Here is a 56,981-nt window from a genome sequence, read left to right as displayed (position 1 = left end):
GTGTCGTCGCCGGGCCAGTAGGTGTCGTGCAGCCCGAGGGGCTTGATGATGCGGCGGGTGATCTCCGCCTCGGGGGTACGGCCGGTGACCTCGCGGACGATCATGCCGAGGACGAGGTAATTGGTGGTGGCGTAGTGCCAGGTGCCCTGCGGGCGCGGCAGTTCGAGAGCACGCGTGACGAGGTCGCGCGGCTCGAAGTGGCGGTACCGCAGCCGCTCGGGATGCTCCCATTCGGGGGCGTCGAGATAGTCGGGCAGTCCGCTGGTGTGCTGCAGGAGCCGTCGTACGGTGATCAGGCCCCCGTCGTGGCCGGGTCCGTGAATCAGGCCGGGCAGATAGCGGTCGACGGGGGCTTCCAGCGAGAGGCGGTGCTCGGCTACGAGTCGGAGGACGAGCGCCGCGGTGAACGTCTTGGTCACGCTGCCGACGCGCAACCGGTCGAGGGTGTTCATCGGGCGTCCGGTACGCAGATCCGCCGTCCCGGCGGTCTCGGCCCAACGCCCGCAGGACTCGTCCGCGGTGGGGTCGCTCACCAGGACCGCGGCACCGGTGATGCCGTCGCGCTCGGTGAGGATGCGCAGCGCCTGGCGGGTCTGGTCGTGCGTGCCGCAGTCGCCGCCGGAGCGTGAGCCCGGCGCCTGCGCGGTCGCCGCCGGGCCGGTGGCCAGCACGGTGGCCGCCACCAGGGCCGCGAGGCCGGCGCGCCTGCCGGTCCCAGAAGTCGGTGAGAAGGTTGGCATGCCACATCACGGTAGGCACGGGCGGTCCCGTGATCACTCCGGCAGGCATGTGCTTCGGAGCTGAAGCCAGCCCAAGCAGAGAGCCGGGAGCCGTCCCCCTGGACGGTCGGGGCCTTCTGCTGGTACCGGACGCGAGGTCGCGGCCGGCTTTGACGACTTGGTGCACACCGAGCATGGGAAGCGCCGCAGGGACGACCCCGCCAACGAGGAGGCCGGAGAGGGCCATTGGTGCGGTTGTGGAGCGGGTGACGCACCACAGGTACGGTCGACTCCCCGATGCAGCGGGTGAGGCTGGACACCGCGTACGGGCACATCCTCAGCAGCCAACCGGGATGGTGGTGTGGACCGTGCGCCCGCCCGCCCGCGCTGAGCCGAGCGCCGGGCGTGCGGTCTGCCGGTGCGAAACCGGCGCGGCAGTGAACGACGTCCACCGTGCCGCAGCAGACCGGTGTCGCATCGCCGCGGTGTCCCGCAGCAAGCTTCTCGCCTCGGTTCAGTCGGCCGTGGCCGGGCCGAACCAGGCGGTGAGGGCGGTCCGGAGGGCGGCGGGGTCGGGGGTGGTGCCGGCGCGTGCGGTCCAGGCGACGTGGCCGTCGGGGCGGATCAGGAGCGCGGCGGGGGCGGGGGCCTCGCCGGCCGGCCAGACGGGCCAGTGGTCGGCCGTGGACCGGGCTTCGACGAGGTCGACGCGATCGGCCCAGCTCTCGGCCGTGGCGGCCAGTGCGGTGTCACCGCGCAGGTCGAGCAGCACGGGGCGCGCGGTACGCAGCAGTTCGAAGACGCGACGCCGGCCGTCACCGGTCTTCAGATCGACGTCGGGGACCCGGCGGCCGGTCAGCGGGTGGTCGTCGCTCATGGGGTAGCGGAGGTCCAGGGCGGTGATCATGCCACCCAGGTGCTTCCCGCCTTCCTCCGCCGCGAGCACCGTTGGCACCTGGAGTCGTACGCCGAGCCGGGCCCCGATGGGCTGCTCTCCCTCGGCGAGCAAGGTGCTCCCTTCCGCCGCAGCACCTTCGGCCGGAAGGTGCGGGAGATCGTCGGCATGCCCGAGGGCTTCCGGTTCCACGGCCTCCGTCACACCGGTCAAACGCTGTCCACCCGCTCCGGTGCCACCTTCACGCGACGGTCCGTGCCGGGCGGTCCTCCGAGTAGGTCGCGCCGATGTGTCAGCGCCCCGATGACGAGCGCCGGCAGGAAGTTGCCGCCGTGCCAGAAGAGCCAGCCGCCGACCCCGGCGATCAGTGTTCTGGCACGGATCCGGCACCGCCGACCGATCACAGCGGACAGCAAAACGGCCCAGGTCTCTGACCTGGGCCTTCGTCATGGAGCGGGTGACGAGAATCGAACTCGCGCTCTCAGCTTGGGAAGCTGATGTTCTACCATTAAACTACACCCGCGTAAGACGCCGACCGGGGTCGGTGTCGAATGCTCGCTCACTCTACCTCATGTCAGGCCTCCGGCGTTTGAGCCGCGGGGCCTGAGGACGTTTCAGGGATGGGATGCGGCTGCGGGGGAACGGAGTTGGGGCGTACGGTGGGGGTGCGAAAGAGGGCCCGGGCGGGACCGGAGTGCCGCCTGGAGGGCCGTCCCTTTGATCCCGTACTGTGGCTTTTGTCGTCAGGCAAGCAGCAGCCAGACGCGGCTCTTGGGGAAGGGACTCTTGGACTTGATGGAGCGCACCGTCGTCCGTTGTGCCGATGGGCACGTGTTCAGTACCGCTTCGTTCCCGATGCAGCAGGCCGAGCGGCTCGGCCCCGGGCGGCTGCTTCGGTGCCCGCGATGTGCGCGGCTCCGGAGCGTGGTGCCCGTCAGCTATCAGAAGCGGTAGCGGCAGCCGCAGTGGCCGCGGTTGCAGTGGCGGCGTGGCCGACGCGGTAACGGACAAGCAGTAGGCAACAGGAACAAGGCGCGCGGAGACGTCCGGTTGTGGTCGCTCCGCGCGCCTTGCGTATCCTCGGGGCGTGCTTCTCTCAGACAAAGACATCCGGGCCGAGATCGATGCAGGGCGGGTGCGGATCGACCCGTACGACGAATCGATGGTGCAGCCGTCGAGCGTCGATGTACGCCTCGACCGCTACTTCCGGGTGTTCGAGAATCACCGGTACCCCCACATCGACCCCGCCATCGAACAGGCCGACCTGACCCGGCTCGTGGAGCCGGAAGGCGATGAGCCGTTCATCCTGCATCCCGGGGAGTTCGTCCTCGCCAGCACGTACGAGGTCATCACCCTGCCCGACGATCTCGCCTCCCGGCTGGAGGGCAAGAGCTCGCTGGGGCGCCTGGGGCTGGTGACGCACTCCACCGCCGGGTTCATCGACCCCGGCTTCAGCGGCCACGTGACCCTGGAGCTGTCCAACCTCGCCACTCTGCCCATCAAGCTCTGGCCGGGCATGAAGATCGGGCAGCTGTGCATGTTCAAGCTCAGCTCGCCCGCCGACTTCCCCTACGGCAGCGAGCGGTACGGGTCCCGGTACCAGGGCCAGCGCGGGCCGACCGCCTCCCGGTCCTTCCTCAACTTCCATCGGACCCAGGTGTGAGCGACATCGGCATGAGCGCAGTGCGGGAGAACCTGACCTACGAGAAGTTCGGCGTCGCCGTGCGCGAGCTCGCGCAGAGCATCGCCGACGACGGCTACGAGCCCGACATAGTCCTCAGCATCGCCCGCGGCGGCGTCTTCGTGGCCGGCGGGCTCGCCTACGCCCTCGACTGCAAGAACATCCACCTGGTGAACGTGGAGTTCTACACCGGTGTGGGGACGACCCTCGAGATGCCCGTCATGCTCGCGCCCGTCCCCAACGTGATCGACTTCTCGCAGAAGAAGGTGCTGATCACCGACGACGTCGCCGACACCGGCAAGACGCTCAAGCTGGTGCGTGACTTCTGCCTCGACACCGTCGCCGAGGTGCGCAGCGCCGTCGTCTACGAGAAGTCCCAGTCGCTCGTGAAGTGCGAGTACGTGTGGAAGCGCACCGACGACTGGATCAACTTCCCGTGGAGTGTCGAACCGCCCGTGGTGCGGCGGGCCGGCCAGGTGCTCGACGCCTGACCAGCGGGAGAAGACAGAAAGAGGGGCTCCCCCCCCGGGGGGGGAGCCCCTCTCTCGTACCCGCAGGAGATCAGACCGTGCCGAGCTTCACGATCGACAGCAGCGCGATCAGCTGGATCGCCGACGCGCCCAGCGCCTTCGGCCAGGGCAGGTCGTGGGAGCGGCCGACCATGAGGGTCAGCAGGGCGCCGCCCGCGATCCAGGTGGCCCAGCCCAGGAGCTGGACGAACGTCGCATCGCCGCCCGCGAACATCGCGAAGACCAGGCGGGGCGCGTCCGTGAGGGACATGATCAGCATGGACAGGCCGACCGTGGGCTGCCAGGCGCCGTCGCCACCGAGCTGGCGGGCCAGCGTGTGGGTGACCACGCCCAGGACGAACGCGCTCAGCACCATCGCGACGGCCGTCGTCAGGACGATCGGCACCGCGTTCGACAGTGTGGCGTTTATCGCATCCTTGCGGGCCCCGTCGAAGCCGAAGACGGCGAGCAGGCCGTAGAGGAACGTGACGACGAGGGCCGGGCCCCACATCGAGTAGTCCCGCATCTGGAGGAAGGTCTGGTTGGGGGCGAGGACGATCCCCCGCAGCAGCTGCTTCCAGTGCAGGCGCGGGCCGACCGGGCCGGACGGCGGGGCCGCGGCGCCGGCGCGGTAGGTGTCGCCCTGTGTGTAGGGGTCCTCGCCGACCGAGAAGGCCTGGGTGTGGCCCGGGTTGTTCGCCGCGTACGGATCGTGCGGGCCCTGCGGGCCGGGCGGGTACGCGCCGTCGCCGAAGTACTCCGGCTCGCCCTGGCCGCCGCCGTGCCCGGCGTTCGGCTGCGGCCACGAGGGGCCGCCGCCGTTGCCGTACGGCTGCTGCTGCGGGTACGGCTGCGGCGCCGGCGGGGAGCCGTACGGCGGCCCCTGCGGCGTCTGCTGCCCGTACGGAGGGTTGTGCGGTCGCGTCTGAGGAGCGCCGTTGTTCCGGCCGCGTCCGATCCTGAATCCAGCCACGTCTTCGAACGTACCTGGTCCCCGGCGGTGGCGTGCCGGGCCGGGGCTTTCGGGCCCGGCTTTGCGGCCGAGCTGTGACATCCCTTAAGGGGCAGGGACGTTGGGTGTCCGTGGGGTGTCAGGGTTCGGCCGTACGGGTCATGCCCCGGCCCATGCCCCGGTCCGGTCCGGTCCGGGCGGGGCGGGGCGGTTGCCCCGCGCCCGTCCGGTCAGGCCCGGTCAGTCGGCGAAGGAGCCGCCCAGCTCCGGAAGGCTGATCGCGCCGGTCTTCGTCGGGACCGTGCTCGTGCCGCGCATGAGCAGCGCACCGTTCGCCGCGCCCACCGCCAGGTCGGCCTTGCCGTCGGCGGTCAGGTCGCGCAGGCGGACGGTGTAGCCGAAGGCGGCGCCGGAGTCGGCCGGGCCGAGCACCGTCTGGGCGATCCACGAGGAACGCGCGCCGCTGAGGCCGCCGGAGCCGCCGCGGAAGACGTGGACGCCGCCCTGGTCCTGCTTGCCGTCGACGTCCTCGTGCGGGACGCCCACCGCGAGGTCCGCGTAGCCGTCGCCATTGGTGTCGGCGGCCGAGATCGCGTAGCCGAAGTTGTCGTCGGCCTCGGGGCTGCCGGAGACGCCGGAGGTGGCCTGGGTGAGGGTGACCGACGTGCCCGGGCCCGACGACGTGCCGCGCCAGATCGTGACGGCGCCCTTGCCGTTGTCCTTGTCGGGCACGCCGAGGGCGATGTCGCCGTAGCCGTTCTTGTCGAAGTCGCCGATCACGGGGCTCGGGTAGAGGCCCTCCTGCCGGTCGCTGAGGGTCTTGGAGGCGCCCGAGGAGAGACCGGAGGAGGTGCCCTTCAGGTACCAGGCGCGCTCGCGGATGTCGCTGCCGTTGATCTCCGTGCCGATCACCACCAGGTCCGTCCTGCCGTCCCCGTCGACCTTCCCGGCGGCCAGGGCGGTGGAGTACCAGCCTCCGGACCCCTTGTCGATCTTGCTGACCTTGCCGGTGGTGCCCGACTTGGTGAAGGGGCCGCGGTACAGCCACGCCTCCTCGCCGCCGATCACGGCCAGGTCGGGGGAGCCGTCGCCGGTGAAGTCGCCGGTCGCCAGGTCGCGGCCGAAGTGGCCGACCGCGCCGCCGACGGGGGCGATGTTGGTGCCGCCGGACAGGCCGGACTTCGAGCCCCACAGGACGGTGACCGTGCCGCGGTAGTCGTCGCCGCCCACGTGCTCGGTGGGGTTGCCGACGACGAGGTCCGCGTAGCCGTCCTTGTCGAGGTCGGCGCTCGCCAGGGACGCGCCGAACTGGTCGTCCTCCTCACCGGAGCCGGGCACGCCCGCGCTGTCCTGGTGGAGGTACTTCGGGTGGGCGGTGTCGAGGCCGGTGGCGGTGCCGTACACGACGGTGATCGTGCCGCCCTCGCGGTCGACGTCGTTGTAGCCGCCGTAGGCGAGGTCGCGGCGGCCGTCGCCGTTGAAGTCGTCGTAGTGCTTGGCCACCGCCGCGGCGGCGGGGCCGGTGAGGAGCACGGGGGTGACGCCGGTCGCCAGCAGGGCGGCGACCAGGGCGGCCGAGGTGGATCTGCGCATGGTGTCTCCTTGGTCGGTCAGCCGATGAGGTTGGCGCCGAACGCGCCGTACGAGCGGGTCTGGCCGAGGCTGCCCGGGCCGAAGGTGCGGGCGCCGTCGGTGACGGGGCCGGTGGCGGAGCCGCGCAGGGCCGTGACGGCGCCGATGCCCTCGTCCTCGAAACCCGCGGTGATCGTGAACTCGGCGTGGCCGTCCCGGGTGACGTCGGCCAGCAGGGTCTCGGAACCGAAGTAGTCCGTGGCCTCGGCGGTGCCGGGGACGCCGGCGGTGTTCTGGGTGACGGTGCGGGCGCCGGTGCGCGAGACACCCGAGGCGGAGCCGTTCATGAGGATCGCGGCGCCGGCGTCCTCGGTGGTGCCGATGTCCTCGAAGCCGACGCCGATGGCGAGGTCGCCGTAGCCGTCGCCGTTGGTGTCCCCGATGGAGACGGAGCCACCGAAGTTGTCGCGCTCCTCGTCGGCACCGGGGACGCCGGGGGAGTCCTGGGTGAGCTCGGCCATGGGCGCGTCGCCGTTGACCGGGCCGCCCTCCGAGCCGCGGACGACGACGACCCGGCCGCCGAGGCTGCCGGTGTGGTCGCTGCCCTTGCTGAAGACGTTGCCGAGGGCGATCTCGTCATGGCCGTCGCCGTCGATGTCGCCGAGGGCCAGGGAGGTGCCGCCGTTCAGAGCCCGGGGGGCCGTGGTGTCCGGGCCGGTGGGGGAGCCGAGGTAGGCGACGCCCTTGGACCAGCTGCCCGTCTCGTCGTCGGTGAAGACCCGGTAGGTGAGGACCAGGTCCGACCTGCCGTCGGCATTGGTGTCGCCCGCCTTCATGGCGTCGACGATCCACGCCGGCTCGGGGGTGGAGATCTTCTGCGTGCCGCCCGTGGTGCCGGTGGTGGTGAACGGGCCGCGGACGATGTGGACGTCGTCGGTGTCGGTGGCCACGGCCAGATCCTGTGCGCCGTCACCGTCGAAGTCGCCCGCGGTCAGCTGGTTGCCCCAGTTGCTGTGGGCGGAGACCGCCGGGTCCTTGACCGTGGTGCCGTTCTGCAGGCCGTTCGCCGAGCCCCACAGGACGGTGACGGAGCCGCCGTCGCCGTCGGTGCCGTCGCGGTCGCCGGGAGCGCCGACCGCGAGGTCGGTGTAGCCGTCGCCGTTGAGGTCGGCCCGGGCGAGCGCACGGCCGAAGGTGTCCTCGGTGCCGGCGTCACCGGGCACACCGGCGGTGTTCTGGCTGATCACGGTGTTCCTGGCCGGGTCGAGGCCGGTGGCGCCGCCGTGGACCACGGCGACGTAACCGGCCATGCCCTGGCCGTCGACCTTGGCGTAGGGGGCGGCGAAGGCCACGTCGCCGTAGCCGTCGCCGTTGAAGTCGGCCGTGGGGCCGGCGGCGGGTGCGGCGGTGGCCGTCGCCGCGGGCAGGGCCGCCGTGAGCAGGCCGGTGGTGAGGGCCGTGGCCAGGAGGATGGTGCGCTTGCGCATCAAGGTCCCCGTCGGGTCGTCGAGTGGGAGGCGGTGGTCAGGAGCCGGCGCTGGTCAGGAGTTGAGCGCGGTGCCGTAGCCCGGGGTGCCGGCCGTCGAGATGCCCGTCGTGCCCGGGCCGAAGCTCGTCGAGCCGGAGGTGGTGGGGCCGGTCGCCGTGGCGCGCAGGGACCAGACGGCGCCGTCGCCGGCGTTCTCTCCCGGCGCGGAGACGGACAGGTCGGCGCGGTGGTCGCCGGTGTGGTCGGTGAGCGTGACGCGCTCGCCGAACCGGTCGCCCGTCTCGGAGGCACCCGGCACACCGGCGGTGTTCTGGGTGTACGACGTGGCGCCCTTGGTGGTCAGTCCGGACGCCGAGCCGTACAGCACGGTGACGGCACCGGCGGAGTTGTTCTCGCCCGCGGTGCCGACGGCCAGGTCGACGTACGAGTCGCCGTTGATGTCGCCGAGCGACACGCCGCTGCCGAACCGGTCGCCCTTCTCGGCGGCGCCGGGCACACCGGCGGTGTCCTGGGTGAGGACGAGCGGGGCGCGACCGCTGTCAGGGCCGTCGGGTCCGCCGTAGACGACGGTGACCTTGCCGCCGAGGGCGCCCCCGGGGTCGGCGGACGCCTCCCGGTCGTTCCCCACGGCGATGTCGGCGTGGCCGTCGCCGTCGATGTCGCCGACGGCGGAGACGAACCCGGCGGGCAGCTTCTGCAGCCAGTCGACGTAGTTGCCGATCTTCATGTCGGCGAGGGAGGTGGCGGCGGCGCCGTCGTGCGCGGTGCGGCCGTGCAGGACCACACGGGGGCGGCCGTCGCCGGTGATGTCGCCGGAGGAGAGGTGGGTGACGCCGTTCGAGGACGACCACCAGTCGTTGCGCGAGCCCGAGCCGCCGTTGGACCCGCCGGTCTTGGTGAGCGGGCCGTCCACCAGGGAGAGGGTGATCGGGCCGGTGGAACCGACCGCGACGTCGGTGTCCCCGTCGCCGTCGAAGTCGCCGGCGGTCAGCGTCCGGCCGTAGCGGTCGTAGTCGGTGCTGAAGAAGCTGAACAGCGAACGGGCCCCGGACAGGCCGGAGGCACCGCCCCAGACGATGGTGACCGTGCCGTCGTTGCTGTCGCTGCCGTCCTCGCCGGGCGTGCCGACCAGCAGGTCGGCGTAGCCGTCGGTGTTCAGGTCGGCGGAGGCGAGCGCGGAGCCGAAGGCGTCGTCGGCCTCGGCGGCACCGGGCATGCCGGCGGTGTTCTGCGTCAGCAGGGTGTGCGTGGAGCTCTTCGGCCCGCTGCTGCTGCCGTAGACCACCGACACGGCGCCCGCCCGCGCCTGCCCGGCGACCGTGGCGCCCGGCGCGCCGATCGCGAGGTCGGTGCGGCCGTCGCCGTTGAAGTCGTAGGGGACGGCGGCCGGCACGGCGTGCGCGGCCGGGGCGGACAGGGTGAGGGCCAGCGGGGTCAGGGCCGCGGCGAGGACGGCGGTGGTGATGCGGGAGCGCATGGGTGTACGTGCCTCACAGGAGAGTCGGCGGGGCGTCACTGGGCCACGGTCGAGCCGCGTCACTGGGCCACGGTCGAGCCGAGGTCGACGCTGCCCTTGAGGGAGACGGCGGCGGCCGTGATGCCCTGCGCGCCGCTCGTGGTCAGACCGGAGGCGGAACCGCGCAGGGTCCACAGGCCGCCGGTGGAGTTCTCGCCGTGGACGCCGATGACCAGGTCGGCCTTGCCGTCCTTGGTGACGTCGGTCAGGCCGACCGCGGAACCGAAGCGGTCCGAGGACTCGGCGGTGCCGGGCACCCCGGCGGTGTCCTGGGTGTACGACTTCACGCCGCTGCCGGTCTTCAGGCCGGAGGCGGAGCCGAACAGCACGGTCACCGAGCCCGCGTCCCGCGCCGAGCCGATGTCCTCGCCGGGGGCGGAGACCACGACATCGGCGTAGCCGTCGCCGTTGATGTCGCCGGTGCTCACCGCGCCGCCGAAGCCGTCCTCGGCCTCGGCGGCGCCGGGCACGCCCGCGGTGTCCTGGTGGACGACGGTCGGCTGCTGCGCCGGGTCGGGGCCGTTCGGGCCGCCGTACCAGACGGTGATCTGGCCGCCCTTGTGGCCGCCGGGCTTGAGGTCGTACGGGTCCGCGTAGTCGCCGAGGACGAGGTCGCCGTAGCCGTCGCGGTTGATGTCGCCGATGGAACCGGGGTAGCCGTCGGCGTTCGGCAGCTCGGCCATCTTGTGCGTCATGCCGGTCCAGCGGAAGTAGTTGATCTCGCCGCCGGTGTCGCCGTCCACGTTGAAGGGGTAGACGCGCTCGGCCGCGCCGTCGCCGCTGAGGTCGCCCGCGATCACCTCGAACGTGGTGCCGACCTCACCGACGCGGAGGTTGTTCAGCGGGCCGGCGGTGCGGGTGAAGGGGCCGTTGTAGATGCGGGTGTGGCTCTGGCCGGTGAGCGTGACGTCGGTGTCGCCGTCGCCGTCGAAGTCGCCGGTGGCGATGCCCCGGGAGAAGTTGCCGTACTCGGAGAGCGTCGACGGCTGCGGCAGGCCCTTGCCGCTGGTCAGGCCGGACTTGCCGCCCCACAGGATGGTGCCGGAGCCGACGCCGTCCCGGTCGCCGATGCTCTCGTTGCTCGCGCCGACGACGAGGTCGGAGTAGCCGTCCCGGTCCAGGTCGCCGGCGGCCAGGGCGGAGCCGAACAGGTCGCCGGCCTCGGCGGTGCCGGGCACGCCCGCGGAGTTCTGGGTGATGACGGCCCTGCGGGCGGCCGAGACCCCGGACGCCGAGCCGTACAGCACGACGACGGCACCGGCGCACGAGGCCGAGCCGACGTCGGCGCACGCGGCGCCTGCCGCGACGTCCCGGTATCCGTCGCCGTTGAAGTCCCCGGCGAGACCGGAGGGGGCGGCGGTGGCGGGGGCGGCGAGGGCGGAGGTGAGCAGGCCGGTGGTGAGCGTGGCGGCCAGCAGGAGGGTGCGCTTGCGCAAGGTGGGACTCCGGGTGGGAAGGGGCCGGGCCGGACTTGGGGGCCGGCCCCGAGGGTGCGGGGTGCGGGGGTGGCTCGGGTGGTGCGGGGTGGTGCTGTGTGGGTGGTGCCGGGTGATGCGGGTGCTGCGCCCGGCGGGTGGCTGGGTGGTGCGAGGTGCTCCGCCCGGCGGGGTGGCCGGTCGGGGCCGGGTGGCTCCGCCCCGGGGTGTTCCGCCGGCGTGAGGTGGTTCGGTCGGCGGGTGTTCCGCCGGGCGCCCCGGGGCGGGGGGCGCCGGTGTGAGGTAACCCAGCAGGCGTGGGACGGCCCAGCCGACGTGGGACGGCCCAGCCGACGTGGGATGGTTCCGCCGGTGCGGGACGGCCCGCCGGTGCGGAACGGGCCCGCTGGTGCAGGACCCGCTCCGTCGACGTGGGTCGCCCCAATCGCCCCGGTCGTTCCGGATGGCTCAGTCGTTCCGGACGGCTCAGTCGGCGAAGTTCGCGCCGAAGTTCGGGTAGCCCGTCGTCGAGACGCCCGAGTCGCTGGGGGAGACGGTGCGCGATCCCGTGGCGGTGATCTTCGTGCCGTTGGACGGCAGGTAGAGGACCGCGCCGTTGCCGTCGTTCTCGTACGAGCCGGCCAGTACGTCGGCGCGGCCGTCGCCGGTGACGTCCTCGAGCTTCACGTCGGCGCCGAGGAAGTCGCCCTTCTCGTCCGAGCCGGGGACGCCCGCGGTGCTCTGCGCGAACGACTGGGTGCCGGAGGAGGTGTTGATGCCGGAGGCCGAGCCGTACAGCACGACGAGCTGGCCGGCGTCGGTGACGGAGCCGATGTCCTCGCCCGCGACCCCGACGACGAGGTCCTGGAAGCTGTCGCCGTTGACGTCGCCGAGGTCCAGCTCGTAGCCGAAGTAGTCGTTCTTCTCCGAACTTCCCGGAACATTACCGGTGTTCTGGGTGATGCCGGTGGTGGAACCGGCGCCGTCCGGCGTGCCGTACGTGATCCACACCTTGCCGCCGTCGGAGGCCCCGGGGAAGGTCACGCCGTCGTCGGTCTTGTTCCAGTGCATGCCGGTGACGATGTCGCCGAAGCCGTCGCCGTTGACGTCTCCGATGCCGGTGATGACACCGGACTTCAGCGGCTGGGCGCCGGCTGCGGACAGACCGGTACTGGTGCCCGGCAGCAGGTAGTTGGTGTTCCAGTACTGGCCGGTGGCGGTTTCGAAGCCGTCGACGACCAGGTCCGTGCGGTGGTCGCCGTTGACGTCGCCCGCGGTGATGTTGAGCGGGCCCGAGCCGTCGCCCGACGCCTGGACGGGAGCCTTGACGCCGTACCGGCCCTCGACCGCCGTGCCGGAGGCGCTGATGCCGCCCTTCAGCACGTAGATGGTGTTGGAGGTGTTGCCGACGGCCAGGTCCGCCTTGCCGTCGCCGTCGAAGTCGCCGGCGGCGAGGTTCCGGCCCCAGCGGTCGTGCTTGGTGGGGGCCGCGTCGGCGATCGAGACGCCCTTGCCGGTGATGCCCTGGGCCGAGCCCCACAGGACCGCGACGGCGCCGCCGTCCTTGTCGCTGCCGACGTCCTCCATCGGCGAGGAGACGGCGAGGTCGTCGTAGCCGTCGCCGTTGAAGTCGGCGTAGGCGCTGTCGGCCCCGAACACGTCGCCGGTTTCGGCCGTGCCCGGGTTGCCGGTGGTGTTCTGGCTGATCGCGGACCGCTTCGCGGAGGACACTCCGGTTTTCGTGCCGTACAGCACGACGAGCTGACCGGCGTCCTTCTTGCCGCTGACGTACGCGCCGGAGGCGGAGAACGCCACGTCGCCGATGTGGTCGCCGTTGAAGTCGGCCCGCGCGGCGTACGTGCCGTCCGCGGCGGCCGCCGTGCCGGCCGTGGCCGAGAGCAGCGTGCCGGTCAGCGCGGCCGCGGCGGCGGTCGCCAGGGCGAGCCGCACGCGGGGGCGCCGGGACGGGCGTACGGATACGGACCGGCGCCCCGAGGGGCGCTCGTGCTGCTGCATGCGGGGTCTCCTGCTGCATGCGGGGGATGCCTGGCGGACATCCACAATCGATGGAGGGCCAAACTGTCCGTGTTCGCCGGGAGTTGTCCGGGCGTTCACGGGCGTTCGGCGATCAAGAGACCTGCGGCGGGACGTAAGGGTTGTACGTGAGTTCGGTTAATTTCCGGGGCCCATCGGATCGGGCGGTGTGGACGCCGACCAGCGGCGCGAGATCAACGACGGGCTCCAGGTCGTGGAGAACGAGAAGAAGCGTGCCAGGTGCGAAGGCCCGGCAGCCGGCACCGGACCGTACGCCCCGATCAGCATCATCAGGGCGGGGCGGTCCGGCGGAGGTGCTCGCTGAGGGGAGAAGAGCTATTCGTTGTGCAACACCTTGGCGATGGTGAGCCGCGCTGCCGACCTCGCCGGGATCAGCGCACCGAGGACGGCGATCGTCACGCCCGCCAGAACGAGGGCGGCCAGCTGTGGCATGTGCCAGACCTGCTTCATGGATTCCGGGAACGAGACCACCCCGACGTGGTCCACCACCAGCCGGTGCGCGACGATCCCCAGGGGGATGCCCAGCAGCCCGCCGGTCGCTCCCAGAGCCGCGACGGATGACACGGTCATCACCATGACTTGGCGCGGCGTCATTCCGATCGACTTGAGCATGCCCAGGTCGCGGCGCCGCTCCCGGATGTTGAGCAGGACGGTGTTGAAGACGCCGAGTGCTGCGACGACGGTCAGCAGCACGGTGAACACCGACGCGAAGCCGACAACGGTCGTGGTGGCGGTGTCGTGCGACTGCCGCAGTGCGGGACGGAGGGCCGGATCGGCTGCTGTGACCGCTGTGATGTAGCGCTGTGCGTCGGCGCCGCGCGCGAGCCGGACGGTGTACTCGGCCGCCTGCGTCGTCGGGTGGAGTTGCGTCAGCGTCTGCCAGTTGGAGTCCAGTGCCTGGGCGTTGCCTTCCATGAGCTCACCCACGATGGTGACGGGCGCCTGCTTGCCGTTCAGCTGGATGGTGACCCGGTCGCCTACCGACAACCCGTGCTGATGGAGGAACGCCGGACCGGCTGCGGCCTCCCCGGCGCGGTTCGGCCAGTGTCCCTTGACGATTTCGGAGGCGAGGTCCTGGGTGTCCCCGCGGTAGAAGTTCGCGAACGCGGTCTGTGTGTACCCGGCCAGTCTCACCTTGGTGAGCGCGCGAGCAGTCACCTGATCCGCGCCGGGCAGAGAGCGCAGTCGTTGTTCGGTCTGCCGGTCACTCAGCTTCGGAGCGTTCTGGCCGCGCGCAGGCGCGTCTGCCTGTACATCGATCCGGGCGGAACCATTGCCCTTGCCGGCATTTCCGTAGGCGACCATGGTGCTGGTCAGACCGGTCGTCAGGGTCACGGTGGTGACTCCGAGGACGATGGCCGCCATGGTCAGCAGGGAGCGGCCCGGCCGGGCGAACGGCTGGCCCAGCCCCAGGCTCACGGCACGCGGCAGCCGGGTTCCGCTGAGTCGGCGCTGGATGCGCAGTCCGCGTCCGGTCCGCGGTGCGCTCCCCGCTGTGATCGCCTGGGCCGCGGACAGCCGGTGCGCGCGTACGGCGGGGATCAGGGCGGCCATGACGACGAGGGCGGGCATGCCCACCAGGCAGACGACGGACGGCCACCAGCTGATACCGATGGAGGCGCTGCCCGTTTCGATGCCGGAGAAGGCCACTTTCAGGATGGGGCCGGCCACCGCGTTGCCGATCAGGGTGCCGACGGCGCAGCCGATGATCGCGGGGATGGAGACCATCGTCAGGTAGACCGCCACCACCTGGTTCGGGGTGAAGCCCAGTGACTTGAGCACGCCGATGTGCCGGTGCCCGGAGACGACTGCCCCGCTGACGACATTCCCGACGATCAGTACGGAGACAAGAAGGCCGAGGCCGCCGAAGAGCGTCATGAACGGCAGATATGCATCGGCCTGTGCGGAGAAGGCCCGCTTGAGGGTGAGGTAGGACTGCTCGGTGGTCAGCGAACCGGCGGGCAACTCGGCGGTGGCTGTGGTGAGGCCGGTACGCAGTTCCTGGTCGGTCGCGGCGTTCGTGAAGCGGTACAGCATCTGGGCGGTGGTCGGGTTCAGTCGATCCATCTGCTCGGGTGAGACCCAGGCCCCGACGGACTTGCTCATGCTGGTGGCGAAGCCGACGACGGTGAGGGGCGGGGCTCCGCGGGGCTTGAGCTCGGTGCCGAGCCGGCCGGGGCCGGGCGTGCCCTCGACGGGCCAGTTGACGACGATCTCACCGGGAGCGGTGGCCCAGCGGCCCTCCAGGAGGCGGATGCGGTCCACCGGGCCGTCCGGATCAGCCCGGCCCACGACGGCGAGAGAACCGGCCGACATCCACAGCCAGTCAGTGGGCATCTCCAGGACGGCTTGCCCGAAGGGCCCGGCGGCGGCCTCGACGCCAGGGCGGTGGGCCGTCTGCGCCAGCTGCGCACGCGACGCCTTCTCCAGGTCGAACGCCGCCACGGCGTGGGCGCCGCGCTGCTGGTCGAAGGCCTTGTCGAAGGGGGCTGAGGCCGCAGTGAGCAGCCCCAGCCCGAGCAGGATGGTCGTGGTGGAGCACAGGACCACGAGCCCGATGACGAGCGTCTGGAGCCTGCGGCGTTTCACGGCCGCACGCGAGGCCCTCCACACGGCGCTCATGCGGTGGGCTCCAGCGTGCTCTCGCGGGCCACTCGGCCGTCGGCGACCTCGATGAGGCGGCTGGCGCAGCGGGTGGCCAGGTGCGGGTCGTGCGTGACGATGAGCAGGGTCTGCCCGATCTGGTTGAGGTCGATCAGCAGGTCCATGACCTGCTCGCCCGAGCGGCTGTCCAGCGCGCCCGTCGGCTCGTCGGCCAGGAGCAGGGCCGGGCGGTTCATCAGCGCCCGAGCCACGGCAACTCGTTGACGCTCGCCTCCGCTCAATGCGGCCGGGTACGTGTCCTTGCGGTCGGCGATGCCCAGTTCATCGAGGAGTTCCAGCGCGCGGCGGCGAGCCTGCCGGGCGGACGTGCCGGTCAGCTGTGCGGCCAGCGCGACATTGTCCAGGGCAGGCAGGTCGTCGATCAGGTTGAAGAACTGGAAGATCATGCCGATGTGTCGCCGCCGGAACAGGGCCAGCCCCGTCTCGTTCAACTTCTCCAGGTCCTGGCCATGGACCCGCACCGTTCCCGTCGTCGGGCGGTCCAGGCCGGCAACCATGTTGAGCAGCGTGGACTTGCCGCACCCGGAGGGCCCCATCACCGCGACTGCTTCCCCGGCACGGATATCCAGGTCGACACCGTCCAGGGCCTTCGCGTCGCCGTACTCCTTGTGGACGTCGTCCAGCCGAACGACGACCTGCTGGGAGCTGTCCAGATCAGTTGTCATGGCATGAACCTAGAAGCGGCACGACCGGTACGACGTCCCCCGCCGGATGTAACCGGCCCCGCAGGTCATCCTGGGGATGTAGGGAACTGGACCCGGAGCATGACGCGGGTGGGCATGCCGAGCTGCGAGGCTTGTGCGGGTGGGGAGTTCAGAATTGATCTGGCTGGTTGCGGCCTTGGCGGCGGCGTGCGCCGCGGTCGTCGTCCTGAGTGCGGCGCTCATCCGGGCGCGGCGGCGCCACCGAGCAGCCATCGAAGAGCGCGGCTGGCTGCTTGAGCGGGAGCGCGAGAGCGCGGCCCGGACCGCGGTTGAAGCCGAGCAGGCCAGGATCGCGGCCGAACTCCACGACATCGTCAGCCACAACGTGAGCCTCATGGTGGTCCAGGCCGGGGCCGCCCGCGAGGTGCTGGCCACCATGCCCGACGAGGCAGAGGCCGCACTGAGCGCCGTGGAGAGCGCCGGGCGGACCGCCATGACCGAGCTACGGCACCTGCTCGGCCTGCTCGCCCCCGCACAAAGCGGCGACGACGAACCCTATGACCAGGACCTGGCACCCCAGCCGAGCCTGAGCCGGCTCAGCCCGCTGATCGACCGGATCGCCTTCGCCGGCCTGCCCGTGGAGGTGCGCATCTCCGGGGAGCCCCGCCCGCTGCCGACCGGGATCGATGTCACCGCCTACCGGATCATCCAGGAGGCGCTGACCAACGCCCTCAAACACGGCGACGGAGCGAAAGCCGAAGTGACAGTGCGCTACGCGGAGCACTCCCTGCGCGTCGAAGTCCTGAACAGCGGACCAAGCGTCCTGACCGGCGACGCTGTCGGGCCTCGCAACCATCCAGCCGCAGGCCAGGCCCACGGAGCGGGACGGGGACTGCTCGGCCTGCGAGAGCGAGTCGCCGTCTACGGCGGCGACCTGGACGCCCGGCGTCGCCTGGGCGGCGGCTATCGCGTCCGCGCCCGAATCCCGCTGGACCGGCCATGACCACACCCACCGGCCATGCCCCCCGCGTCGTGATCGCCGACGACCAGGAGCTTGTCCGCACCGGCTTCCGCCTGATCCTGACCGCACGCGACATCAAGGTGGTCGGCGAAGCCGCGGACGGAGCCGAGGCCGTCAGAGCCGTCCGCCGCCTGCGGCCCGACGTCGTCCTCATGGACATCCGCATGCCGAACACGGACGGCCTGGAAGCCGCCCGCCAGATCCTCGCGCAGGTCCCGGACTGCCGAGTGATCATGCTGACTACCTTCGACCTCGACTCCTACGTCTACGCCGCCCTCGCTGCCGGCGCCAGCGGCTTCCTCCTCAAGGACGTCACACCCGCACATCTCGCAGCCGCCGTACGCCTGGTCGACACCGGTGACGCACTGCTCGCACCATCGATCACCCGCCGCCTGGTTGAACGCTACGCCTCCACCACCGGCCGGACCGCTCCGGGCTCGGCGCCGCTCGCTGTTCACCGTGACCTTGCCGTACTGACACCACGCGAACGCGAGGTACTGACACTCATGGGCAAGGGCCTGTCCAACACGGAACTCGCCCAGGAACTGACACTGAGCGAAGCGACGGTGAAGACCCATGTGGCCCGGATCTTCGCCAAGCTGGCCCTCCGCGACCGAGCCCAGGCCGTCGTCCTCGCCTACGAGACAGGACTCGTCGCACCCGGCGCATCCGCGCAATCCGCTGAGCTCGACTGCTAGGCCGTTTGCACCCCGCGGTATCGCGGGGTGCAGGACCCCCGCCGAACCCGGATTCGTTCTCAGAACCCGAGCCGTAGGGAAAACGAAAACGCCGACGCCCCCTGCCCGAAAGCTCGGGCAGGGGGCGCCAGGACAACCAGGGAGAACGGCCTACTTCACCGGCTCCGGCTCCGGCGCGTTCGTCGAGTCCGCCGTCCCGGCCGGCGGCTCGCCGTCGTCGTCACCGTCGGCCTCGGCCTCCGCGACGACCGGCGTCTTCACCGAGTCCAGCAGCAGCTGGGCGACGTCCACGACCTGGATGGACTCCTTCGCCTTGCCGTCGTTCTTTTTGCCGTTGACGGAGTCCGTGAGCATGACCAGGCAGAACGGGCAGGCCGTCGAGACGATGTCGGGGTTGACCGACAGGGCCTCGTCGACGCGCTCGTTGTTGATGCGCTTGCCGATCCGCTCCTCCATCCACATCCGCGCACCACCGGCGCCGCAGCAGAAGCCGCGCTCCTTGTGGCGGTGCATCTCCTCGTTGCGGATGCCGGGCACGGCGGCGATGATCTCGCGCGGCGGCGTGTAGATCTTGTTGTGACGGCCCAGGTAGCACGGGTCGTGGTACGTGATGATGCCCTCGACCGGCGTGACCGGGATCAGCTTGCCCTCGTCGACGAGGTGCTGGAGAAGCTGCGTGTGGTGGATGACCTCGTAGTCGCCGCCGAGCTGCGGGTACTCGTTGCCGAGCGTGTTGAGGCAGTGCGGGCAGGTGGCGACGATCTTCTTGGCCGACTTGGGCTTCGCCGACTCGGCGACGACCTTGCCCTCGTCGTCCATCTCCTCGCCGAACGCCATGTTCAGCGCCATGACGTTCTCCATGCCGAGCTCCTGGAACAGGGGCTCGTTGCCCAGGCGCCGGGCGGAGTCACCGGTGCACTTCTCGTCGCCGCCCATGATCGCGAACTTGACGCCCGCGATGTGCAGCAGCTCGGCGAAGGCCTTCGTGGTCTTCTTGGCGCGGTCCTCCAGGGCGCCGGCGCAGCCGACCCAGTAGAGGTACTCGACCTCGGACAGGTCCTCGATGTCCTTGCCGACGACCGGGACCTCGAAGTCGACCTCCTTGAGCCACTCCAGGCGCTGCTTCTTCGCCAGGCCCCAGGGGTTGCCCTTCTTCTCCAGGTTCTTGAGCATCGTGCCCGCCTCGGACGGGAACGACGACTCGATCATCACCTGGTAGCGGCGCATGTCGACGATGTGGTCGACGTGCTCGATGTCCACCGGGCACTGCTCGACACAGGCGCCGCACGTGGTGCAGGACCACAGGACGTCCGGGTCGATGACGCCGTTCTCCTCCAGCGTGCCGACCAGCGGGCGCTCGGCCTCGGCCAGCGCTGCCGCGGGCACCGAGGCGAGCTGCTCCTCGGACGCCTTCTCCTCGCCCTCCATGGTCTTGCCGCCGCCGGCCAGCAGGTACGGCGCCTTGGCGTGCGCGTGGTCCCGCAGGGACATGATCAGCAGCTTGGGGGAGAGGGGCTTGCCCGTGTTCCAGGCGGGGCACTGCGACTGGCAGCGGCCGCACTCGGTGCAGGTGGAGAAGTCCAGCAGGCCCTTCCAGGAGTACTGCTCGACCTGGGAGACGCCGAACACGTCGTCGTCACCGGGGTCGGTGAAGTCGATCGGCTTGCCGCCCGACGTCATCGGCTGGAGCGCGCCGAGGGCCGTGCCGCCGCTCGCCTCGCGCTTGAACCAGATGTTCGGGAAGGCGAGGAAGCGGTGCCAGGCGACACCCATGTTGGTGTTGAGCGACACCACGATCATCCAGATGAACGAGGTGCCGATCTTGATCATTGCGACGAAGTAGACGAGGTTCTGCAGCGCCGTGACCGACAGGCCCTTGAAGGCGAGGACCAGCGGGTACGACGCGAAGTACGACGCCTCGTAGTGGTCGACGTGGTGGAGCGCGCCCTCCAGGCCCCGCAGGACGTAGATCGCCAGGCCGATGGTGAGGATGACGTACTCGACGAAGTACGCCTGGCCCGCCTTGGAGCCGGCGAAGCGGGACTTGCGGCCCGGGCGGCTCGGCAGGTTCAGCAGGCGGATCGCGATGAGCACCGCGATGCCCAGGATCGTCATCACGCCGATGAACTCGATGTACAGCTCGAACGGCAGGAACTCACCGACGACCGGCAGCACCCAGTCGGCCTTGAACAGCTGGCCGAAGGCCTGGGCGAGGGTCGGCGGGAGGGTCAGGAAGCCGACGGCGACGAACCAGTGGGCGACACCGACGATGCCCCACCGGTTCATGCGCGTGTGGCCGAGGAACTCCTTCACCAGGGTCACGCTGCGCTGGTAGGGGTTGTCGGTCCGGGTACCGGCCGGAACCGGCTGGCCCAGCTTGAAGTACCGGACGAACTGGCCGATCGCGCGTGCGAGCAGCGCGACGCCGACCACGGTCAGTACCAGCGACACGATGATCGCGGCGAGTTGCATGGGGGCTCCTCGGGCCTGCGAGGGGTTTCGTCGGGGTGACCTGTCGTTTTGCAGGGTTCCCCGAAATTACTAAGCGGTAACTTATGCAGTCCGTCTGAGACTACCCTCATCTTCCGCCGCACTGTAGCCGGGTGGGCAGTGATCTGAATCGCTGAGGGTTGCCTCAGAAACGGGCCGGATCAGGGCACCGTCCCGTCGCGATCCCGCAGGGGAGTCCCGTCGCGATCCCGACGCCATCTCCTCGTGTTATTCATACCGAATTGTCATAATCCCGCCTACCTTATATCCGTGCTCTACGGGATCACCGCCGCCGCCACCGCCCTGCTTCTCACCGCCCTGCTCGCGGCCGCCCTGCGGACCCCCGCGCTACGGCTGCGCCTGGTCGAGCGGCGGCGGCAGCGGGACGTACCGCTGTCCGGGGGTGTGGCCGTCGTGCTCGTCACGGGCCTGGTCGTCGGGGCCGGGGAGTGGCTGGGGGTGGCGCCGCCCGCCGGCGGGGCGCGCGCGGTGCTCGTCGCCGCCGGTGCCGTCGCCCTGCTCGGGCTCGCCGGGGACGTGTGGCGGCTGCGGCGGAGGGTGCTGGCCGCCGGTACGGGCGTCGCGGCCGCGTGTGTCGTGCCGTACGGGGAGACGGGGGTGGGGACCGGGTTGCTGGCCGTCGCGTGGGTCGTGGTGGTGGTGCTCGGGTTCCGGGGGCTCGATCACGCCGACGGGCTGGCGGGCACGGTCGGGGTCGTCATGGCCTTCGGGGTGGCCGCCTGCGCGGCCGTCGAGGTGATGGACGGCATCGCGGGACTGATGAGCGTGCTGGCCGCCGCCCTGACCGGGTTCCTGCTGCACAACTGGCATCCCGCGCGCGTGGCGCTGGGGAGTTGCGGGTCCATGTCCGCGGGGTTCGTGATCGCCGTGGGGGCCGTGTACGCCCGGGCCGGGTCCGGGGTCGTGGAGAGCGCCGGGGTCCTGTTCGCGCTGGCCGCCGTGGTGGCCGCCGACGTCGTACTCGTACTGGGGGCGCGGCGGTTGGCCGGGCGGGGCGTGGGGCGCGGCGGGTCCGGCCATCTGGCGCACCGGTTGCGGCGGCTCGGGCTGACCGCGCCGGGGGCGAGTCTGCTGCTGGGGATCGCGGCGTTGTCCGGGATGCTCATCGGGGTACTCGCGCACGCGGGTCACATCGGGGCCGGCGCCCTGTGGTGGGTGGCGGGAGGGGTTCTCGTCGTGGTGTTCACCCTCTCGCGTGTCCCTGTATACGGCCCTCGACGCAGCGTATCGACGCAGGTCAGCGGCCCGTTGCGTGTAAGGAACGGATAAGAGTTGAGCCTGCCCGACTCAGCTCTGTTGACCGGTTGGGGGCCGTCGTGCACACTTGAGTCCGTTCCACTCAAGTCAGCTGGAGGAATCAACCATGGCACGTGCGGTCGGCATCGACCTGGGCACGACTAACTCCGTCGTCAGCGTTCTGGAGGGCGGCGAGCCCACCGTCATCACCAACGCCGAGGGCGCCAGGACCACGCCGTCCGTCGTCGCCTTCGCCAAGAACGGTGAGGTGCTCGTCGGAGAGGTGGCCAAGCGCCAGGCGGTCACGAACGTGGACCGGACCATCCGCTCCGTGAAGCGTCACATGGGCACCGACTGGAAGATCGAGCTCGACGGGAAGCCCTTCAACCCGCAGCAGATCTCCGCCTTCGTGCTCCAGAAGCTCAAGCGTGACGCCGAGTCCTACCTGGGCGAGAAGGTGACCGACGCGGTCATCACCGTCCCGGCGTACTTCAACGACTCCGAGCGTCAGGCCACGAAGGAGGCCGGCGAGATCGCCGGTCTGAACGTGCTGCGCATCGTCAACGAGCCCACCGCGGCCGCCCTGGCGTACGGCCTCGACAAGGACGACCAGACCATCCTGGTCTTCGACCTCGGTGGCGGTACGTTCGACGTCTCGCTGCTGGAGATCGGCGACGGCGTGGTCGAGGTGAAGGCCACCAACGGTGACAACCACCTCGGTGGTGACGACTGGGACCAGCGCGTCGTCGACTACCTGGTCCAGCAGTTCCAGTCCGGCCACGGCGTGGACCTGGGCAAGGACAAGATGGCCCTGCAGCGTCTGCGCGAGGCCGCCGAGAAGGCGAAGATCGAGCTGTCCTCGTCCACCGAGACCTCGATCAACCTGCCCTACATCACCGCCTCCGCCGAGGGCCCCCTGCACCTCGACGAGAAGCTCACCCGCGCCCAGTTCCAGCAGCTGACCGCGGACCTGCTGGAGCGCTGCAAGACGCCGTTCCACAACGTCATCAAGGACGCCGGCATCTCCATCAGCGAGATCGACCACGTCGTCCTGGTCGGCGGCTCGACCCGTATGCCCGCCGTCGCCGAGCTCGTCAAGGAGCTGACCGGCGGCAAGGACGCCAACAAGGGCGTCAACCCGGACGAGGTCGTCGCCATCGGCGCCGCCCTGCAGGCCGGTGTCCTCAAGGGTGAGGTCAAGGACGTCCTGCTCCTCGACGTCACCCCGCTGTCCCTCGGCATCGAGACCAAGGGCGGCATCATGACCAAGCTCATCGAGCGGAACACGACGATCCCGACCAAGCGGTCCGAGATCTTCACCACCGCCGAGGACAACCAGCCCTCCGTGCAGATCCAGGTGTACCAGGGCGAGCGCGAGATCGCGGCGTACAACAAGAAGCTCGGGATGTTCGAGCTGACCGGTCTGCCGCCGGCGCCCCGCGGCGTCCCGCAGATCGAGGTGTCCTTCGACATCGACGCCAACGGCATCATGCATGTCACGGCGAAGGACCTCGGCACCGGCAAGGAGCAGAAGATGACCGTCACCGGCGGCTCCTCGCTGCCGAAGGACGAGGTCGACCGCATGCGCCAGGAGGCCGAGCAGTACGCGGAGGAGGACCACAAGCGCCGCGAGGCCGCCGAGTCCCGCAACCAGGGCGAGCAGCTCGTCTACCAGACCGAGAAGTTCCTCAAGGACAACGAGGACAAGGTCCCGGGCGAGATCAAGACCGAGGTCGAGGAGGCCGTCGCCGAGCTGAAGGAGAAGCTCAAGGGCGAGGACTCCGCCGAGATCCGCACCGCCACCGAGAAGGTCGCGGCCGTCTCGCAGAAGCTCGGCCAGGCCATGTACGCGGACGCCAACGCGGCCCAGGCCGCCGGTGGCCCCGCCGGTGACGCGGGTGACGCCGCCGGTGGGAAGGCCGCTGACGACGACGTCGTCGACGCCGAGATCGTCGACGAGGACCGGAAGGACGGTGCCGCGTGACGGAGGAGACCCCGGGCTTCGACGAGCAGCAGCCCGACGTCCCTTCCGGCGCCACCTCCGACGACGCCGAGCCGAAGGCCGCCTCCCCCTCCGCTGAGGAGGGGGCGGCCCCGGCCGGGGACACGGGCCAGGACGTGGCCCTGGTGGCCCAGCTGGACCAGGCCCGCACCGCGCTCAGTGAGCGCACGGCGGACCTCCAGCGCCTCCAGGCCGAGTTCCAGAACTACCGCCGCCGGGTCGAGCGCGACCGGATCGCGGTCAAGGAGATCGCCATCGCGAACCTCCTGACCGAGCTCCTGCCCGTGCTCGACGACATCGGCCGCGCGCGTGAACACGGCGAACTGGTCGGCGGCTTCAAGTCCGTCGCCGAGTCGCTGGAGAGCACGGCGGCGAAGATGGGCCTGCAGCAGTTCGGCAAGGAGGGCGAGCCCTTCGACCCGACGATCCACGAAGCCCTGATGCACAGCTACGCACCGGACGTCACCGAGACGACCTGCGTCGCGATCCTGCAGCCCGGGTACCGGATCGGCGAGCGCACCATCCGCCCCGCGCGGGTGGCCGTGGCCGAACCCCAGCCGGGGGCGCAGACGGTCAAGGCGGACGAGTCCGCCGACGCCGACGACAAGGAGAGCGGTGGCCCGGACGAGGGCTGACGTCATCAACGAAGGGAAGGAGGGGCGTCGAGGATGAGCACCAAGGACTTCATCGAGAAGGACTACTACAAGGTCCTCGGCGTCCCCAAGGACGCCACCGAGGCCGAGATCAAGAAGGCGTACCGGAAGCTCGCCCGCGAGTTCCACCCGGACGCCAACACCGGCAACGTCAAGGCGGAGGAGCGCTTCAAGGAGATCTCCGAGGCCAATGACATCCTCGGCGACCCAAAGAAGCGCAAGGAGTACGACGACGCGCGCGCCCTCTTCGGCAACGGCGGCTTCCGCCCGGGGCCGGGCGGCGCGGGCGGCTCCTTCAACTTCGACCTGGGCGACCTCTTCGGAGGCGGCGCCCAGGGCGGCGGCCAGGGGGCCGGCGGCTTCGGCGGCGGACTCGGTGACGTTTTCGGGGGCCTGTTCAACCGCGGTGGCGCGGGCGGGCCGGGGACGCGTACGCACCCCCGGCGCGGCCAGGACATCGAGTCCGAGGTCACGCTCAGCTTCACCGAGGCGATCGAGGGCGCGACCGTCCCGCTGCGGATGTCGTCGCAGTCGCCCTGCAAGGCCTGTTCGGGCACCGGCGACAAGAACGGCACGCCGCGCGTGTGCCCGACCTGCGTCGGCACCGGGCAGGTCGCCCGGGGCAGTGGTGGCGGCTTCTCCCTCACCGACCCCTGCCCCGACTGCAAGGGCCGCGGCCTGATCGCGGAGAACGCCTGCGAGGTCTGCAAGGGCAGCGGCCGGGCCAAGTCCTCGCGGACCATGCAGGTGCGCATCCCCGCGGGCGTCAGCGACGGCCAGCGGATCCGGCTGCGCGGCAAGGGAGCGCCGGGCGAGCGCGGCGGGCCGGCGGGCGACCTCTACGTGGTCGTGCACGTCGACACCCACCCGGTGTTCGGCCGCAAGGAGGACAACCTCACGGTCACCGTCCCGGTGACCTTCACCGAGGCGGCCCTCGGCGGCGAGGTGCGGGTACCCACCCTGGGCGGCCCGCCCGTCACGCTGAAGCTGCCTCCGGGCACGCCCAACGGGCGCACCATGCGCGCCCGGGGCAAGGGCGCGGTCCGCAAGGACGGCACCCGCGGCGACCTTCTGGTCACCGTGGAGGTGAGTGTTCCGAAGGACCTGACGGGGAAGGCTCGTGACGCACTCGAGGCGTATCGCGAGGCGACCGCGGGTGAGGATCCGCGGGCGGATCTGTTCCAGGCCGCGAAGGGAGCATGAGTCAGATGGACGGTCGTCGGCGCAATCCGTATGAACTGACCGAGGAGACCCCGGTCTACGTCATTTCGGTGGCGGCCCAGCTGTCCGGCCTGCACCCCCAGACCCTGCGCCAGTACGACCGGCTGGGCCTGGTGTCCCCGGACCGCACCCCGGGCCGGGGCCGCCGCTACTCGGCCCGCGACATCGAGCTGCTGCGCACCGTCCAGCAGTTGTCGCAGGACGAGGGCATCAACCTGGCCGGTATCAAGCGCATCATCGAACTGGAGAACCAGGTCGCCGCGCTCCAGGCCCGGGTGGTCGAGATGCAGGACGCGCTCGACGGAGCGGCGGCGGCGATGCGCCAGCGTGAGGCCGCGGTGCACGCGTCGTACCGCCGCGACCTGGTGCCGTACCAGGAGGTGCAGCAGACCAGCGCGCTGGTGGTGTGGCGGCCGAAGCGGCAGCAGCAGTCCGACTGACGCGCATGCGTACGTGAGAGGGCCGGGAGGCGACTCCCGGCCCTTTCGTGTGCCTTGGGGTGGTTTCACCCGGTCTCCTGTGGATGACCGGAACGTGCGCGGCACTTGAAGGTGATTCCGCAGAGTCTCCACAACTACTGCGGAGCGTGGTGTTGTCATCTCGTTAAGTGGTTCCGCTTGACGCTGGGGACGCATCCGCGTTGGCTTTTCAGTCACATGGGTCCCAAAAGCGGTGCCCACGTCCGAATCACACGTGAAGTGAGCTCCCGCATGCGTCGTCGCATCTCCATATCCGTGGCAGCCGCCACGATGTCCGTCACGCTCGCCGGCTGCGGCGTGCTCAACGCGACGGGGAGCAGTGACGACGCGAGCCCGGCGAAGGGCAACGACATCACTGTGGGGCTGCTGCTGCCGGAGAAGGCGAACACGCGGTACGAGAACTTCGACTACCCGATCATCAAGCGGAAGGTCGAGTCGCTCACCAACGACAGGGGTCGCGTCGAGTACGCCAACGCCGAGGCGAGCGCGGACACGCAGGCGAGCCAGATGCAGCAGATGATCGACGACCGGGTCGACGTGATCCTGCTGGACGCGGTCGACTCGACGGCCATCGCGAGCGGCGTGAAGAAGGCGAAGGAGGCCGGCATCCCGGTCATCGCCTACGACCGGCTGGCCGAGGGGCCGATCGACGCGTACATCTCCTTCGACAACGAGCTGGTCGGCGAGGTCCAGGGCCGGACCCTGCTGGAGGCCATCGGCGAGAAGGCGAGCCTCTCCGACAAGATCGTCATGATGAACGGCTCGCCGACGGACCCGAACGCCAAGCAGTTCAAGGCGGGCGCGATGTCCGAGCTGAACGGCAAGGTGACCATCGCCGAGTCCTTCGACACCAAGGACTGGAAGCCGGAGAACGCCGAGGCCAACATGGCCGACGCGATCCGGAAGATCGGCAAGGGCAACATCGCGGCGGTGTACTCCGCCAACGACGGCATGGCGGGCGGCATCGTCAAGGCGCTGGAGGCCGCGGGCGTGTCCGACCCGCCCCCGATCACCGGGCAGGACGCGGAGCTCCCCGCCGTGCAGCGGATCCTCAGCGGCGAGCAGTACATGAGCGTCTACAAGTCCTACCCGCAGGAGGCGGAGAACGCCGCGGAGATGGCCGTCGCCAAGGTCCAGGGCCGCGACATCCAGTTCGCCGCCCTCACCCGCGACAAGGTCGACAGCCCCACGGACAAGGGCATCCCGGCGCAGCTCGTGCCCGTGGTCGCGCTCACCAAGGAGAACATCGAGGACACGGTGGTCGCGGACGACATCTACAAGCTGTCGGACATCTGCACGGCCGAGTACAAGGCGGCGTGCGAGGCCGCCGGCCTGAAGTAGCCGCGCGCCGAGCCGGGTTCACCCACCCCCGGCCGGCCGGCCGCCGCGATGTGACGAGCCGAGGGTCGGCGATACCGGTGGTTTCCGGGGCCCGGTGCGCGGGGAGCCGTGTTGCGGAGCACGTTCCGTCCGCGCATAGTTGCGCTGCGGCAGGACCGCGGGAACCGGGGGTGGGATGGGCGATGGCCGGGCACGGGGCGGATGAGCATCCCCATGGTGCCGACCGACTGTGCGAGGCCGGGGATCGTGTGTATTCCCGGGCCGTACGGCGCGGCCGGGTGCCGCGCCGGGACGCGGAACCGGTGCCCTGCCTGCTGGAACTCGCCCTGCTGCACCCGGACCCCGACGACATGGACTGGCTGGTGCCGACCTCCCCGCAGGAGGTCATGACCCGGCTGCTGCGCGGGATGTACGACGAGGTCAGTGCGAGCCAGCGGCGGGTGGGCTCGGCCGTCGAGGCAGTCGAACGGTATGCCGGGCTGGGCCGCCAGGTGCGGCCGGCCGCGTCGGCGGCGGAGGGCCCTGCGATCCGGGTCCTGGACGGACTCGCCCGGATCCAGGCCGCGATGGACGAGGCGACCCAGGCGTGCACCACCGAGGTGCTCACGGTCCAGCCCGGCGGCATCCGCCGCGAGGCGGAGCTCTCCGAGGGGCTGCACCGGGCCCTGGCCCTGCGGGGGCGCGGGGTGCGGATGCGGGACCTGTACACCCATGTCGCCCGGCACGGGCAGGGGTTGCTGACCTATCTGGAGCTGATGGGCGACGCGGTGGAGGCGCGCACGCTGGACGAGGTGATCGACCGGCTGATCCTCTTCGACCGCACGGTCGCCTTCATCCCCGCCAACTCCGACCGCACCATGGCCCTGGAGCTACGGCACCCCGCGCTCGTCGCCTACCTCGTCACGGTCTTCGACCGCCTCTGGCGCCTCGCCATCCCCCTCACGGCCCCGCTCCCCGACACCGGCATCGAGGGCATCTCCCACCGGGAGCAGTCGATCGCCGCGCTGCTGGCGGAGGGGCACCAGGACGCGGTGATCGCCGAGCGGCTGGGCATAAGCGTCCGGACCTGCCGGGCACACATCGCGCGCCTCTCGGAGACGCTGGGGGCGGCGAGCCGTACGCAGCTGGGCGTGCGGATCGCCCAGGCGGGCCTGGACGGCCCGCAGCACTCCACCACGCCCCTCACCCTTCCTGGTCAGGAATCCCCGAGCGTCCGATGAGGAACCCGAGCCGCGCCCTGCTCTGACTGCCCAGCGTCGCCGCGAGCTTGGCGAACAGGGTGCCGCGCCCGCCTCCTCTGCGGGCACCTGGCCTTCGCGCAGGGCCCGTGCGTACTACTCCGTTCCTGCGGGTCACAGGTCGTCGACGCCGTGCTCCCGGTGCGGCCGCGAGGTCTCAACCGGCGGCTCCCTCCTGGTCCTGCTTCAGGATGCCGGACTGGGCGATGAGGTAACCCAGTTGGGCACGGCTGCCGCTGCCCAGAGCGGACGCGAGCTTGGCTATATGGGCCCGGCAGGTGCGCACGTTCATGCCGAGGCGCCGGGCAATGGCTTCGTCGACGTGTCCCTCGACCAGGAGCTTGGCTATGGAGTACTGGATCTCCGTGATGCCGTCGCGGGCGGTCTCGTACGGTGTGCCGGTGCTGAGCGGAACAGAACGGTCCCACAAGTACTCGAAGAGCTTGAGAAGGTAGCGGACCAGACCGGGGTGGCGCAGTTCCAGGGCGACTTGCTGATCATCGCGGGCGGGGATGAAGGCGACGGACTCGTCGCAGATGATCAGGCGCTCGACGAGTTCGTCGATGGTGCGGTACTCCGCCTTGCCGTTGGAGAGCTGAGCGGCGTAGGCCAGCTGCTCGGGGTTGTAGCGGGCGGTGTGCTGGTAGAGGGTGCGGATGCGCACACCGCGTTCGATCAGCGGCCGGTCGCGCTCCAGGCCGAGCAGGAGGCTGCGTTCGGACATCCGGTCGGTGGGCTGGACGGTGAGCATCTCCGTCTGGCATTGCAAAGTGGCCATGTTGAGCGCGGCGTTGATTCGTTCGCCGCCTTCCAGCACAGTGATGGCGTCACTGGTGGCGGCCAGCTGGGTGCCGATAGCCATGAACGGCTCGAAGGTCTCGGCGAGGCCGGTCGCCAGGCGCCGGCGGTCGGCTATCTCCTGTTCCAGCGGGTTGAGCTGCCGGGACAGGGCGACCGCAGGGGGCACGGGCCGCAGCCAGCTGGGGTCGTCCGGGTCGGGGTGGAGCAGGGCGAACTCCATCAGGCACGGAGCGGGCGCCACGTCCTCGCGTGCGATGCGTCCGGCACGCAGTGCGGCGGCATACAGACGGCCGCCCTCATCGCACCACTGGGTCATCGCATGGGGATGTGTCTCCTTAGTCCGATTTGATGTCAAATCTCCACCCCCCAGGGTCCTGAACATGCAGGAACATGATGCATCGATTGTGTGGCCATGACGTGCCCGAATGAGCCATCGTCGTACTCGACGGGGGAAAAGGGGACCTTCAAGTGAGGACGAAGCCGACTATGCGTAACAGAATGCTTCGCTCGGTGCTTGTCGCCGCCTTCTCCGCCGTTGTAGCCCTCGGTGCGCTGAGTGGCTTCTCCGATGTGAAGGACGATGTTCGGGCGAACAGCAGCTGGCCGTCCGTCGCCGTGAACAGCGCTCACGGAGCGGAGAACAGCAGCTGGCCGAGCTCCGGGGCAGCCGGATCCGGGAGCTGACCGTGACCACTCCACCCGACGACCGCTCCTTCCGCCGCGAGATGGCCACGGCCTACCGCTCCGGCTGGCACTTCATCGACCTGGTCACCGCCATCCCCCACAGCGGTGACTCGTTGATGGTGACTGTTTTCGGCGAGCCGGTGGTCGTCACGCGGGACGATGACGAGGACGTACGGGCGTACCGGTGTCTGCGGCGGCCTCGGGGGGCGCCGCAGCCAGTGCGATGTGCCGTACGGTACGGAATGATCTTTGTGAACCTGGATCAAAGGGACCACCAGCAGGTGGAGGCCGACTCTCCTGCCCCGAGGACCATCTCTGCCACCCCCCGCAGTGCCTGACGCGATTCCCCCGTCGTAACAGATCGCTCAGGTACTTCCCCCCGCAGCGGCGTCACCGTGACCTGAACACGGTGACGCCGCTGCAGTTTTCGGGGATATTTCCGGCTATCGACCCCATACGGTGGTGGCCGGATCCAGTCGATCACCGGTGTGGATTTTCACTTCGGTCAACCTCGGCCCATCGCCCGCGTCAGGTGGATCTCGATCACCACACGCGCCGGATTCGGTGACGGCGTCCTGCCGTAGCGCTCCGCGTAGCGCCGCACCGCCTCGGCGACCCGGTCCGGCTCCTCGCTGACGAAGGCCCGGCCCTCCAGCGTCGCCCAGCGGCGCCCCTCCAGCTGGCAGACGGCGACGGCCGCCCCCTGCTCCCCGGCGGCCCGCACGTACCGTACCTTCGCGCTCGCCCGATTCGTGATCACCCGAGCCAGACGGGCCTCGGGATCGTATGTGACCCCGACGGGTACCAGATGCGGAGTGCCGTCCGGGCGGGGAGTCGTCAGGGTGCACAGGTGCCGCTCCCGCCAGAAGTCGAGATACGACGGGTCGGGAGCACCCGGATCCACGGAGTACTTGGTCGCCATGCCCCGGAACTTAGACCCCAGAGCCTCCCGGAACCGTCCTTGAGTGCACTAGACTCAACTTTGTGCAAGCCGTTCGGGTCAGTGCAAGGAGGAGAACGCGAACGTGGACGCCGAGCTGACCAACCGGAGCAGGGACGCGATCAACGCTGCCAGCAACCGGGCCGTGACCGAGGGACACGCCGACCTCACCCCGGCCCATCTGCTGCTCGCCCTGCTCCAGGGACAGGACAACGAGAACATCACCGACCTGCTCGCCGCGGTCGACGCCGACCAGGCCGCCGTACGCTCCGGAGCCGAGCGCGTGCTCGCCGGGCTGCCGAGCGTGACCGGGTCGACCGTCGCGCCGCCCCAGCCCAACCGCGAGATGCTGGCCGTCGTCGCCGACGCGCAGGCCCGCGCCAAGGACCTGGGCGACGAGTACCTCTCCACCGAGCACCTCCTCATCGCCCTCGCCGCGAAGGGCGGCGCGGCCGGCGAGGTGCTGTCCCAGCAGGGGGCCGACGCCAGGAAGCTCCAGGCCGCCTTCCAGAAGACGCGAGGCCAGCGACGCGTGACCACGGCCGACCCCGAGGGGCAGTACAAGGCACTGGAGAAGTTCGGCACCGACTTCACCGACGCCGCGCGCGAGGGCAAGCTCGATCCCGTCATCGGGCGGGACCAGGAGATCCGGCGCGTCGTGCAGGTGCTGTCCCGGCGGACCAAGAACAACCCCGTGCTCATCGGTGAGCCCGGCGTCGGCAAGACCGCCGTCGTCGAGGGGCTCGCCCAGCGGATCGTCAAGGGCGACGTGCCCGAGTCGCTGAAGGACAAGCGGCTCGTCGCGCTCGACCTGGGAGCGATGGTCGCGGGCGCCAAGTACCGGGGCGAGTTCGAGGAGCGGCTGAAGACCGTCCTCGCCGAGATCAAGGACTCCGACGGGCAGATCATCACCTTCATCGACGAGCTGCACACCGTCGTCGGGGCCGGCGCCGGCGGGGATTCCGCCATGGACGCCGGGAACATGCTGAAGCCCATGCTGGCCCGCGGCGAGCTGCGCATGGTCGGTGCGACGACCCTCGACGAGTACCGCGAGCGGATCGAGAAGGACCCCGCCCTGGAGCGGCGCTTCCAGCAGGTGCTGGTCGCCGAGCCGAGCGTCGAGGACTCCATCGCGATCCTGCGCGGGCTGAAGGGCCGCTACGAGGCCCACCACAAGGTGCAGATCGCCGACAGCGCGCTCGTCGCCGCCGCCTCGCTCTCCGACCGGTACATCACCTCCCGCTTCCTGCCCGACAAGGCCATCGACCTCGTCGACGAGGCGGCCTCCCGCCTCCGTATGGAGATCGACTCGTCCCCCGTCGAGATCGACGAACTCCAGCGCGCCGTCGACCGGTTGAAGATGGAGGAGCTGGCGATCGGCAAGGAGACCGACGCCGCCTCCCGCGAGCGTCTGGAGAAGCTGCGCCGCGACCTCGCCGACAAGGAGGAGGAGCTGCGCGGACTCACCGCCCGCTGGGAGAAGGAGAAGCAGTCCCTCAACCGCGTCGGTGAACTGAAGGAACGCCTCGACGAGATCCGCGGCCAGGCCGAACGCGCCCAGCGCGACGGCGACTTCGACACCGCCTCCAAGCTCCTCTACGGCGAGATCCCCGCCCTGGAGAAGGAACTGGAGGCCGCCTCCGAGGCCGAGGAGGAGGTCGCGAAGGACACCATGGTCAAGGAGGAGGTCGGCTCCGACGACATCGCCGACGTCGTCGCCTCCTGGACCGGCATCCCGGCCGGGCGGCTGCTGGAGGGCGAGACGCAGAAGCTGCTGCGCATGGAGGACGAGCTGGGCAAGCGGCTCATCGGCCAGACCGAGGCCGTGCGCGCGGTGTCCGACGCCGTACGCCGCAGCCGCGCCGGCATCGCCGACCCCGACCGGCCCACCGGCTCGTTCCTCTTCCTCGGCCCGACCGGCGTCGGCAAGACCGAACTGGCCAAGGCGCTCGCCGACTTCCTCTTCGACGACGAGCGGGCGATGGTCCGCATCGACATGTCGGAGTACAGCGAGAAGCACAGCGTGGCCCGGCTGGTCGGCGCCCCGCCCGGATACGTCGGCTACGAGGAGGGCGGCCAGCTCACCGAGGCCGTGCGCAGGCGGCCGTACTCCGTCGTCCTGCTGGACGAGGTGGAGAAGGCCCACCCCGAGGTCTTCGACATCCTGCTCCAGGTGCTGGACGACGGGCGCCTGACCGACGGGCAGGGCCGCACGGTCGACTTCCGCAACACCATCCTGGTGCTGACGTCGAACCTCGGCAGCCAGTACCTGGTCGACCCGATCACCAGCGAGCAGGAGAAGAAGGAGCAGGTCCTGGAGGTGGTGCGGACCTCCTTCAAGCCGGAGTTCCTCAACCGCCTGGACGACCTGGTCGTCTTCGCCGCGCTGACCAAGCCCGAGCTGGAGCGCATCGCGAAGCTCCAGCTGGAGCGCCTGGCCAAGCGGCTCGCGGAGCGGCGCCTCACCCTGGACATCACGCCCGAGGCCCTGGCCTGGCTCGCGGAGGAGGGCATGGACCCGGCGTACGGCGCCCGGCCGCTGCGGCGGCTCGTCCAGTCCGCGATCGGCGACCGGCTCGCCAAGGAGATCCTGTCCGGGGAGATCAAGGACGGCGACACGGTCCGGGTGGACCGCTTCGAGGACGGGCTGCTGGTGGGCCCGGCCACGGGCAAGACGCTGTAGGGCCGTCCCCGGTCACATCGTGAACGCCGAGAAGCGCACCAGCGCGGTCTCGGCGTTCTCGTACTCCACCCTCACCTGCACCACATGCGCCTCCGCCGTGCCGGGGAGGCCGTTCTCGTGCGTCACGTCGAGGCAGAGCGCCCCGCAGGCACCACCGCCCGTGCGCGGCTTCGGGGCGTTCGGGTACGTCTCGCGCAGCCAGTCGCGGACGTCCTCGCGAGGCATCCGCAGCACCGCCGAGTACGCCGTGTCGATGCCCCGCTGCACGGTGCAGTCGTGGGCACGGGCGTTCGCGGGACGCTCGGCGGCGCCGAAGGCCAGGGCCTCGGTGCAGGGGACCGTCGCCGCCGCGCCCGTACGGGTGCCGTCGCGGGCCTCGTCGTCGTCCGACCAGGCCCACAGGAACAGGCCGATGATCAGTACGCCGAGCACCAGCACCGGCAGTGCCAGAAACGGCAGGACGATCCCCCACCGGGTATGGCCCCTGTCCGCTGCCTGCATGTGCACCGTCCCCTCCGTCGGCTGCTCAGGAGGACGGTTCCGGGTACCCGGAGGTTGCAGCTGACCGGATCGTGTCAGCCCAGGGCTGACAGGGTCTGTCGGGGCTTGCCACCCCCCTCCCCGCATGGGGGAGGATGGCGGAATCCGTACGAAGGGAAATTCACGGTGACCATCGACCCGTCCTCGATTCCGAACTTCGGGGGCCAGCCCGAGCCGCAGCCCGGCGGCCCGGCCGGCCCCGTCGTCCCGGATCAGGACCTCGTGAAGCAGCTCCTCGACCAGATGGAGCTCAAGTACGTCGTCGACGACGAGGGAGACCTCGCGGCGCCGTGGGAGCAGTTCCGCACCTACTTCATGTTCCGGGGTGAGGGAGACCAGCAGGTCTTCTCCGTGCGGACGTTCTACGACCGGCCCCACGAGATCGAGGCCAAGCCGCAGATCCTCGAGTCGATCGACGACTGGAACCGCCGGACCCTGTGGCCCAAGGTCTACAGCCACACGCACGACGACGGCACGGTCCGCCTGATCGGCGAGGCCCAGATGCTGATCGGCATGGGCGTCAGCCTGGAGCACTTCGTCTCCTCGACGGTCAGCTGGGTGCGCGCGGCGATCGAGTTCGACAAGTGGCTCGTCGAGCAGCTCGGTATTGAAGAGGAGATCAACGAGGCGGAGAAGCCCGAAGACGACGAGTAGGCCCCCCGCCCGGGCCCCGCGGCGCGTCGGCGCGTACGAACAGGTACGCGCTGTACGCGCCGTTTGTCTTTCGCAGGACCCGCCCTGCGCCGTTGTTTCCGGTGAGTAGAGTGATCGGCTGACTGAAGATCGCAAAGAGGGGACAAGGGGTGCGCCGGTTACTGGGCGTAGCGGTTTTGATTGCGGGGGCAGGTCTCGCGTTCTGGTTGGTCTTGGGTCCTTCAGCCGATTGGGAGGGCGGTGCGAGGTTCGCACGTTTCGCCCTGTTGCTGAGCTGCTTCCTGGTGATCGGCGGTGGCGTGCGGTTGATCTACCCCGACAATCCCGCCCCTGGCAGAGTGTGACTTCATGGCCCGTCACCAAGCCGGCGGGGTGACGTCGGCGAGTCACTGAAGTCGGCGGGGAGCTGAAGCGTCGAGACACAGCTCCGCCCATACCGTCTTGCCCACCGGGCTGCGGGGCGTCGACCCCCAGCGCTCGGCCAGGACGTCCACCAGGAGCAGCCCCCGGCCGGACTCACCATCGGGAGACGACGAGGGCGCGGCCGTAGGCAGCCGCTTCGCGGAGGCGGCGTCCGCGACCTCCACACGCAGCACGCCCGCGGCCCGGTCCAGGACGAGCCGGAGGCCGAACTTCCGGCCGGGCACCCGACCGTGCTGTACGGCGTTCGCCGCGAGTTCGCCGACGACGAGGGCGACCACGCCGGAGACGTCCGACGCCGGCGGGTGGCCCCGTTCCCCCATCCACCCGACGGCGTGACGCCGGGCGAGCTGCGCACCGCGCGGGGAGGAGGGGAACTGCATCGTGAGCGACTGGAGTTCACGCTGCGGCATGTCTCCCGGGGTGGCGGTTTCTGTCAGCACGGCCTGTCCGTCCCTTTCCGTCGGCTCGATGCGCTCCGTTGCGCACACGAGTCATCACGTTCCGTGCTCAAGAGTCGGCCGATCGTCCTACGCTCGACAGGGGGCACAGCCTTACTTGTGCAGCCGTAAGGAACGGAAGTGATGCCTTGGCCAACGGAATTGACCCCAGTGCGTCGATGGCCGCGCTGTTCGGTGCGCGGGTGCGCAGGCTCCGGACGGCGGCGGGGCTGACACAGGCCGAGCTGGGCGACCGGACGCATGTGGTGAGTACGCGGATCACGCAGATCGAGCGGGCGTCCGGAGCGAAGCCGACGCTGGAGCTGGCGCGAGCGCTGGACGCGGCGCTCGGTGCGGAGGATCTGCTGGTGGAGCTGTGGCCGTATGTGTACCGGGAGGCGTTTCCGGACTGGTCGCGGAAGTTCATGGAGTACGCGGAGCGTGCGGGGGCCGTCCGGCAGTACGCGGCTCATGTGGTGCCGGGTCTGCTTCAGACCGAGGACTACGCCCGGGCGGTACTCAGCCTGGACGCCCTGTTGGGCAGTGAAGAGCAGTTGGAGGAGCGCGTCGCAGCCCGTATGGGACGGCAGGATCGGCTGAGTTCGCCCGAACGGCCAGAGCTGTGGGTGGTTCTGGATGAGGCAGTACTGAGGCGTCCGATCGGCGGTCAGGCCGTGATGCGGAAGCAGTTGGCGCGTCTGCTCGACGCTGCGGTGGAGCGGCATATCACCGTGCAGGTACTGCCGTTCGACCAGGGTGGACACGAGGCAATGGGCGGTTCGCTGACGATCCTGACCCTGCCCGACGGCTCAGAGATGGCCTACACCGAGGGCGCGGACTATGGCCAACTCATTGAGGAACCAGTCAACGTCGGTCGCTACAAGGTGATTTACGATCGGCTGCGGGCGGCAGCCCTGCCCCCGGTCACGTCACTCGACATGATCCGGTCCACGATGGAGGACGACTACCGTGGCTCGAATGTCCCGTCCCGATCTGAACGACGCCGCCTGGCGCAAGAGCAGTTACAGCAATCAGGCGGGCGGCGACTGCGTGGAGGTGGCCGACGGGTTCCGAGGGGCCGTCGTCCCGGTCCGTGACAGCAAGGCCCCGGCCGGTCCGACGCTGTGCTTCGAAGCCGTCTCCTGGGCCGCCTTCATAGGTGAGTTGAAGGCCGGGCACCACCGCCCCTGAGGCGGCTTCCGGACGCACCGGGCCCTTGTCCGCGAGGGTCCGGTAGGCCACTGACCTCCTGAAAGAACCGGGGACAGAACTACCCGCCCACCCACCCTCCCCGCGCCGGAAGGCGGGCGTCACCCGTCCGAGTGACCGGCTTGCGGGGGCGGGTAACGGGCCGTTACGTTCGCCGCGACAACCGCAAACAGATACGGCCCCCGGCCGGGACGGCAATCCCGATCGAGGGCCTGACCAACCAGGAAGTAGCCCCTTCCCGATGGCTGACCCGCAGTCTAACGCGCGCCTGCGCGCCGACGCCGGAGCTCCGACTACCGGCGTGATCCACGTACGCACCCGCCTCACGGCCGACTTCACGGTGATCTCCAACGCCCTCGCCCAGCGACGCGGCAGCGCGGTCACGGTCGGCGTCGCGGCGTACATCGCCTCGCTTCCCGACGGCTCCCCCGTGACCATCGCCGCTCTGTGCGAGCACTTCAGCGAGGGCGAGATCCTCATCTCGCGAGCGCTCAGAGAACTGGTCCTGTCCGCGCACGAGGCCGCCCGACTGGCACCGGCCGTCGCCGAGTGGCTGGCGGCCGGAGTCGGGCAGCGGGAGATCACGGAGCTGCTGACCGCACGGCTCCCCGACCGTTTCCGGGCCCGCCCGGCAAGCGTCCTGGCCTTCCGCCTCCGGGAAACCCCGCTGCCGTTGCCCTCCCCCGCGCCGCTCCCGCCGAGCGTCGAGCGCCCGGCCGTACTGCCCTTCCAGACCTGCGACGGCTGCGAGCGTGCCTTCCGCGCCCCGGGGCCCGGACACTGCCGGAGCTGCCGTGACCGCCTGGGCGAGCAGCGCCTGCGTGCGGCCGGCTGAGGCGACCCGGGCGAAGCCTGCGCCTCGACCGGTCGATCAGGGGGCGAGGTCCAGGATGCGCACCGGCTGCCCCTTCCACGTGTGCGCCCTGGTGGTCGCGATCACCGCACCATCCGGCCGCTCCGGGCTGGGCTGGGCGGCGTAGAGGGTGTGCGCGTCGGACCAGGTGGTCGCGCGGCCCACCGCCAGTGCGGCAGGCAGGTCCAGATCGACGATCGTGATGCAGGGCAGGGCGGCAATGTGCTCCGCGGTGCCCGGTCGGTCACGATCGGCCTCGACCAGAGAACACACTGTGGCGTACAGGAACCAGCCCGGCTCCGCGTGAGCGCGATGGATCAGCCGGGAGACCAGGACATTGCCCCGGCCGGCGGCGACCATCGCACTCTCGTCGAGGAAGACATGCACATCACGGGTCACGCGGCATCCGCCTCAGCCAGGCGGCGGTCCAGTTCGGCGTCCAGCTCGTCCTGCTCGTGCTCGCTGGGGGCGTAGCCGTTCCACTCCCGCAGCACCGCCCGTGCCTTCTCCGCGCGCTCGTTCCGCTCCGTCGGGGTGAGCAGGGTCTCGGCGAGCCGGGCCAGGTAGGCACGGAGGGACAGTCCTTCCTCAGCGGCTATCTCGGCGAGCCGGTCGCGAGCCTCGGCGGGGATACGGATGTTGGCGTCCGACATGATGCTGGCTCCCTTGACTCCCCAGTACGGGTACGTACCCGTACCCGCAATGTCACTCTAGCGTCCCCGGCGCCCGGAACGCCGCCCCGAGCCGCTTCGCCGCCTCCTCCAGCACCCCGGTCCGCTTGCAGAACGCGAACCGTACGAACGGGGCGCCCTCCTCGCGATGGTCGTAGAAGACCGCGTTGGGGATGGCGACGACACCGGCGCGTTCCGGCAGGCCGCGGCAGAAGGCGAAGCCGTCGCTCTCGCCGAGAGGGCGGATGTCGGTGGTGATGAAGTAGGTGCCCGAGGGGCGGAAGACCCGGAACCCGGCCTCCGCCAGGCCCGCCGCCAGCAGGTCCCGCTTGGCCAGCATGTCGGCGCGGAAGTCCGCGAAGTACGACTCGGGCAGCGAGAGGGCCTCGGCGACGGCGTACTGGAACGGGCCCGCCGAGACGTACGTCAGGTACTGCTTCGCCGAGCGCACCGCCGTGACCAGCTCCGGGGCCCCCGTCACCCAGCCGACCTTCCAGCCGGTGAACGAAAATGTTTTCCCGCTGCTGGAAATGGTGACGGTACGCTCGCGCATCCCCGGGAACGTCGCCAGCGGCACGTGCTCGGCGTCGTCGAAGACCAGGTGCTCGTACACCTCGTCCGTCACCACCAGCAGGTCGCGCTCCACGGCCAGCTCGGCGATCGCGGCGAGCTCCTCGCGCGTGAGGACCGTGCCGGTCGGGTTGTGCGGGGTGTTGATCAGCAGCAGCCGGGTGCGGTCGGTGACGGCGTCGCGCAGCTCGTCCAGGTCGAGGCGGAAACGGCCCTCGTCCTCGTGCGCCCGCAGGGTGACCGGTACCCGGCGGCCGCCGGCCATCGCGATGCACGCCGCGTAGGAGTCGTAGTACGGCTCCAAGGCGATCACCTCGTCGCCGGGCTCCACCAGGGCCAGCAGGGCAGCGGCGATGGCCTCCGTGGCACCGGCCGTGACCAGGACCTCCGTGTCGGGGTCGTAGCCCAGGCCGTAGCGGCGCTGCTGGTGGGCGGTGATCGCGGTGCGCAGCTCGGGCACGCCGGGGCCCGGCGGGTACTGGTTGCCGCGGCCGTCCCGCAGGGCCCGTACGGCGGCCTCCCTGATCTCCTCGGGGCCGTCGGTGTCGGGGAAGCCCTGCCCGAGGTTGATGGCGCCGGTGCTCAGAGCCAGGGCGGACATCTCGGCGAAGATCGTCGTCCCGAACTCGGCGAGCCGGCGGTTCAGGAGGGGGCGCGCGCTGGAGGTCATGCCGGCCATCCTGCGCCGAAGCTCTGGAGTTCCTCAACTCACCTTCGCGGATGAGCACCTGCGCCGGCACCCGAGACAACTCGGACGGGTGCCCGGCCTCCGGCTGGTGTGCCGCTCACCTGCGCTGACGGGCGGCAGCAGTCCGCGGTTGTTCGCGTCGGAGGGCTGCGTAGAGTACCTGCGGTCATCGATGGGAGAAGACGTTGGACGCGGTCGAGTTCCCTCTCAGCGCTCGCGTGCGGGCGGCCCGGCGATGGCTCGTGGTCACGAGCGCGGCGGGTGCCGTATGCGTGGGAGCCGCCGTGGCGTCCGTGGTCGCCGACGCCTCCGGCTGGGTGTCGGTGCCGCGGGCGATCCAGGCGGGTTCGGTGCTGGTGACGCTGTTCGTGCTTCCCGTCGTATGGGTGGGAGTGCACGCGGTGTGGGCGCTGCGTGGGCGGGCCGAGCTGTTCCTCGCCGCCGGAAAGCACCCGCGGCGGCGTCCCACCGACCGGCAGATGGTCGACCACCTGCGCGACGAGCACCCGCTCACGCCACTGTGGTGGATGGTTTCCGTCCTCGGCGGCCTCGGCACGCTCTGTCTCGGGGTCGCGCTTCCGTACGCCCTGGCGGACGGCGCCGTGGTCGCCGGTGCACTCCTCGGGACCGGGCTTGCCGTGTCCCTGGCCGCCCTGCTCCTGGCCGTGTCCGGTATCCGCCGTGCCGCCCGCCAGGGCGCGGAGGACCGAAGGCGGCGTGCCGAGCTGTGGTCCCTGCCCTCCGCTGTCGAACGCCGGCTCACGAACTCCCTCCTCGGCGCCGGCGACGGGGGACACCTCGGAGTCTGAACGATCGTCGGGCGAGATCACGGCCCGCTGACGGCCCAATGAGCCCCGGACGGCCCCTGACCTGCCATTCTGCGCAGATCAGGGGCCGTTGCCCCGTGAGAAGGCTCTGAAGTTCCTCAACTCTGCTTTGGCTCGTTCAGGGGGCGGGCATCACCGCCTCACGCAAGAGCGAGGCGCCCACGGGGGGCCGCTTCGGGGGAAACGAAAGGAGGGTGACGCCATGATCGTCGGCATCATCCTGGCGGTGGTCGGAGTCGTCCTGGTCGGGGCGCTGGTCTCCAAGGCCCGTAGGGGCTCTTCAGGGCGGACGGCTCGTCGCGGGGCGTGGGCGTCCTCCGGTTCGAGCGGCAGTAGCAACAACAGCTGGTGGGCCGGCGGGGGAGACTCCGGCTCCTCCGGCGGCGGACACCACGGGGGGCACTCCTGCGGCGGCAGCTCGTCCTGCGGAGGCGGGTCGTCCTGTGGGGGTGGTGGCGGTGGTTGTGGCGGCGGAGGCAGCTGATTGACGTCGGCCGTCCTCACGACGGGGAAGCCGCATCCACCGAACGCGGGGTCCGCACCTGGGCGGGCCCCGCGTTTGCCGTGTCCGGAGTTCTCGGACGGACGACCCGTCGAATGCCTGTCGGGCGACTTCGGTCGGATCCGGGCAACGTCCCCTGCCTGTAGGACAACTCGCGCCGCGCGACCCCGGCCAGGGCGAGACCCCGGCAACAGCGTGCGTCAAACGGTCATTTCGGGAGCGGGACCCGATTCCGGGCTCCCCTGCGTCCCGACTCCGGGCGTAGGCCACGGCACACCGGCGCACGCCTCCCCGGCACCAGCGCACGCCGTAGTTGAACAGTTGAGCTGAGGAGCCCTCTGAGGGATGGAAACCCTACGAACTTGGGTAAAAACGCTGTGGCGGCGCCACTGTTCATGATTCCCTCTAGCCACCGACGCAGCCCTCCCCGGACATCCTGCGGATACCTTCCTGAAACCGGCCGACCGGGTTGCCTCGGGCCGACATCCCCCGGTGCGACCGGGGCGCAGCGGACCCATCTCCCTCTCTTTTTTGTGTGCTTGCGGAGTCGATCCATGCTCACGACCCTGAACACCTCCTACACCGACACGCGCGCGGCCGATCTCGCGTGGGCCCTGGGGCGCGAGCCGCTTCCCGCGCTGGCCGCACTCGACCTCGAACTGGCGGACACCAAACTGCAGTTGCGACTCCTCGGCGCGTCCCACCAGGTTCTGCTGGAGGAGGAGCGGGGCATCTGCTCGGAGACGGTGGCGTGCATCGCGGGCAGCAGCACCCCGCTTCCGCTCGGCGTCGCCAAGCGGGTGGACGACTGGGAGTACGAGTTCGCGGCCCGGGTCGAGGTCCTCTCGCCCGGCACCTTCAAGGGCCGCGCCCAGGAGTTGCTGGCCCTCGTCGCCGACCATCCGCACGGCCTCGTCGGCGTCTTCCCCGGCAGCCCGTACGCCTTCACGGCCCTGCTCGCCCAGCACCACGAAGGGCAGGTGCACTGGCGGACCTGGCACGCCTACCCGCAGGACGGGCAGTTGGTGGCGACCCGCACGAAGGTGGGCGTGCACGTACCGGCGGCGGTCTTCGTCAACTGACCCCGGCCGACTGCTGCCCGGCCCACCGAACCGCATGCGGCGAACCGAATCTCGTACCGCTGTCCGGCCTCGGTAAACCAGCACCACACGTGTGGGTGACGAACCGCAGTCGAGGCGTGACGTAACGTCGCAGCGTGATCGAGCCGCACGCGCCCGCCCCGCCCCGTTTCCCGGCGCCCTGGAGCGCCTCGGGCGGCCCCGACGGCCCGGCGCGACTGCCCGTCCGGCCCGGCACCGGACGGTTCCTCGTCCTCGCCGGCGCGTTCGCCTGCGCGGCCTGCGGACTCGCGTACGAACTGGAACTCGTCGCGCTCGCCTCGTACTTGATGGGCGACTCCGTCACACAGGCGTCCGTCGTACTGTCCGTGATGGTCTTCGCGATGGGCATCGGCTCCCTCGCCGCGAAGCGGCTGCGCCGGCTCGCCGCCGCCGGTTTCGGCGCCGTCGAGGCCACCCTCGCGCTCGTCGGCGGATGCAGCGCGATGGCCCTGTACGCCGTGTTCGCCTGGACCGGCGCCTGGGGCGGGATGTGGGCCAACGGGCCGCGCTGCCTGCTGGTCGCCTTCTCCCTCGCCATCGGACTGCTCATCGGCGCCGAGGTCCCGCTGCTGATGGAACTGATCCAGCGCATCCGCCGCCAGGACGCGGGCGGCGCGGTGGCCGACCTGTTCGCCGCCGACTACGTCGGAGCCCTCGTCGGCGGCCTCGCCTTCCCCTTCCTCCTGCTGCCGTTCTTCGGGCAGTTGACGGGGACGCTGCTCACCGGTGCGGTCAACACGGTCGTCGGCGGGGCGCTGGTGCTCGGCCTGTTCCGGCGGGACCTCACCCGCCGGGCCCGGTGGCTGCTGCTGATCGGCAACGGGCTCGTACTCGCCGTCCTCGCCTCCGCCGCCGTCCTCGTCGACGACTTCGAACGGGCCGCGCGACAGGCGATGTACGGGGAGGACGTCCGCGTGGCGCTCCAGACCGGGGTGAGGGAGGTGGTCCTCGTCGGCGGTACGGCAGGCCGGCCCCTCGACCTCTACGTCGACGGCCGGCTGCGGGTCAGCGGGCGCGACGAACTGCGCTTCCACGAGGCCCTCGTCCACCCGGCCATGACCGGGCCGCACGCGCGCGTGCTGATTCTGGGCGGCGGCGACGGCCTCGCGGTACGCGAGGTGCTGCGGCACTCCGGAGTGGACCGGGTCGACGTCGTCGGACTCGACGCGGAGGTGGTCCGGCTGGCCCGCACCGACCCGGCCCTGTCCGCCCTCAACGAGCACGCCTTCGGCGACCCGCGCGTACGGGTCACCACCGCGGACCCCTTCGGCCAGCTGCGCGAGGCGGACCCGGCGACGTACGACGTGGTCGTCTCGGACCTGCCGGACCCGGCCATCACGGCGAGTACGAAGCTGTACTCGCAGGAGTTCTACGGCCTCGCGCGGCGCGTGCTGGCCCCCGGCGGCCGGCTCGTGGTGCACGCCGGGCCGGTCGCGGCCGGCCCCCGGGTGTACTGGACGGTGGAGACGACCGTGCGCGCGGCCGGTCTCCGCACCGCCCCGTACGGCACGGGGAGCCCTCCCACCGCTTCCGCCGCCGGGCCCGAACGCTCCCGGGCGCCCCGGGACCGGGGTTTCGTGCTGGCCGCCCGCACGGACCCGCGGCCGCGGCTCGACCCGGACGGTCCGCGGCCGAGCGTCCTCACGGAGGCGTCCCTGGCCGCGGGGGAACGGGCGACGCGCAGGACACGGATCGGGGACCTGCCGGCGTCGACGCTGATGCATCCGCGGTACTGAGGGGCCGGGGACTGCCGGGCGGGCCGTCGGGCCGTCGGGCCGGGAGGATACGCCTGGTGGGGGCGGATCGGGAGTGAATCCCCCGGGCGGGGGTGCGTTTCGGTCTGTGCTGGGTAGAGTCCGTCGACATGGAGCACGAGGTGTTCGTTCCGGTTCCGGCCGAGCGGCTCAGGGAGGTGCTGGACGACCCCGCGCGGGTCGCCCGGGCTGTTCCGGGGCTCCAGCAGGACGCCGGCGCCAAGCCCGTCGCCGGGCGGCTGAAGATCCGGGTCGGCAGCCACTCCGTCACCTACCGGGGCGCCGTAAGGGTCTCCCGGCGGGACGGTGACGCGTACGCCGTCGAGGGTGAGGCGGAGGAGTCGCGCGGCAGCGGCTCGGTCGAGCTCAGCCTGCGGATCGCCCTGCGCGAGGCGGAGGACGGCTGCACCGTCGTGTACGACGGCACGGCCTCCGCGGACGGGCGGATCAAGGACCTTCCGGCGGACGCGGTGGAGAGTGCCGTCATCCGGCTGCTGAACCGTTTCGCGGAGCACCTCGCCGCGGCGGCCACGGGCGCGGACGACGGGGCGCCGACGTCGGCGCGGCCGCCCACGCCCCCGGCCCCGTCCGGCCGGGACACGGGCCCGGAGGCCGAGGAGAAGGCCCCCGCCGACCCCGGTCTCACCGAGGACCCCCCGACCCCCGAGCGTCCCTCCGCCTTCGGCGCCGACGTCCCGCCCTCCTCCCTCGGAGCCGAGGACGAGGAGGACCAGGAGGACGACGAGGACATCGCCGAGGCGGCGCACGCGCGGCGGACCATGATCGGGCGCAGCGCGGAGGAGGTCGACCACGCCCCGCCGCGCGGCCGGTACGCCCCCGTGCCCGCGCCGCAGACCGTGACGCCCCCGGGCCCGCTGCGCTGGGCGGCCCCCGCGGCGGCGCTCGCGGTGGCCTCGGCCATCGTGGCGGTACGGGCGCTGCGCCGACGCCGCTGAGCCGCACACCGCGTGCGCGGCGGGCGGACATGGCCGAAGCACCCCGCAACCGGTGAGGCCCTCTTGATCACCACAGTAGGGTCGACCCGTGAGTGACGAAGACATCACGCTGACCGCGGGTGACGCGGAGGTGACCGTGCAGCCGGGCAACGGCGGCCGGGTCGGAGGACTGCGGATCGGCGGTCTCGAACTGCTCCGCCAGGGTGAGCGGTTCGGGTGCTTCCCGATGGTGCCCTGGTGCGGCAGGATCCGGGACGGACGGTTCCTGGACGGCGCCGAAGTGCGGCAGATGCCGCTGAACGCCCCGCCGCACGCCATCCACGGCACCGTTCGCGACCACGCCTGGCGCACCGCCCGCACGAGCCCGGACGAGGTCGTCCTCACGTACCAGCTCGTCGACCCCTGGCCCCACTCGGGTCTCGTCACCCAGATCGTCGCCCTCACCGAGGACGCGCTGACGCTGACCATGTCCGTCGAGACGTACGACTCGTCCTTCCCGGCGCAGATCGGCTGGCACCCCTGGTTCAACCGCAACCTCGGCGGCGAGGACGTGACCCTCGGCTTCGACCCCGCCTGGCAGGAGGAGCGCGGCGACGACCACCTGCCCACCGGCAACCGCCTGGACCCGAAGCCCGGCCCCTGGGACGACTGCTTCGGCATGCCCGGCGGCGTCGAGGCCACCCTGATCTGGCCCGGTCAGCTGGAGCTGACGGTGACCAGCCGGGAGGAGTGGGTCGTCGTCTACGACGAGCAGCAGGAGGCCGTGTGCGTGGAACCGCAGACCGGCCCGCCCAACGGGCTCAACACCATGCCGCGCCTGGTCACGCCCCTGGAACCGCTGGAGGCCGGGACGACCTGGAGCTGGCGCCGCCTCTAAGCTGGGCGCCATGACGGACACACGCGGCGCGCTGCTGCAGCAGATCAAGGACAAGGCCGTGGTGCACGGCAAGGTGACCCTGTCGTCGGGTTTGGAAGCCGACTACTACGTCGACCTGCGGCGCGTCACGCTCGACGGCGAGGCCGCCCCGCTGGTCGGCCAGGTGCTGCTGGACCTGACCGCCGAGCTGGACTTCGACGCCGTCGGCGGTCTGACCATGGGCGCCGACCCGGTCGCCGCCGCCATGCTGCACGCGGCCGCCGCGCGCGGGAAGCGCCTGGACGCCTTCGTCGTGCGCAAGGCCGCCAAGGCGCACGGCCTCCAGCGGCGCGTCGAGGGCCCGGACATCGCGGGCCGCCGCGTGCTGGTCGTCGAGGACACCTCCACCACCGGCGGCTCCCCGCTCACCGCCGTCGAGGCCGTGCGCGAGGCCGGTGCCGAGGTCGTCGCCGTCGCGACCATCGTCGACCGGGCGACCGGCGCCGCCGAGAAGATCCAGGAGGGCGCCGGGGTGCCGTACCTCTTCGCCTTCTCGAAGGACGAGCTGGGCCTCGACTGACCGGGGACTGACCAGGGCGTGGACGGTGGCCTGGACCTTCCGGCCAAGTCTGGAAAGATGGGGCCGACGATGACGTCGCACCCCAAGGTCTAGGTCAGGGCCGTTAGACACAGCAGTACGTCAACCCGCAGATACAAGGAGCGGACGCATGCCCATCGCAACTCCCGAGGTCTACAACGAGATGCTGGACCGGGCGAAGGCAGGAAAGTTCGCCTACCCGGCCATCAACGTGACCTCCACCCAGACCCTGCACGCGGCCCTGCGCGGTTTCGCTGAGGCGGAGAGCGACGGCATCGTCCAGATCTCCACGGGTGGCGCCGAGTTCCTGGGCGGTCAGTACAGCAAGGACATGGTGACCGGCGCGGTCGCCCTGGCCGAGTTCGCGCACATCGTCGCCGAGAAGTACCCGGTGAACATCGCGCTGCACACCGACCACTGCCCCAAGGACAAGCTCGACGGGTACGTACGCCCGCTCCTGGCGCTCTCCCAGAAGCGCGTCGAGGCCGGTCTGAACCCGCTGTTCCAGTCGCACATGTGGGACGGCTCGGCCGAGACCCTCGCCGACAACCTCTCCATCGCGCAGGAGCTGCTGGAGCAGGCCCGCGCCGCGAAGATCATCCTCGAGGTGGAGATCACCCCGACCGGTGGCGAGGAGGACGGCGTCACCCACGAGATCAACGACTCCCTCTACACCACGGTCGACGACGCGATCCGCACCGCCGAGGCCCTCGGCCTCGGTGAGAAGGGCCGCTACCTGCTCGCCGCGTCCTTCGGCAACGTGCACGGCGTGTACAAGCCGGGCAACGTCGTCCTGCGTCCCGAGCTGCTGAAGGAGCTGAACGAGGGCGTCGCCGCCAAGTTCGGCAAGGGCTCCCCGTTCGACTTCGTCTTCCACGGCGGCTCCGGCTCCACCGAGCAGGAGATCCGCACCGCGCTGGAGAACGGCGTCGTGAAGATGAACATCGACACGGACACCCAGTACGCGTTCACGCGCCCGGTCGCGGACCACATGTTCCGCAACTACGACGGCGTCCTGAAGGTCGACGGCGAGGTCGGCAACAAGAAGACCTACGACCCGCGCACCTGGGGCAAGCTGGCCGAGGCCTCCATGGCCGCGCGCGTCGTCGAGGCCTGCGGCAACCTGCGGTCCACGGGTACGAAGATCAAGTAAGTCTCCGTACACACCGCCTCGCATCCGGTTCGCTCGCGTGGAGCCCGGCACCTCCTGAGGTGCCGGGCTCTTCCGTATGCTCCCTGCATGCCCGATGTCCGGTTGGCCTCCCCGCAGGGCAAGTGGATCCTGCTCACCACCGTCCTCGGCTCCAGCATGGCGATGCTGGACTCGACCGTCGTCAACGTCGCCCTGCCGCGCATCGGCCGCGACCTCGACGCGAACCTGTCCGCCCTGCAGTGGACGGTCAACGCCTACATGGTCACGCTCGCCGGGCTGATCCTGCTGGGCGGGGCGCTAGGGGACCGCTTCGGGCGGCGCAAGGTGTTCGTCATCGGCGTGGTGTGGTTCGCGGTGGCGTCGCTGCTGTGCGGTATCGCGCCGAACTCGGGCGTGCTGATCGCCGCGCGGGCCCTGCAGGGGGTGGGTGGTGCGCTGCTGACCCCCGGGTCGCTGGCGCTGATCCAGGCGTCCTTCCATCCCGACGACCGGGGGCGGGCGGTGGGCCTGTGGTCCGGCTTCGGCGGGGTCGGTGCGGCGGTCGGGCCGTTCGTCGGCGGCTGGCTGGTGGACGGGCCGGGCTGGCGGTGGGTGTTCCTGCTGAACGTGCCGCTGGCGCTGGTGTGCGTGCCGGTGGCGCTGCGGCACGTCCCCGAGTCGGGGGACCAGCAGGCGCACGGGCGGTTCGACGTGCTCGGGGCCGTGCTGGGGGCGCTGGCCCTCGCGCTGGTGACGTACGCGCTGATCGAGGCAGGTGAGGGCGGCCTGGTCGTGGTGGTCTCGGCGGTGGCCGGGCTGGCCGCGGCCGTCGCGTTCGTGGTCGTCGAGCGGCGCCGGCCCGACCCGATGATGCCGCCGGACATCTTCGCGTCCCGGCAGTTCACGGCCGTCAACCTCGTCACGCTGTGCGTGTACGCGGCCCTCGGCGGGTTCTTCTTCCTCGCCGCGCTCCAGCTCCAGGTGGTCGTGGGCTACTCGGCCCTCGCCGCCGGTACGGCACTGCTGCCGACGACCGTGCTGATGCTGCTGCTGTCGGCGCGCTCCGGGGAACTGGCCGACCGCATCGGGCCGCGGATCCCGCTGACGGTGGGGCCGCTGCTGTGCGCGGCCGGGATGCTGCTGATGCTGCGGGTCGGACCGGGGGCGTCCTACGTCGCCGATGTGCTGCCGGCACTGGTGGTGCTCGGGCTGGGCCTGGTCACGCTGGTGGCGCCGCTGACGGCGACGGTGCTGGGCTCGGTGAGCGTGGTGCGGGCCGGGCTGGCCAGCGGCATCAACAACGCGGCGGCCCGGGCGGCGGGCCTGATGGCGGTGGCGGCGCTGCCGCTGCTGGCGGGGATGGGGGAGGAGGCGTACCGGGAGCCGGCCGCCTTCGACACGGCGTTCGGCAAGGCGATGGGCTGGTGCGCGGGGTCGCTGGTGGTGGGGGCGGTGATCGCGGCCACGGTGGTGCGCAGGCCGCCGCCTGACTGCAAGCGGCCGGAGTGCCTGCGGCACGGCGGTGTGACGGCGCCGCCGCTGGAGGGGGAGCCGGTGCGGAAACGGCTGGGGTAGAGGGGCGGGCGCTGGTGCCGGTGCCGAGGCTGGTCCGGTGCCGGCGTTGCGGCTGCGGCTGAGGCTGGTCCGGTGTCGGCGTTGCGGCTGCGGCTGTGGCCGTGGCTGAGCGGTACCGGTGCCGGTGTTGTGGCTGTGGCTGAGCGGGACCGGTGCCCACGGCGCAGTGGGATGGCGCAGACTTGGGGCATGTCCATTCACGAGAACCTTCTCGGGGGCCCGCCCCCGACCCACCTCCCCGACGACCCCGGGCCGCGGGAAATGCTCGCGTCGGGTGCCTCGCCCGTCGAGGTCGCCGGTAAGCACCCCACCTCCTCGCTCGCCTGGGCGCAGCTCGCCGACGAGGCGTTCGAGCGGGGCGCCGCCGTGGAGTCGTACGCGTACGCCCGCACCGGCTACCACCGCGGTCTGGACGCGCTGCGCCGCAGCGGCTGGAAGGGCCACGGCCCGGTGCCGTGGGAGCACGAGCCGAACCGCGGCTTCCTGCGTGCCCTGCACGCCCTCGCCCGCGCCGCACAGGCGATCGGCGAGCAGGAGGAGTACGAGCGCTGCTCCCAGTTCCTGAAGGACTCCTCGCCGACGGCGGCGCAGGTCCTGGGCTGACACACGGTCCGTGCACGCGAGGCCCGTCCCCGAAAGGCGGGCCTTGCGGTTTCGGGGGACGATTGCGCAAGATGCCCTCGGGGACCGGGGCCCCCGTGTCGGATTCGGCAGGGGCGGACCGCTACCCGGAGTTACACGCAGGAGACAGCGATGTCCCACGAGGCTCACGAGCCCGAGACCCCGCATCTCGACTTCCACGGCACGACGCCGTACGAGGACTACGTCAAGGCAGACGTACTCACCCACCTCCAGCACACCCTCTCCGACGACCCCGGAGAGATGGTCTTCCTGGTGACGACCCAGGTGATGGAGCTGTGGTTCACCGTCATCGTCCACGAGTGGGAGACGGCCGCAGGCGCGCTCAGGGGTGACGACATCCCCACCGCCATCGCCGCGCTCAAGAGGTCCGTCCGCGAGCTGGAGGCGCTCAACCACTCCTGGAAGCCGCTCGCCCAGCTCACGCCGGCCCAGTTCAACTCGTACCGCAGCGCCCTCGGCGAGGGCTCCGGCTTCCAGTCGGCGATGTACCGGCGCATGGAGTTCCTGCTCGGCGACAAGTCCGCGTCCATGCTCGTCCCGCACCGGGGCGCACCGCGCGTGCACGCCGAGCTGGAGAAGGCGCTGCACGAGCCGAGCCTGTACGACGAGGTCGTGCGGCTGCTGGCGCGGCGCGGGCACGACATCCCGGAGGCCGTGCTGCGGCGCGACGTGTCGCGGAAGTACGAGCCGTCGCCGGAGGTGGAGGCGGCCTGGACGGCCGTCTACTCGGGTGACGAGAGCGACGAGGTCGCCCGGCTGGGCGAGGCGCTGAGCGATGTCGCCGAGCTGGTGTGGCGCTGGCGCAACGACCACCTGGTCGCCACCCGCCGCGCGATGGGTGCCAAGACCGGCACGGGCGGCTCCGCCGGGGTGGCCTGGCTGGAGAAGCGCGCGCAGAAGAACGTGTTCCCCGAGCTGTGGACGGCGCGGTCCTATGTCTGAGCTCGCCATCGCCGCTCAGAAGCTGGACGCCGTCGACGAACTGGCGGGCAAGCGCGCCGAGTTCGTGCTCGACACTGCGTCTGATCGTGCGGCTGACGCCGCGGGCGTCGTCTACCTCGACGGCAACTCGCTGGGCGCGCTGCCCGCCGTCGTGCCCGGCCGGGTCGAGGACGTCGTACGCCGCCAGTGGGGCGAGCTGCGCATCCGGTCCTGGGAGGAGAGCGGCTGGTGGACGGCGCCCGAGCGGATCGGTGACCGGATCGCCCCGCTGGTCGGGGCGGCGCCCGGGCAGGTCGTGGTGGGCGACTCCACCAGCGTCAACGTCTTCAAGGCGCTCGTGGGCGCGGTGCGGATGGCCGGGGAGGGCCGTGACGAGCTCCTCGTCGACGCGACGACCTTCCCCACCGACGGGTACATCGCCGAGTCCGCCGCCCGCATGACCGGCTGTACCCTGCGGCCCGTGGCACCGGCGGACGTGCCGGGCGCGCTGGGCGAGCGCACCGCCGCCGTCCTGCTCAACCACGTCGACTACCGCAGCGGCCGGCTGCACGACCTGCCCGGTCTGACGGCCGCCGCGCACGAGGCGGGCGCGATCGCCGTCTGGGACCTGTGCCACAGCGCGGGCGCGCTGCCGGTCGGGCTGGACGAGCACGGCGTGGACCTCGCGGTCGGCTGCACCTACAAGTACCTGAACGGCGGGCCCGGTTCACCGGCGTACCTGTATGTGCGGCGGGACCTGCAGGACCGTTTCGACTCGCCGCTGCCCGGGTGGAACTCGCACGCCGAGCCGTTCGGCATGCGCACCGGCTACGAACCGGCCGCCGGTGCCCTGCGCGGCCGGGTCGGCACGCCCGACATCCTCTCCATGCTCGCCCTGGAGGCGGCCCTGGAGGTCTGGGACGGGGTGCCGGTCGAGGCGGTGCGGGCCAAGTCGCTCGCGCTGACGGACTTCTTCCTGGAGTGCGTGGCGGCGTACGTGCCCGAGGGCCGGGTCGTGTGTGTGACGCCGGTGGCGCACGAGGAGCGGGGCAGCCAGATCGCCCTGCGCTGTGACGACGCCGGTGACGTGATGAAACGGCTGATCGAGCGGGGAGTGGTCGGCGACTTCCGGGCGCCGGACGTGCTGCGCTTCGGCTTCACGCCGCTGTACGTCGGGTTCGCCGACGTGGAGCGGGCGGCGCGGGTGCTGGCGGAGACGCTGGCCTGAGCGGCGGCGGGGCCGGGACGCCCCTGCGGTGTCCCGGCCCGCCGTCGCCCGAACGGCGGCCCCCGTCTGGTCTTCACCGAGCGTGACATCCCCGTGTCCCCGCACGTCACGCGCCTGGTACCGTCCCGGCCAACGGCTGAACCCTCAACTCGTCGGCCGCGTACGGTTCATCGCTGGAAGGTTGGAGCATGACGGACGACGTCGCAGCAGCACGGGCCGCTGCCGAGGAGAAGTCGGCCTTCTCCCACGCGCCCGTCGACCCCGACGCCACCGCGGCCTACGGCGACCACCCCGACCAGGTGATCGACTTCTTCGCCCCGCGCCGGGCCGGCGGCCCCGGACCCGCCCCCGTCGTCTTCGTCCTGCACGGCGGTGCCTGGCGGGCCCCCTTCGACCGGCGTCACATCAGCCCCTTCGCGGGCTTCCTCGCCCGCCGCGGGTTCGGCGTGGCCAGTGCCGAGTACCGGCGCGGCGGCGCTGACGACTCCGTCGCGGGCCGCTGGCCCGACACCTTCGACGACGTCGCCGCGGCGCTGGACGCCCTCCCGGCGCTGGTGCGGGAGGTGATGCCGCAGGCCGACCCGCGCCGCACGGTCCTCACCGGCCACTCGGCGGGCGGGCATCTCGCGCTGTGGGGGGCCGCCCGGCACGTCCTGCCGACCGGTTCGCCCTGGCGCGGCGGCAGCCCGGTGACGCTGCGCGGCGTCGTCGCCCTCGCCCCGATCGCGGATCTCGCCATCGCCGACAAGCTGGACGTGTGCGGGGGCGCGGCGCGTCAACTCCTGGGCGGAGACGAGAACTTCGCCGCGCGGCAGCCGTTCGCCGACCCGGCGCTGCTGCTGCCCACCGGCATCGCCACCACCCTCGTCCAGGGCCGTGCGGACCTCGATGTGCCGCAGGCCGTCGCCGAGTCGTACGCGGAGGCGGCGGCGAAGGCGGGGGAGATGGTGGGGGTGACGCTGCTGGAGGACGTGGGGCACTTCCCGCTCATCGACCCGGCGGCGGACGCGTGCGCGGTGGTCGTGGAGGAGATCGCGCAACTGGCCTGGTGAGCACCTCCGCGCGGCCGTTGCCGGCAGCGCCCTCGGCGGGCCCGTAGGAGGAGGCCCCCGGTCATACCCGTAGTACCTGAGAGCTACGCCGCGGATGGGTTCCAGGGTGTGACGCGGACGAGGTCGCCCGCTCCGTAACTTCCCTTCCATGCAGACCCGATGGCCGGGTGCGCTGGAGGGGGACGACCATGGGGTCCGCAGCGAAGTACCGCCGTGCCGCCGACGGCGGACGTCGCGCCGACGGCGGAGGCCGCGCCGGGCGAGGGCGGCAGGCGGGGCGGTGGCGGCAGGCGGGGCGGTGGCGCCGCGCCGCGCTCGCCGCGCTCGTCGCGGGCGCCGTGGTCCTCCCCCTCTCCGCGGCCGTGCGACCGGACATCCCCGCACCGGCCCCCGCCTCACTCCCGCCCCTCAGTGCGGCGACGCTCGACGAGGCCTACGCGGCCAACCGGGCCAACGCCGCCGAGGCGTCCCGCCTGGCCGCCGCCCACCACGACCGCAGCCGTGCCGCGACGGACCGTCAACTGGCCGCTTCCACACGGCATTTGCTCCACTTCGACGGCCGCGGCTCGGGCCGGGTGACGGAGGTCCTCGGTGACCTCGCCCGGGCGGACCGCGTCGCCGTCCTGGTCCCCGGCTCCGACACGGGCCTCGACACCTACGGCCGGTTCCTCGCCGCGGCCTCCGCCCTGTACCGGCAGCTCGCCTCGCAGGCCCCGGCGGGCACACGCACCGCGGTCGTGGCCTGGCTGGGCTACGAGACGCCGGGCACGGTCAGCACGACGGTCACGACGACCGGCAGGGCGGAGCAGGCGGCCCCGCACCTGCGCGCCCTGGTCGCCGACCTGCGCGCGATATCCGGCGAAGAGGCGCGCGTCGCACTGCTCTGCCACTCCTACGGCTCGGTCGTCTGCGGCCGTTCCGCCGCTGGGCTCGACGTCGACGACATCGCGCTCGTCGGCAGCCCCGGCACCGGCGCGGACACCGCCGCCGCCCTGCACGCCCGCGCCCGCGTCTGGGCGGCCCGGGGCCGTGGCGACTGGGTGGAGAACGTCCCGCACCTCGACCTGGACCTGTTCGGCACCACGGTCGGCTTCGGTACCGACCCCGTCTCCCCGGCCTTCGGCGCCCGGGTCTTCACGGCGGGCGACGGCGGCCACAGCGACTACTTCAGGCCCGGTTCGACCTCCCTGACCAACCTGGCCCGGATCGTCCTGGGCGAGACCAAGGCGGTGACCCATGACTGACATCGGAGTACGCGCCGTCCGGCAGGAAGTGCGCCGCGGCGCCGACCGCATCGGCGCGGCCACCCCGCCCGGTCGCGACCGGGCCGTGGACGCCCTGCGGGCCGCCGCCGTCCTCGGCGTCGTCGTCGGGCACTGGCTCGTCACGGCCCTGGTCTCCGACGGCCGCACCCTGCGCACGGCGAGCCCCCTGCAGCACATGCCCTGGCTGGCGCCCATCTCCTGGATGTTCCAGACACTCGCCGTGTTCTTCCTGGTCGGGGGCCATGTCGCCACCCGCGGCCACGCCTCGGCGCGTGCCCGGGGGGTCCCGTACCGCCAGTGGCTGACGGGCCGTCTGACCCGGTTGTGCAAGCCGGTCGTGGCCGTCCTCGGGCTGTGGACGGTGGCCGCGCTCGCCCTGCTGCTGTCGGGCGCCGAGTTCGGCACGGTCCGCACGCTGGTGAAACTGGCCCTGGCCCCGCTGTGGTTCCTCCTGGTGTTCGCCGGCCTGACGGCGGCGACCCCGCTGCTCACCCGGCTCAACCCGCTCTGGCCGCTGGCCGTCGTGCTCCACGTCGACCTGCTGCGCTTCGGCCTCGGCGGCCCCTCCTGGCTGGGCTGGGTCAACGTGGCAGCGGCCTGGGCGGTGCCCTACACGCTGGGCGCGGCCTGGACCCGCGGTGAGCTGGAGCGCCGCCGCGCGGGATGGGTCCTGCTGGGGGCCGGGGCCGCGGCGACCGCGGCGCTCGTCGCATGGGCGGGCTATCCGGCCTCGATGGTCGGCGTCCCGGGCGAGGGCATGTCCAATCTGGACCCGCCGTCGCTGGCCGTCGTCACGTTCGGCCTGGCCCAGTGCGGTCTCGCCCTGCTGCTGCGCGAGCGCCTGCGGCACGCGCTGCGCCGGCCCGTGGCGTGGGCGGCGGTGGCACTCGTCAACATCTCCGCGATGACCGTCTTCCTCTGGCACCAGACGGCCCTGATGGCCACGACCGCCACCGGCCTCCTCGCCGGCCGGCTGCCCGGCCTGCACACCCCGCCCGACGGTCTCGGCTGGGTCGGGGTCCGGCTGCTGTGGCTGCCCGTGTTCGCGCTGGCCCTCGCGGTCTGCTGGGCCGCCTTTCACTCCTTCGAACGGAACGGCGGCGGCCGGGGCCGCAGGGCGCGCGTGGTGCGCTCGCACCGCCCGTCCGACCGGGGCACAGCGGCGAAGGCGCGACATGTCTAGGCTGAGCCGCGTGATGGACACGGGGGTGGGCCGCGCGCTGCGAGCGCGTGTCACGGGCTGGCTGCGCGCACTGCGCGGGGACCTGTGGACCGTCCGGGCGGACCCGCTGCCCCCCTCCACCTGGCTGCGCTGGCTGCCGCACGGGCTGCTGTGCCTGGCCGCCGTCGGCATCACGGTCGGTGGCACGGGTGATCTGACGGACAACGGGCATCTCCCATCCGGTCTTGCCCTCCTGGCCGCGGCCGGCCAGGGCGGCGCCGTGGTGCTGGGGCTGTGGCGACCGGTGCCGGCGTGGTGGCTGTCCCTGGGCGCGTTCACCCTGATCGCCGCCACGGTGCGCACCCGCATGGGCTTCGACCTGGAGACCTACACCTGGCCCTGGACCGCCGCCGGAATCATCGCCGAGCTGCTCGTGCTGCTGCTGCTCGCGCTGCGGGTGCCCACCCGCGCCGCGGTGGCGGCCCTGGCGGCGACCGCGTTCCTCACCTGGGCCTTCGAGAGCCTGTGGACGGGGGAGCCCTACGACACCACCGGCATCCTCGCGGTCTCCCTGTTCACCGTCGTCGTGATACTCGGCAGCGCGCTCAGGGGCCGCCGCGAAGCCCGCGCCCAACTCGTCGAGCAGACCACCCTCACCGCCGAGGAACGCACCCGGCGCACCCTGCTGGAGGAGCGCAGCCGCATCGCGCGGGAGCTCCACGACGTGGTGGCCCACCACATGTCGGTCATCTCCATCCAGGCGCAGGTCGCCCCGCACCTCGTCGAGAACCCGCCCGACGAGCTCAGGGAGAACCTCGCGGGCATCCGGCAGAACGCGCTGGAGGCACTGACCGAGCTGCGCCGTGTGCTGGGCGTGCTGCGCTCGGAGCACATCGGGCCGGGAGAGCCGCCCGACGGCTTCGGCGACGGGACCGCGCCGCACGCCCCCCAGCCCACGCTCGACCGGCTCGACGCGCTGGTGGAGAACACCCGGGCCGTCGGCCGCGAGGTCGTCACCGACATCAGCGGCGAGCGGCGCCCGCTGCCGCCCGGCGTGGAGCTGTCGGCGTACCGGATCGTGCAGGAGGCGCTGAGCAACGCCCTGCGGCACGCGCCCGGCGCGCCCATCACAGTCCGTCTCACGTACGAGCCGGACGGCCTGGAGGTGGAGATCGTCAACGGCCGCCCGACCGGCCCGGCCCCGCCCTCGACGGGGGCGGGGCACGGACTGCTCGGCATGCGGGAGCGGGTCGCGATGCTCGGTGGCACGATGACGGCGCACCCCTGGCACTGGGACGGCTTCAAGGTCACCGCCTTCCTCCCGGACACCCCGCCCGTCGACACCCCGGGCACCGACGACCCCACGGCCCTCAGGAAAGGGACCTCATGACGAGCGGCACCGGCGACCCCATCCGGGTTCTCATCGTCGACGACCAGGCGATGGTCCGGCAGGGCTTCACCGTGCTGCTCGGCGTCCAGCCCGACATAGAGGTCGTCGGCGAGGCGAAGGACGGCGAGGGCGGCGTCGCGAGGGCCGCCGAGACCCTTCCCGACGTCGTCCTCATGGACATCCGCATGCCCGGCATCGGCGGCATCGAGGCGACCGAGCAGATCACGGCCGCGCACCCGGACATCAAGGTGCTGGTGCTCACCACCTTCGACCTCGACGAGTACGTGTACGACGCGCTGCGCGCCGGGGCCTCCGGGTTCCTGCTGAAGGACGCGT

Annotated in this window: 51 protein-coding genes and 1 tRNA gene (2 of these 52 running past the window's edge); 33 read left to right on the top strand and 19 right to left on the bottom strand. The window is 71.3% G+C overall.

All coding sequences use genetic code 11. The annotated features are described in order from the left end of the window. The 3 genes from BJ965_RS17845 to BJ965_RS17835 all read right to left on the bottom strand — a co-directional run. Positions 1-740 carry the 5' portion of a serine hydrolase domain-containing protein gene (locus BJ965_RS17845; RefSeq protein ID WP_184909581.1) on the bottom strand. Its footprint begins 469 nt before the window's first position, so only the first 740 of its 1,209 coding nucleotides appear in the window; it begins with the start codon at positions 738-740; the stop codon falls past the left edge of the window. A 493-nt stretch (positions 741-1,233) separates the two neighbouring features. Then, the gene (locus tag BJ965_RS17840; protein ID WP_246548640.1) at positions 1,234-1,728 is read right to left on the bottom strand and encodes an aromatic-ring hydroxylase C-terminal domain-containing protein; all 495 of its coding nucleotides are present in this window, start codon (positions 1,726-1,728) and stop codon (positions 1,234-1,236) included. A gap of 335 nt (positions 1,729-2,063) precedes the next feature. Further along, positions 2,064-2,137 (bottom strand) — tRNA-Gly (locus BJ965_RS17835). 564 nt (positions 2,138-2,701) lie between these two features. Here BJ965_RS17835 and dcd point away from each other — a divergent pair. Then, positions 2,702-3,277: a dCTP deaminase gene (dcd, locus tag BJ965_RS17830; protein WP_184909580.1), complete on the top strand. Its 576-nt coding sequence runs from the start codon at positions 2,702-2,704 to the stop codon at positions 3,275-3,277. A gap of 11 nt (positions 3,278-3,288) precedes the next feature. Then, positions 3,289-3,786, top strand: coding sequence for a phosphoribosyltransferase (locus tag BJ965_RS17825; protein ID WP_184909579.1), 498 nt, complete (start codon positions 3,289-3,291; stop codon positions 3,784-3,786). A gap of 70 nt (positions 3,787-3,856) precedes the next feature. Here the strand turns inward: BJ965_RS17825 and BJ965_RS17820 are convergent, their stop codons facing one another. From BJ965_RS17820 to BJ965_RS17785, 8 genes are all read right to left on the bottom strand, one after another. Beyond that, positions 3,857-4,858, bottom strand: coding sequence for a Yip1 family protein (locus BJ965_RS17820; RefSeq protein ID WP_184909578.1), 1,002 nt, complete (start codon positions 4,856-4,858; stop codon positions 3,857-3,859). Between the two features lie 138 nt (positions 4,859-4,996). Next, positions 4,997-6,349 carry an FG-GAP and VCBS repeat-containing protein gene (locus BJ965_RS17815; protein WP_184909577.1) on the bottom strand — a complete coding sequence of 451 codons (1,353 nt, stop codon included), beginning with the start codon at positions 6,347-6,349 and terminating at the stop codon, positions 4,997-4,999. Positions 6,350-6,366: 17 nt separating this feature from the next. Further along, a complete protein-coding gene (locus BJ965_RS17810) occupies positions 6,367-7,815 on the bottom strand; it encodes an FG-GAP and VCBS repeat-containing protein (protein WP_184909576.1) in 1,449 nt (482 codons plus the stop codon). Between the two features lie 54 nt (positions 7,816-7,869). After that, positions 7,870-9,294 carry an FG-GAP-like repeat-containing protein gene (locus BJ965_RS17805; protein WP_184909575.1) on the bottom strand — a complete coding sequence of 475 codons (1,425 nt, stop codon included), beginning with the start codon at positions 9,292-9,294 and terminating at the stop codon, positions 7,870-7,872. Positions 9,295-9,353: 59 nt separating this feature from the next. Further along, positions 9,354-10,769 carry an FG-GAP repeat protein gene (locus BJ965_RS17800; protein WP_184909574.1) on the bottom strand — a complete coding sequence of 472 codons (1,416 nt, stop codon included), beginning with the start codon at positions 10,767-10,769 and terminating at the stop codon, positions 9,354-9,356. A gap of 465 nt (positions 10,770-11,234) precedes the next feature. Beyond that, positions 11,235-12,764, bottom strand: a complete 1,530-nt coding sequence (locus tag BJ965_RS17795) for a VCBS repeat-containing protein (RefSeq protein ID WP_184909573.1) — start codon at positions 12,762-12,764, stop codon at positions 11,235-11,237. Between the two features lie 354 nt (positions 12,765-13,118). After that, positions 13,119-15,425, bottom strand: a complete 2,307-nt coding sequence (locus BJ965_RS17790; protein ID WP_184909572.1) for an ABC transporter permease — start codon at positions 15,423-15,425, stop codon at positions 13,119-13,121. Further along, positions 15,422-16,132, bottom strand: a complete 711-nt coding sequence (locus tag BJ965_RS17785; RefSeq protein ID WP_184909571.1) for an ABC transporter ATP-binding protein — start codon at positions 16,130-16,132, stop codon at positions 15,422-15,424. The genes BJ965_RS17790 and BJ965_RS17785 overlap by 4 nt, the downstream gene beginning before the upstream one ends. Before the next feature lie 154 nt (positions 16,133-16,286). Here BJ965_RS17785 and BJ965_RS17780 point away from each other — a divergent pair, with 154 nt between their 5' ends. Beyond that, positions 16,287-17,114, top strand: a complete 828-nt coding sequence (locus tag BJ965_RS17780) for a sensor histidine kinase (protein WP_221513151.1) — start codon at positions 16,287-16,289, stop codon at positions 17,112-17,114. Then, a complete protein-coding gene (locus BJ965_RS17775) occupies positions 17,111-17,830 on the top strand; it encodes a response regulator (protein WP_184909569.1) in 720 nt (239 codons plus the stop codon). The genes BJ965_RS17780 and BJ965_RS17775 overlap by 4 nt, the downstream gene beginning before the upstream one ends. Before the next feature lie 150 nt (positions 17,831-17,980). On the opposite strand, the gene BJ965_RS17770 is transcribed toward BJ965_RS17775, so the two are convergent. After that, complete coding sequence (locus tag BJ965_RS17770) at positions 17,981-20,302, bottom strand: (Fe-S)-binding protein (RefSeq protein ID WP_184909568.1); 2,322 nt, start codon at positions 20,300-20,302, stop codon at positions 17,981-17,983. Positions 20,303-20,590: 288 nt separating this feature from the next. On the opposite strand from BJ965_RS17770, the gene BJ965_RS17765 reads away from it, so the two are divergent. From BJ965_RS17765 to BJ965_RS17735, 7 genes are all read left to right on the top strand, one after another. Continuing rightward, on the top strand, positions 20,591-21,610 hold the full coding sequence (locus tag BJ965_RS17765; RefSeq protein ID WP_184909567.1) for an undecaprenyl/decaprenyl-phosphate alpha-N-acetylglucosaminyl 1-phosphate transferase: 1,020 nt from the start codon (positions 20,591-20,593) through the stop codon (positions 21,608-21,610). A gap of 94 nt (positions 21,611-21,704) precedes the next feature. After that, positions 21,705-23,561 carry a molecular chaperone DnaK gene (dnaK, locus tag BJ965_RS17760; protein WP_184909566.1) on the top strand — a complete coding sequence of 619 codons (1,857 nt, stop codon included), beginning with the start codon at positions 21,705-21,707 and terminating at the stop codon, positions 23,559-23,561. Beyond that, complete coding sequence (gene grpE / locus BJ965_RS17755) at positions 23,558-24,214, top strand: nucleotide exchange factor GrpE (protein ID WP_184909565.1); 657 nt, start codon at positions 23,558-23,560, stop codon at positions 24,212-24,214. The genes dnaK and grpE overlap by 4 nt, the downstream gene beginning before the upstream one ends. A gap of 33 nt (positions 24,215-24,247) precedes the next feature. After that, on the top strand, positions 24,248-25,435 hold the full coding sequence (dnaJ, locus tag BJ965_RS17750) for a molecular chaperone DnaJ (RefSeq protein ID WP_184909564.1): 1,188 nt from the start codon (positions 24,248-24,250) through the stop codon (positions 25,433-25,435). 5 nt (positions 25,436-25,440) lie between these two features. After that, the gene (locus BJ965_RS17745) at positions 25,441-25,893 is read left to right on the top strand and encodes a heat shock protein transcriptional repressor HspR (RefSeq protein ID WP_184917257.1); all 453 of its coding nucleotides are present in this window, start codon (positions 25,441-25,443) and stop codon (positions 25,891-25,893) included. 270 nt (positions 25,894-26,163) lie between these two features. After that, positions 26,164-27,273 carry a sugar ABC transporter substrate-binding protein gene (locus BJ965_RS17740; protein WP_221513150.1) on the top strand — a complete coding sequence of 370 codons (1,110 nt, stop codon included), beginning with the start codon at positions 26,164-26,166 and terminating at the stop codon, positions 27,271-27,273. A gap of 182 nt (positions 27,274-27,455) precedes the next feature. Next, a complete protein-coding gene (locus tag BJ965_RS17735; RefSeq protein ID WP_184909562.1) occupies positions 27,456-28,493 on the top strand; it encodes a helix-turn-helix transcriptional regulator in 1,038 nt (345 codons plus the stop codon). Between the two features lie 175 nt (positions 28,494-28,668). Here BJ965_RS17735 and BJ965_RS17730 read toward each other — a convergent pair whose 3' ends face one another. After that, positions 28,669-29,628, bottom strand: a complete 960-nt coding sequence (locus BJ965_RS17730) for a helix-turn-helix transcriptional regulator (protein ID WP_184909561.1) — start codon at positions 29,626-29,628, stop codon at positions 28,669-28,671. A gap of 370 nt (positions 29,629-29,998) precedes the next feature. Here BJ965_RS17730 and BJ965_RS17725 point away from each other — a divergent pair, with 370 nt between their 5' ends. After that, a complete protein-coding gene (locus BJ965_RS17725) occupies positions 29,999-30,334 on the top strand; it encodes a Rieske (2Fe-2S) protein (protein ID WP_030846386.1) in 336 nt (111 codons plus the stop codon). A 167-nt stretch (positions 30,335-30,501) separates the two neighbouring features. Here the strand turns inward: BJ965_RS17725 and BJ965_RS17720 are convergent, their stop codons facing one another. Further along, entirely contained in the window at positions 30,502-30,918 is a 417-nt protein-coding gene (locus BJ965_RS17720) for a pyridoxamine 5'-phosphate oxidase family protein (RefSeq protein ID WP_184909560.1), read from the bottom strand. Between the two features lie 103 nt (positions 30,919-31,021). On the opposite strand from BJ965_RS17720, the gene clpB reads away from it, so the two are divergent. Then, a complete protein-coding gene (clpB, locus tag BJ965_RS17715) occupies positions 31,022-33,619 on the top strand; it encodes an ATP-dependent chaperone ClpB (protein WP_184909559.1) in 2,598 nt (865 codons plus the stop codon). A gap of 12 nt (positions 33,620-33,631) precedes the next feature. On the opposite strand, the gene BJ965_RS17710 is transcribed toward clpB, so the two are convergent. Continuing rightward, positions 33,632-34,120 (bottom strand): hypothetical protein, encoded by a 489-nt coding sequence (locus BJ965_RS17710; protein ID WP_184917254.1) that lies wholly within the window; start codon positions 34,118-34,120, stop codon positions 33,632-33,634. 165 nt (positions 34,121-34,285) lie between these two features. On the opposite strand from BJ965_RS17710, the gene BJ965_RS17705 reads away from it, so the two are divergent. Next, positions 34,286-34,813: a YbjN domain-containing protein gene (locus BJ965_RS17705; RefSeq protein WP_184909558.1), complete on the top strand. Its 528-nt coding sequence runs from the start codon at positions 34,286-34,288 to the stop codon at positions 34,811-34,813. 386 nt (positions 34,814-35,199) lie between these two features. On the opposite strand, the gene BJ965_RS17700 is transcribed toward BJ965_RS17705, so the two are convergent. Then, positions 35,200-35,676 (bottom strand): ATP-binding protein, encoded by a 477-nt coding sequence (locus BJ965_RS17700; protein ID WP_376777924.1) that lies wholly within the window; start codon positions 35,674-35,676, stop codon positions 35,200-35,202. A gap of 176 nt (positions 35,677-35,852) precedes the next feature. Here BJ965_RS17700 and BJ965_RS17695 point away from each other — a divergent pair, with 176 nt between their 5' ends. The 3 genes from BJ965_RS17695 (at position 35,853) to BJ965_RS17690 (ending at position 37,717) form a co-directional block, all read left to right on the top strand. Then, complete coding sequence (locus BJ965_RS17695; protein WP_184909557.1) at positions 35,853-36,770, top strand: helix-turn-helix domain-containing protein; 918 nt, start codon at positions 35,853-35,855, stop codon at positions 36,768-36,770. Continuing rightward, on the top strand, positions 36,724-36,864 hold the full coding sequence (locus tag BJ965_RS39380; protein WP_313666939.1) for a DUF397 domain-containing protein: 141 nt from the start codon (positions 36,724-36,726) through the stop codon (positions 36,862-36,864). Before BJ965_RS17695 ends, BJ965_RS39380 begins: the two co-directional genes overlap by 47 nt. 259 nt (positions 36,865-37,123) lie before the next feature. Next, positions 37,124-37,717: a hypothetical protein gene (locus BJ965_RS17690; protein ID WP_184909556.1), complete on the top strand. Its 594-nt coding sequence runs from the start codon at positions 37,124-37,126 to the stop codon at positions 37,715-37,717. 36 nt (positions 37,718-37,753) lie between these two features. Here the strand turns inward: BJ965_RS17690 and BJ965_RS17685 are convergent, their stop codons facing one another. Genes BJ965_RS17685 through BJ965_RS17675 form a run of 3 tightly spaced genes read right to left on the bottom strand, consistent with a single transcriptional unit; the run spans position 37,754 to position 39,655 of the window. After that, positions 37,754-38,095: a hypothetical protein gene (locus tag BJ965_RS17685; RefSeq protein ID WP_221513900.1), complete on the bottom strand. Its 342-nt coding sequence runs from the start codon at positions 38,093-38,095 to the stop codon at positions 37,754-37,756. 35 nt (positions 38,096-38,130) lie between these two features. Then, positions 38,131-38,388 carry a hypothetical protein gene (locus tag BJ965_RS17680; protein WP_184909554.1) on the bottom strand — a complete coding sequence of 86 codons (258 nt, stop codon included), beginning with the start codon at positions 38,386-38,388 and terminating at the stop codon, positions 38,131-38,133. 52 nt (positions 38,389-38,440) lie between these two features. Further along, complete coding sequence (locus BJ965_RS17675) at positions 38,441-39,655, bottom strand: pyridoxal phosphate-dependent aminotransferase (RefSeq protein ID WP_184909553.1); 1,215 nt, start codon at positions 39,653-39,655, stop codon at positions 38,441-38,443. A 293-nt stretch (positions 39,656-39,948) separates the two neighbouring features. On the opposite strand from BJ965_RS17675, the gene BJ965_RS17670 reads away from it, so the two are divergent. The 16 genes from BJ965_RS17670 to BJ965_RS17595 all read left to right on the top strand — a co-directional run. Further along, positions 39,949-40,473, top strand: a complete 525-nt coding sequence (locus BJ965_RS17670) for a hypothetical protein (protein ID WP_184909552.1) — start codon at positions 39,949-39,951, stop codon at positions 40,471-40,473. Between the two features lie 1,074 nt (positions 40,474-41,547). Continuing rightward, positions 41,548-42,075 (top strand): DUF2617 family protein, encoded by a 528-nt coding sequence (locus tag BJ965_RS17665; protein WP_184909551.1) that lies wholly within the window; start codon positions 41,548-41,550, stop codon positions 42,073-42,075. A gap of 134 nt (positions 42,076-42,209) precedes the next feature. Next, on the top strand, positions 42,210-43,850 hold the full coding sequence (locus BJ965_RS17660; RefSeq protein WP_184909550.1) for a polyamine aminopropyltransferase: 1,641 nt from the start codon (positions 42,210-42,212) through the stop codon (positions 43,848-43,850). Between the two features lie 128 nt (positions 43,851-43,978). After that, positions 43,979-44,824, top strand: coding sequence for an SRPBCC domain-containing protein (locus BJ965_RS17655; RefSeq protein ID WP_184909549.1), 846 nt, complete (start codon positions 43,979-43,981; stop codon positions 44,822-44,824). Between the two features lie 88 nt (positions 44,825-44,912). Then, positions 44,913-45,701 (top strand): aldose epimerase family protein, encoded by a 789-nt coding sequence (locus tag BJ965_RS17650; protein WP_184909548.1) that lies wholly within the window; start codon positions 44,913-44,915, stop codon positions 45,699-45,701. A gap of 10 nt (positions 45,702-45,711) precedes the next feature. Next, positions 45,712-46,260, top strand: a complete 549-nt coding sequence (pyrE, locus tag BJ965_RS17645; RefSeq protein WP_030245666.1) for an orotate phosphoribosyltransferase — start codon at positions 45,712-45,714, stop codon at positions 46,258-46,260. A 148-nt stretch (positions 46,261-46,408) separates the two neighbouring features. Next, complete coding sequence (fbaA, locus tag BJ965_RS17640) at positions 46,409-47,431, top strand: class II fructose-bisphosphate aldolase (RefSeq protein ID WP_031106398.1); 1,023 nt, start codon at positions 46,409-46,411, stop codon at positions 47,429-47,431. An 87-nt stretch (positions 47,432-47,518) separates the two neighbouring features. Then, a complete protein-coding gene (locus BJ965_RS17635; protein ID WP_184909547.1) occupies positions 47,519-48,985 on the top strand; it encodes an MFS transporter in 1,467 nt (488 codons plus the stop codon). Positions 48,986-49,174: 189 nt separating this feature from the next. Next, positions 49,175-49,588: a DUF3151 domain-containing protein gene (locus BJ965_RS17630; RefSeq protein ID WP_142161380.1), complete on the top strand. Its 414-nt coding sequence runs from the start codon at positions 49,175-49,177 to the stop codon at positions 49,586-49,588. Positions 49,589-49,738: 150 nt separating this feature from the next. Next, positions 49,739-50,569, top strand: a complete 831-nt coding sequence (locus BJ965_RS17625; RefSeq protein ID WP_030846323.1) for a tryptophan 2,3-dioxygenase family protein — start codon at positions 49,739-49,741, stop codon at positions 50,567-50,569. Then, positions 50,562-51,776, top strand: a complete 1,215-nt coding sequence (gene kynU, locus BJ965_RS17620; protein ID WP_184909546.1) for a kynureninase — start codon at positions 50,562-50,564, stop codon at positions 51,774-51,776. Before BJ965_RS17625 ends, kynU begins: the two co-directional genes overlap by 8 nt. A gap of 188 nt (positions 51,777-51,964) precedes the next feature. Further along, entirely contained in the window at positions 51,965-52,828 is an 864-nt protein-coding gene (locus BJ965_RS17615; protein WP_184909545.1) for an alpha/beta hydrolase, read from the top strand. Between the two features lie 188 nt (positions 52,829-53,016). After that, positions 53,017-54,072 (top strand): alpha/beta hydrolase, encoded by a 1,056-nt coding sequence (locus BJ965_RS17610; protein ID WP_184909544.1) that lies wholly within the window; start codon positions 53,017-53,019, stop codon positions 54,070-54,072. After that, positions 54,065-55,276 (top strand): acyltransferase family protein, encoded by a 1,212-nt coding sequence (locus BJ965_RS17605; protein ID WP_184909543.1) that lies wholly within the window; start codon positions 54,065-54,067, stop codon positions 55,274-55,276. The genes BJ965_RS17610 and BJ965_RS17605 overlap by 8 nt, the downstream gene beginning before the upstream one ends. Continuing rightward, positions 55,269-56,645 carry a sensor histidine kinase gene (locus BJ965_RS17600; RefSeq protein WP_184909542.1) on the top strand — a complete coding sequence of 459 codons (1,377 nt, stop codon included), beginning with the start codon at positions 55,269-55,271 and terminating at the stop codon, positions 56,643-56,645. The genes BJ965_RS17605 and BJ965_RS17600 overlap by 8 nt, the downstream gene beginning before the upstream one ends. Then, positions 56,642-56,981: the beginning of a response regulator gene (locus tag BJ965_RS17595; RefSeq protein WP_030846305.1), read on the top strand. The gene runs 344 nt beyond the window's last position; the window shows 340 of its 684 coding nt (coding positions 1-340); its start codon is at positions 56,642-56,644; its stop codon lies off the right edge, out of view. The genes BJ965_RS17600 and BJ965_RS17595 overlap by 4 nt, the downstream gene beginning before the upstream one ends.

Source organism: Streptomyces luteogriseus, assembly GCF_014205055.1.
GTDB classification, from domain to species: domain Bacteria; phylum Actinomycetota; class Actinomycetes; order Streptomycetales; family Streptomycetaceae; genus Streptomyces; species Streptomyces luteogriseus.
Note: the sequence above shows the minus strand (reverse complement) of the source record. Positions and strands in the feature narration are given on the sequence as shown.

Bases quoted from the DNA above. Each gene is read 5' to 3' on its own strand.
- BJ965_RS17820 (WP_184909578.1), bottom strand. From the start codon at position 4,858: ATGTCACAGCTCGGCCGCAAAGCCGGGCCCGAAAGCCCCGGCCCGGCA.
- BJ965_RS17775 (WP_184909569.1), top strand. From the start codon at position 17,111: ATGACCACACCCACCGGCCATGCCCCCCGCGTCGTGATCGCCGACGAC.
- dnaJ (WP_184909564.1), top strand. From the start codon at position 24,248: ATGAGCACCAAGGACTTCATCGAGAAGGACTACTACAAGGTCCTCGGC.
- BJ965_RS17785 (WP_184909571.1), bottom strand. From the start codon at position 16,132: ATGACAACTGATCTGGACAGCTCCCAGCAGGTCGTCGTTCGGCTGGAC.
- kynU (WP_184909546.1), top strand. From the start codon at position 50,562: ATGTCTGAGCTCGCCATCGCCGCTCAGAAGCTGGACGCCGTCGACGAA.
- BJ965_RS17615 (WP_184909545.1), top strand. From the start codon at position 51,965: ATGACGGACGACGTCGCAGCAGCACGGGCCGCTGCCGAGGAGAAGTCG.
- BJ965_RS17735 (WP_184909562.1), top strand. From the start codon at position 27,456: ATGGCCGGGCACGGGGCGGATGAGCATCCCCATGGTGCCGACCGACTG.
- BJ965_RS17795 (WP_184909573.1), bottom strand. From the start codon at position 12,764: ATGCAGCAGCACGAGCGCCCCTCGGGGCGCCGGTCCGTATCCGTACGC.
- BJ965_RS17695 (WP_184909557.1), top strand. From the start codon at position 35,853: ATGGCCGCGCTGTTCGGTGCGCGGGTGCGCAGGCTCCGGACGGCGGCG.
- BJ965_RS17720 (WP_184909560.1), bottom strand. From the start codon at position 30,918: ATGGCGACCAAGTACTCCGTGGATCCGGGTGCTCCCGACCCGTCGTAT.
- BJ965_RS17730 (WP_184909561.1), bottom strand. From the start codon at position 29,628: ATGACCCAGTGGTGCGATGAGGGCGGCCGTCTGTATGCCGCCGCACTG.
- BJ965_RS17810 (WP_184909576.1), bottom strand. From the start codon at position 7,815: ATGCGCAAGCGCACCATCCTCCTGGCCACGGCCCTCACCACCGGCCTG.
- BJ965_RS17675 (WP_184909553.1), bottom strand. From the start codon at position 39,655: ATGGCCGGCATGACCTCCAGCGCGCGCCCCCTCCTGAACCGCCGGCTC.
- BJ965_RS17610 (WP_184909544.1), top strand. From the start codon at position 53,017: ATGGGGTCCGCAGCGAAGTACCGCCGTGCCGCCGACGGCGGACGTCGC.
- BJ965_RS17710 (WP_184917254.1), bottom strand. From the start codon at position 34,120: ATGCAGGCAGCGGACAGGGGCCATACCCGGTGGGGGATCGTCCTGCCG.
- BJ965_RS17600 (WP_184909542.1), top strand. From the start codon at position 55,269: ATGTCTAGGCTGAGCCGCGTGATGGACACGGGGGTGGGCCGCGCGCTG.
- BJ965_RS17770 (WP_184909568.1), bottom strand. From the start codon at position 20,302: ATGCAACTCGCCGCGATCATCGTGTCGCTGGTACTGACCGTGGTCGGC.
- BJ965_RS17790 (WP_184909572.1), bottom strand. From the start codon at position 15,425: ATGAGCGCCGTGTGGAGGGCCTCGCGTGCGGCCGTGAAACGCCGCAGG.
- BJ965_RS17815 (WP_184909577.1), bottom strand. From the start codon at position 6,349: ATGCGCAGATCCACCTCGGCCGCCCTGGTCGCCGCCCTGCTGGCGACC.
- BJ965_RS17740 (WP_221513150.1), top strand. From the start codon at position 26,164: ATGCGTCGTCGCATCTCCATATCCGTGGCAGCCGCCACGATGTCCGTC.
- fbaA (WP_031106398.1), top strand. From the start codon at position 46,409: ATGCCCATCGCAACTCCCGAGGTCTACAACGAGATGCTGGACCGGGCG.
- BJ965_RS17825 (WP_184909579.1), top strand. From the start codon at position 3,289: ATGAGCGCAGTGCGGGAGAACCTGACCTACGAGAAGTTCGGCGTCGCC.
- BJ965_RS17655 (WP_184909549.1), top strand. From the start codon at position 43,979: ATGGAGCACGAGGTGTTCGTTCCGGTTCCGGCCGAGCGGCTCAGGGAG.
- BJ965_RS17745 (WP_184917257.1), top strand. From the start codon at position 25,441: ATGGACGGTCGTCGGCGCAATCCGTATGAACTGACCGAGGAGACCCCG.
- BJ965_RS17605 (WP_184909543.1), top strand. From the start codon at position 54,065: ATGACTGACATCGGAGTACGCGCCGTCCGGCAGGAAGTGCGCCGCGGC.
- BJ965_RS17635 (WP_184909547.1), top strand. From the start codon at position 47,519: ATGCCCGATGTCCGGTTGGCCTCCCCGCAGGGCAAGTGGATCCTGCTC.
- dnaK (WP_184909566.1), top strand. From the start codon at position 21,705: ATGGCACGTGCGGTCGGCATCGACCTGGGCACGACTAACTCCGTCGTC.
- BJ965_RS17805 (WP_184909575.1), bottom strand. From the start codon at position 9,294: ATGCGCTCCCGCATCACCACCGCCGTCCTCGCCGCGGCCCTGACCCCG.
- BJ965_RS17690 (WP_184909556.1), top strand. From the start codon at position 37,124: ATGGCTGACCCGCAGTCTAACGCGCGCCTGCGCGCCGACGCCGGAGCT.
- BJ965_RS17685 (WP_221513900.1), bottom strand. From the start codon at position 38,095: ATGGTCGCCGCCGGCCGGGGCAATGTCCTGGTCTCCCGGCTGATCCAT.
- BJ965_RS17625 (WP_030846323.1), top strand. From the start codon at position 49,739: ATGTCCCACGAGGCTCACGAGCCCGAGACCCCGCATCTCGACTTCCAC.
- BJ965_RS17630 (WP_142161380.1), top strand. From the start codon at position 49,175: ATGTCCATTCACGAGAACCTTCTCGGGGGCCCGCCCCCGACCCACCTC.
- BJ965_RS17680 (WP_184909554.1), bottom strand. From the start codon at position 38,388: ATGTCGGACGCCAACATCCGTATCCCCGCCGAGGCTCGCGACCGGCTC.
- BJ965_RS17665 (WP_184909551.1), top strand. From the start codon at position 41,548: ATGCTCACGACCCTGAACACCTCCTACACCGACACGCGCGCGGCCGAT.
- pyrE (WP_030245666.1), top strand. From the start codon at position 45,712: ATGACGGACACACGCGGCGCGCTGCTGCAGCAGATCAAGGACAAGGCC.